This window comes from Alteromonas marina, from assembly GCF_000808575.1.
In the GTDB taxonomy this organism is placed as follows: Bacteria; Pseudomonadota; Gammaproteobacteria; order Enterobacterales; family Alteromonadaceae; genus Alteromonas; species Alteromonas marina_A.
Window position 1 is genome coordinate 57,672 of record NZ_JWLW01000019.1, and the last position, 54,350, is coordinate 112,021.

The 54,350-nt window shown below is 46.2% G+C and carries 45 protein-coding genes and 1 riboswitch (1 of these 46 only partly in view); of the genes, 16 read left to right on the plus strand and 29 right to left on the minus strand.

The window, feature by feature from the left end; genetic code table 11:
* The 3 genes from RJ41_RS19390 to RJ41_RS12055 all read right to left on the minus strand — a co-directional run.
* A protein-coding gene (locus tag RJ41_RS19390; RefSeq protein ID WP_052235460.1) for a hypothetical protein crosses the window boundary here: on the minus strand, positions 1 to 58 show its 5' portion. Its footprint begins 212 nt before the window's first position; 58 of the gene's 270 nt are visible here — the first part of the coding sequence; its start codon is at positions 56 to 58; the stop codon falls past the left edge of the window.
* Between the two features lie 448 nt (positions 59 to 506).
* Positions 507 to 1,679 carry a diguanylate phosphodiesterase gene (locus RJ41_RS12050; RefSeq protein WP_039221033.1) on the minus strand — a complete coding sequence of 391 codons (1,173 nt, stop codon included), beginning with the start codon at positions 1,677 to 1,679 and terminating at the stop codon, positions 507 to 509.
* A gap of 161 nt (positions 1,680 to 1,840) precedes the next feature.
* Positions 1,841 to 2,149: a hypothetical protein gene (locus tag RJ41_RS12055; protein WP_039221036.1), complete on the minus strand. Its 309-nt coding sequence runs from the start codon at positions 2,147 to 2,149 to the stop codon at positions 1,841 to 1,843.
* Between the two features lie 212 nt (positions 2,150 to 2,361).
* Here RJ41_RS12055 and RJ41_RS12060 point away from each other — a divergent pair, with 212 nt between their 5' ends.
* On the plus strand, positions 2,362 to 2,829 hold the full coding sequence (locus tag RJ41_RS12060; RefSeq protein WP_039221039.1) for a hypothetical protein: 468 nt from the start codon (positions 2,362 to 2,364) through the stop codon (positions 2,827 to 2,829).
* Here the strand turns inward: RJ41_RS12060 and RJ41_RS12065 are convergent.
* The 13 genes from RJ41_RS12065 to gmk all read right to left on the minus strand — a co-directional run bounded on the left by RJ41_RS12065 (position 2,826) and on the right by gmk (position 16,802).
* Positions 2,826 to 4,007 (minus strand): BaiN/RdsA family NAD(P)/FAD-dependent oxidoreductase, encoded by a 1,182-nt coding sequence (locus RJ41_RS12065; protein WP_039221041.1) that lies wholly within the window; start codon positions 4,005 to 4,007, stop codon positions 2,826 to 2,828. The genes RJ41_RS12060 and RJ41_RS12065 overlap by 4 nt on opposite strands.
* Positions 4,008 to 4,009: 2 nt before the next feature.
* Positions 4,010 to 5,041 carry an ABC transporter ATP-binding protein gene (locus RJ41_RS12070; protein WP_039221043.1) on the minus strand — a complete coding sequence of 344 codons (1,032 nt, stop codon included), beginning with the start codon at positions 5,039 to 5,041 and terminating at the stop codon, positions 4,010 to 4,012.
* On the minus strand, positions 5,041 to 6,561 hold the full coding sequence (locus RJ41_RS12075; RefSeq protein WP_039221047.1) for an ABC transporter permease: 1,521 nt from the start codon (positions 6,559 to 6,561) through the stop codon (positions 5,041 to 5,043). Before RJ41_RS12075 ends, RJ41_RS12070 begins: the two co-directional genes overlap by 1 nt.
* Positions 6,558 to 7,592 carry an extracellular solute-binding protein gene (locus RJ41_RS12080; RefSeq protein ID WP_039221049.1) on the minus strand — a complete coding sequence of 345 codons (1,035 nt, stop codon included), beginning with the start codon at positions 7,590 to 7,592 and terminating at the stop codon, positions 6,558 to 6,560. Before RJ41_RS12080 ends, RJ41_RS12075 begins: the two co-directional genes overlap by 4 nt.
* A gap of 9 nt (positions 7,593 to 7,601) precedes the next feature.
* On the minus strand, positions 7,602 to 8,411 hold the full coding sequence (locus RJ41_RS12085; protein ID WP_039221051.1) for a hypothetical protein: 810 nt from the start codon (positions 8,409 to 8,411) through the stop codon (positions 7,602 to 7,604).
* A gap of 412 nt (positions 8,412 to 8,823) precedes the next feature.
* Complete coding sequence (locus RJ41_RS12090; RefSeq protein WP_039221054.1) at positions 8,824 to 9,297, minus strand: peroxiredoxin; 474 nt, start codon at positions 9,295 to 9,297, stop codon at positions 8,824 to 8,826.
* Positions 9,298 to 9,306: 9 nt separating this feature from the next.
* The gene (locus tag RJ41_RS12095) at positions 9,307 to 10,083 is read right to left on the minus strand and encodes a class I SAM-dependent methyltransferase (RefSeq protein ID WP_039221056.1); all 777 of its coding nucleotides are present in this window, start codon (positions 10,081 to 10,083) and stop codon (positions 9,307 to 9,309) included.
* Positions 10,076 to 12,148, minus strand: coding sequence for an ATP-dependent DNA helicase RecG (recG, locus tag RJ41_RS12100; RefSeq protein WP_039221060.1), 2,073 nt, complete (start codon positions 12,146 to 12,148; stop codon positions 10,076 to 10,078). Before recG ends, RJ41_RS12095 begins: the two co-directional genes overlap by 8 nt.
* A 194-nt stretch (positions 12,149 to 12,342) precedes the next feature.
* On the minus strand, positions 12,343 to 13,050 hold the full coding sequence (gene trmH, locus RJ41_RS12105; protein ID WP_039221063.1) for a tRNA (guanosine(18)-2'-O)-methyltransferase TrmH: 708 nt from the start codon (positions 13,048 to 13,050) through the stop codon (positions 12,343 to 12,345).
* A gap of 3 nt (positions 13,051 to 13,053) precedes the next feature.
* A complete protein-coding gene (locus tag RJ41_RS12110) occupies positions 13,054 to 13,440 on the minus strand; it encodes a RidA family protein (RefSeq protein ID WP_014975316.1) in 387 nt (128 codons plus the stop codon).
* A 24-nt stretch (positions 13,441 to 13,464) separates the two neighbouring features.
* A complete protein-coding gene (spoT, locus tag RJ41_RS12115; protein ID WP_039221068.1) occupies positions 13,465 to 15,576 on the minus strand; it encodes a bifunctional GTP diphosphokinase/guanosine-3',5'-bis pyrophosphate 3'-pyrophosphohydrolase in 2,112 nt (703 codons plus the stop codon).
* A gap of 142 nt (positions 15,577 to 15,718) precedes the next feature.
* Positions 15,719 to 15,991 (minus strand): DNA-directed RNA polymerase subunit omega, encoded by a 273-nt coding sequence (gene rpoZ / locus RJ41_RS12120; protein WP_015065914.1) that lies wholly within the window; start codon positions 15,989 to 15,991, stop codon positions 15,719 to 15,721.
* Between the two features lie 169 nt (positions 15,992 to 16,160).
* Positions 16,161 to 16,802: a guanylate kinase gene (gmk, locus tag RJ41_RS12125; RefSeq protein WP_015065913.1), complete on the minus strand. Its 642-nt coding sequence runs from the start codon at positions 16,800 to 16,802 to the stop codon at positions 16,161 to 16,163.
* Between the two features lie 277 nt (positions 16,803 to 17,079).
* On the opposite strand from gmk, the gene RJ41_RS12130 reads away from it, so the two are divergent.
* Positions 17,080 to 17,751 carry an alpha/beta hydrolase gene (locus RJ41_RS12130; protein ID WP_039221076.1) on the plus strand — a complete coding sequence of 224 codons (672 nt, stop codon included), beginning with the start codon at positions 17,080 to 17,082 and terminating at the stop codon, positions 17,749 to 17,751.
* Between the two features lie 193 nt (positions 17,752 to 17,944).
* On the opposite strand, the gene RJ41_RS12135 is transcribed toward RJ41_RS12130, so the two are convergent.
* Positions 17,945 to 19,006, minus strand: coding sequence for a GGDEF domain-containing protein (locus RJ41_RS12135; RefSeq protein WP_039221079.1), 1,062 nt, complete (start codon positions 19,004 to 19,006; stop codon positions 17,945 to 17,947).
* Between the two features lie 196 nt (positions 19,007 to 19,202).
* On the opposite strand from RJ41_RS12135, the gene hemC reads away from it, so the two are divergent.
* The 11 genes from hemC (at position 19,203) to RJ41_RS12190 (ending at position 31,953) form a co-directional block, all read left to right on the plus strand.
* Entirely contained in the window at positions 19,203 to 20,141 is a 939-nt protein-coding gene (hemC, locus tag RJ41_RS12140; RefSeq protein ID WP_039221082.1) for a hydroxymethylbilane synthase, read from the plus strand.
* A 77-nt stretch (positions 20,142 to 20,218) separates the two neighbouring features.
* Entirely contained in the window at positions 20,219 to 20,950 is a 732-nt protein-coding gene (locus tag RJ41_RS12145) for a uroporphyrinogen-III synthase (RefSeq protein ID WP_039221146.1), read from the plus strand.
* On the plus strand, positions 20,951 to 22,123 hold the full coding sequence (locus RJ41_RS12150) for a uroporphyrinogen-III C-methyltransferase (protein ID WP_039221083.1): 1,173 nt from the start codon (positions 20,951 to 20,953) through the stop codon (positions 22,121 to 22,123).
* Positions 22,120 to 23,295: a heme biosynthesis HemY N-terminal domain-containing protein gene (locus RJ41_RS12155; protein WP_039221086.1), complete on the plus strand. Its 1,176-nt coding sequence runs from the start codon at positions 22,120 to 22,122 to the stop codon at positions 23,293 to 23,295. Before RJ41_RS12150 ends, RJ41_RS12155 begins: the two co-directional genes overlap by 4 nt.
* A 111-nt stretch (positions 23,296 to 23,406) precedes the next feature.
* Positions 23,407 to 23,518: riboswitch (TPP riboswitch) on the plus strand.
* Between the two features lie 274 nt (positions 23,519 to 23,792).
* Complete coding sequence (gene thiC, locus RJ41_RS12160; RefSeq protein WP_039221089.1) at positions 23,793 to 25,703, plus strand: phosphomethylpyrimidine synthase ThiC; 1,911 nt, start codon at positions 23,793 to 23,795, stop codon at positions 25,701 to 25,703.
* Entirely contained in the window at positions 25,700 to 27,334 is a 1,635-nt protein-coding gene (gene thiE / locus RJ41_RS12165) for a thiamine phosphate synthase (RefSeq protein ID WP_039221092.1), read from the plus strand. Before thiC ends, thiE begins: the two co-directional genes overlap by 4 nt.
* Before the next feature lie 100 nt (positions 27,335 to 27,434).
* A complete protein-coding gene (locus RJ41_RS12170) occupies positions 27,435 to 28,172 on the plus strand; it encodes a HesA/MoeB/ThiF family protein (RefSeq protein ID WP_039221148.1) in 738 nt (245 codons plus the stop codon).
* Positions 28,159 to 28,368: a sulfur carrier protein ThiS gene (thiS, locus tag RJ41_RS12175; protein WP_039221097.1), complete on the plus strand. Its 210-nt coding sequence runs from the start codon at positions 28,159 to 28,161 to the stop codon at positions 28,366 to 28,368. Before RJ41_RS12170 ends, thiS begins: the two co-directional genes overlap by 14 nt.
* Position 28,369: 1 nt before the next feature.
* Positions 28,370 to 29,140: a thiazole synthase gene (locus RJ41_RS12180; RefSeq protein WP_039221099.1), complete on the plus strand. Its 771-nt coding sequence runs from the start codon at positions 28,370 to 28,372 to the stop codon at positions 29,138 to 29,140.
* Entirely contained in the window at positions 29,137 to 30,264 is a 1,128-nt protein-coding gene (gene thiH, locus RJ41_RS12185; RefSeq protein ID WP_052235461.1) for a 2-iminoacetate synthase ThiH, read from the plus strand. The genes RJ41_RS12180 and thiH overlap by 4 nt, the downstream gene beginning before the upstream one ends.
* Positions 30,265 to 30,726: 462 nt before the next feature.
* Positions 30,727 to 31,953, plus strand: coding sequence for a threonine/serine exporter family protein (locus RJ41_RS12190; RefSeq protein WP_039221102.1), 1,227 nt, complete (start codon positions 30,727 to 30,729; stop codon positions 31,951 to 31,953).
* A 173-nt stretch (positions 31,954 to 32,126) separates the two neighbouring features.
* Here the strand turns inward: RJ41_RS12190 and RJ41_RS12195 are convergent, their stop codons facing one another.
* The 4 genes from RJ41_RS12195 to RJ41_RS12210 form a co-directional block, all read right to left on the minus strand.
* On the minus strand, positions 32,127 to 33,221 hold the full coding sequence (locus RJ41_RS12195; RefSeq protein ID WP_039221104.1) for a YcjF family protein: 1,095 nt from the start codon (positions 33,219 to 33,221) through the stop codon (positions 32,127 to 32,129).
* Complete coding sequence (locus tag RJ41_RS12200) at positions 33,218 to 34,609, minus strand: YcjX family protein (protein ID WP_039221106.1); 1,392 nt, start codon at positions 34,607 to 34,609, stop codon at positions 33,218 to 33,220. Before RJ41_RS12200 ends, RJ41_RS12195 begins: the two co-directional genes overlap by 4 nt.
* Before the next feature lie 212 nt (positions 34,610 to 34,821).
* Complete coding sequence (locus tag RJ41_RS12205) at positions 34,822 to 35,583, minus strand: MBL fold metallo-hydrolase (protein WP_039221108.1); 762 nt, start codon at positions 35,581 to 35,583, stop codon at positions 34,822 to 34,824.
* Positions 35,584 to 35,636: 53 nt separating this feature from the next.
* Positions 35,637 to 36,560, minus strand: a complete 924-nt coding sequence (locus tag RJ41_RS12210) for a LysR family transcriptional regulator (RefSeq protein ID WP_039221153.1) — start codon at positions 36,558 to 36,560, stop codon at positions 35,637 to 35,639.
* 235 nt (positions 36,561 to 36,795) lie between these two features.
* Between RJ41_RS12210 and RJ41_RS12215 the strand changes: the two genes are divergently transcribed.
* Positions 36,796 to 38,016, plus strand: a complete 1,221-nt coding sequence (locus RJ41_RS12215; RefSeq protein ID WP_039221112.1) for an acyl-CoA dehydrogenase family protein — start codon at positions 36,796 to 36,798, stop codon at positions 38,014 to 38,016.
* A gap of 116 nt (positions 38,017 to 38,132) precedes the next feature.
* On the opposite strand, the gene RJ41_RS12220 is transcribed toward RJ41_RS12215, so the two are convergent.
* From RJ41_RS12220 to RJ41_RS12245, 6 genes are all read right to left on the minus strand, one after another.
* A complete protein-coding gene (locus RJ41_RS12220; protein ID WP_039221115.1) occupies positions 38,133 to 40,859 on the minus strand; it encodes a TonB-dependent receptor plug domain-containing protein in 2,727 nt (908 codons plus the stop codon).
* A gap of 289 nt (positions 40,860 to 41,148) precedes the next feature.
* Positions 41,149 to 42,867, minus strand: coding sequence for an amidohydrolase (locus tag RJ41_RS12225; protein ID WP_039221117.1), 1,719 nt, complete (start codon positions 42,865 to 42,867; stop codon positions 41,149 to 41,151).
* Between the two features lie 354 nt (positions 42,868 to 43,221).
* Complete coding sequence (locus RJ41_RS12230; RefSeq protein ID WP_039221120.1) at positions 43,222 to 45,315, minus strand: TonB-dependent siderophore receptor; 2,094 nt, start codon at positions 45,313 to 45,315, stop codon at positions 43,222 to 43,224.
* 150 nt (positions 45,316 to 45,465) lie between these two features.
* Positions 45,466 to 46,587 carry an ABC transporter permease gene (locus RJ41_RS12235; RefSeq protein WP_039221123.1) on the minus strand — a complete coding sequence of 374 codons (1,122 nt, stop codon included), beginning with the start codon at positions 46,585 to 46,587 and terminating at the stop codon, positions 45,466 to 45,468.
* Between the two features lie 3 nt (positions 46,588 to 46,590).
* Positions 46,591 to 49,323 carry a ribosome-associated ATPase/putative transporter RbbA gene (rbbA, locus tag RJ41_RS12240; protein ID WP_039221125.1) on the minus strand — a complete coding sequence of 911 codons (2,733 nt, stop codon included), beginning with the start codon at positions 49,321 to 49,323 and terminating at the stop codon, positions 46,591 to 46,593.
* The gene (locus RJ41_RS12245) at positions 49,323 to 50,375 is read right to left on the minus strand and encodes an HlyD family secretion protein (RefSeq protein WP_039221127.1); all 1,053 of its coding nucleotides are present in this window, start codon (positions 50,373 to 50,375) and stop codon (positions 49,323 to 49,325) included. Before RJ41_RS12245 ends, rbbA begins: the two co-directional genes overlap by 1 nt.
* Positions 50,376 to 50,616: 241 nt before the next feature.
* Here RJ41_RS12245 and RJ41_RS12250 point away from each other — a divergent pair, with 241 nt between their 5' ends.
* Positions 50,617 to 52,314, plus strand: a complete 1,698-nt coding sequence (locus RJ41_RS12250; RefSeq protein ID WP_052235462.1) for a class I SAM-dependent methyltransferase — start codon at positions 50,617 to 50,619, stop codon at positions 52,312 to 52,314.
* A gap of 18 nt (positions 52,315 to 52,332) precedes the next feature.
* On the opposite strand, the gene RJ41_RS12255 is transcribed toward RJ41_RS12250, so the two are convergent.
* A complete protein-coding gene (locus RJ41_RS12255) occupies positions 52,333 to 53,460 on the minus strand; it encodes a DUF4124 domain-containing protein (protein ID WP_039221131.1) in 1,128 nt (375 codons plus the stop codon).
* Between the two features lie 248 nt (positions 53,461 to 53,708).
* Here RJ41_RS12255 and RJ41_RS12260 point away from each other — a divergent pair, with 248 nt between their 5' ends.
* Positions 53,709 to 53,945, plus strand: a complete 237-nt coding sequence (locus tag RJ41_RS12260) for a hypothetical protein (RefSeq protein WP_039221134.1) — start codon at positions 53,709 to 53,711, stop codon at positions 53,943 to 53,945.
* Positions 53,946 to 54,042: 97 nt separating this feature from the next.
* On the opposite strand, the gene RJ41_RS12265 is transcribed toward RJ41_RS12260, so the two are convergent.
* On the minus strand, positions 54,043 to 54,276 hold the full coding sequence (locus tag RJ41_RS12265; protein ID WP_039221136.1) for a hypothetical protein: 234 nt from the start codon (positions 54,274 to 54,276) through the stop codon (positions 54,043 to 54,045).
* Positions 54,277 to 54,350: the final 74 nt, after the last annotated feature.

Consider the following 54,350-nt stretch of genomic DNA (forward strand, 5'->3'; position numbering starts at 1 on the left):
TCGAACTGTCGATAGTGTATGCTTCAAACGCGCTAGGTAGCCTTTGCACTTTGCGCATTTCACTATCGTAGAGCTGGTTGTAATTTATATAGTTGCGTGGAAAATAAAGAATATGTTGCGCATCCAGGTTACACGTCAGCTTGAGGCGCTGATCTCCTGGTTGTAAAAGTATGGTTGAAGCACCCCCATCTACGCTACCTTCAAAGTAGCACTAAGCAAATGTTTGAGCACTTGCTGCATATAAAATTAGCCCGATAAATAAGTGAATAAAATTACGCGACGCACGCCATGTCATAGACTAGCTTCCCACTGGAACTACAGCCAAATCCGTGTAGCAAAAATATCCCTGTACGACTATTACATTAAGATATGTATGATTGGTTATAATTAGGTATAAGAACCAACACACGTTAATCTTAGTTTATAAATTTCAGTTCGCTAAACAATTTGCTTTTGAACACTCAAAACTTACATTAAGAGATAAGAGACTGTGAGTTAAAAGTACGTCAGACGTTGAACGAAATTCCCTTTACGCCGTTAAGTTTAGGTTTAGCAAATAAGTACCCCTGAAAACGCTGAACACCCGCATGCTGTAACCACAACCATTCATCTAAGGTTTCTACTCCCTCGACCACTAATGGGATACCCATTGAATTCGCAAACTCAAGTACGGCTTCTGTAATAGCCTGTCTATGTCCATTTTCATGAATACCAGTGGTGATTTTTCTGTCTAGTTTTATTTTGTCGGGCGAAAAATCTGCGAGTAATGAAAGCCCAGCGTAGCCTGCGCCAAAATCATCAATGGCTATACGAATACCGAAAGAACGAATTTGTTCAATTGCATCATGAAAAACACTACTTTCTTTGATTATCTCAACCTCAGTTACCTCTACGACTAACTGCTGGGGGTGAAGTCCTGATTGAATAACCAAGCTATGCAAATATTCGCCTACATCTGCTCTATGAGTGATAGCACCGGGGCATAAATTTATCGACAATGATTGTTCAGAATTGATCAGTGCAGCTCCCTGCTTGATGGCAATAGCTTTCGTTTCCAAGTCAAACTCGTACTTTTCCGCCCCCTCTAGACACCCAATAATATCCTCGGGGTACTTACCATCTTCGCTTCTAATTAGCGCTTCTATTGATGAAATTCTTTCTTTACTGGTGTCGACAATGGGCTGAAAGGCAAACTGAATAGGTGAATCACGATAAGGTGCAACGTCCCTATCTAGTGTACTTACATTGACCTTAAGATTTTTGCGGTCTTCATTACTTAAACACGTCCGCCATTTACCAGAAGCAAAACTATTAAGAAGTGCAAAAATCCGGCTTTCCCGGTTTAAAATAATATCTGGTGGCAGCCAGTAACAACTGCTCCCCTCTACCACTGTTAAGGCTCGCAAGTGCCAATCACCAAAATCTCTCTTATGGACAACGACTTCTGTAACCTTCACCACATTCTCGTGCCGACTATCATTTTTTATGTGTTCAAAGAGAAAATCAACGGGCTCACCCTCGCCTTCAAGTACCTGGAAGAAATACTCTCCGTCGAAAAGTAGAATCCCCGTTATGTTATGACGTTCATTAAAACGTGAAGAGTCAAACGTGATTTTTTGTAAATCTGCTTCATCTATGTGACCGGTAGAATGGCTTCTATAAACTAACTGTTTTAGCACATGACTTCTCTTTTACTTCAAACTCTAATCCTTTTAAAAGTTAGGCTGGTGCTGTCACTTCCAGTGACATCCATTTATAGGCTTTGTGTGACAGCCCCTGTCGATAATCATAGTAGTAAAAACGCCGTTTTCACAAAGTAAGTTCACAACTGAAGGTTTATTTAACGACGCTCAATAGCAGGTATTGCAAAGTAGGCATCTAAGTCTGACTCTTTTAGTGCATCGAGTTTGCGCTTTCTCTGAGCTCTTTCGTCAATGGTTTCCCCAAATACTTCTATATGTAGATCGGCTATTAGGGCTTTACCTTCTTCTTTGCTGATCAAGCCCATTAGTTCACCGGCGTGCATAAAGCCTTGCACTCGATACTTTTCTGCTTCTACCTTTTTGCCTTGCTTGCTCGCGTTGTAAAGGTTTACAAGCTGCGTTTTGCAAGCGTCGATAAATATGTGTTTTTCGTTTTTGTTTTGCATTCCTGCATTCCTTCTAATAGCCCCACACACAATAGCGATTTTTGATCTTATTAGGTAGCGCAATCGCCGTCCGCTTGGAATTAAAGTGCATGTACTATGAAAAGGTACAACTAAAGTTCATTGGTGAGAAAGTCATAGTCCGTCTACGCTTTGAACAGTGCTAGAAGTTAAATCTTCTAGGAAGTCACAAATAAACGTAAGCGAGCATCATTATGCGAGTAAGAATAGCTTTAGGCTTGGTCACTGCCTTGGCATTTGCGCCTGATGTTGGAGCAAAGGGAAGTGCTCATCATTGGGAAACGTCTCCCCACCACTTGTCTGCTCTTGTGGGCACTACCTACACGAAAGAGTGCGGCAACGCATTTACCTTGGGCATCGATTACGAGTATCGACTTAATGACTTTCTCGGTGTGGGGTTTGTTGCCGAATACGCGTTTGAAGATTTAGATGCCTACACCTACTTGCTTGTTGCCGATCTTCACATTACTAATAACTTTATTGCTCAAATAGGTCCGGGTGTTGAGTTTCACGGCAGCCATAAGATGGAAGTGGCACGGTTAGGCTTTTTGTATGAATTTGAAACCTCTGGCTTTACCATATCACCGCAGCTTCATTACGATTACCATCGAAACCACAAAAGCGCAGTGGTTGCAGGTCTGGCCATTGGCATGTCGTTTTAAACCACTTGCCCAGCTGCCCAGCCGCTACTCCACGCCCACTGGAAGTTAAAGCCACCGAGCCAACCGGTAACGTCAACCACTTCGCCAATGAAGTACAGGCCTTCAACATTTTTTGCCATCATGGTTTTTGATGATAGGTCATTGGTATCTACACCGCCTATAGTAACCTCGGCAGTGCGATAGCCTTCTGTGCCATTGGGCTTTATGTGCCAATTCTCTAAGGTGTCAGCAATGGCATCGCACTCGCCGTGAGTAAGCTGTTTCACCGGCACGTTGCGCCAACTATGATACTCAATAAGGCTCTGTACCATACGCTTTGGAAATACTTTATTTAAACAGGTAGCAAGCAATGCATCTGGCGTCTCTGTGCGTGCAGTTTGTAGAAACGCCGTAGCATCATCATTAGGTAGCATATTGATACTTAAGCTGTCACCCGCTTCCCAATAGCTGGAAATTTGAAGCATGGCAGGGCCGCTTAACCCTCGGTGGGTAAAAAGCATCGCCTCTTTAAACGTGGTGTCGTTACAGCTGGCATATACATCAACTGCGATACCGCTAAGCTCTGCCAGTGTTTCTTTGTCTTTATCATGCAAGGTAAAAGGCACAAGAGCCGCGCGAGTGGGTAATACATTAAGACCGAATTGTTCGGCTATTTTATAACCGAATGGCGTCGCCCCCAGTTTTGGCATACTTAAGCCGCCGGTCGCGATAACTAAAGACTCACAGATGTATTCGCCATTCGAAGTGGTTAACAAGTACCCACTTTCAACTTTTTCTACACTTGTGATTTCACAGCGTGTAGTAATAGTCACGCCCGCTTTATTGCATTCGTTAAGCAACAAATCGACGATGTCTTTGGCGCTGTCATCACAAAACAATTGGCCCAAAGTTTTTTCATGATAGGCAATACCGTGCTCGGCAACCAAACCAATAAAGTCCCATTGGGTATAGCGACTTAGTGCTGACTTACAAAAGTGAGGGTTTTGCGATAGGAAATTGGCAGGTTCTGCATACATATTGGTGAAATTACAGCGACCGCCCCCTGACATAAGGATCTTGCGGCCGACTTTTTTGGCATGATCGAGCACTTCTACGCTGCGCCCGCGCGCGCCTGCTTGTGCCGCACAGAACAGCCCTGCTGCACCTGCACCAATTACTATAACATCGCGCTTAATCACAATTAACCTCTAGGAAAAACGGCCAATGGATGTGTGGTAATTAACTGCACTAAAGCACGAGCTCCAGGCTTAATGGCGTTTTCATGACTTACGCGTACTTTTAGCTCATCACCGCTGTCTAGCATAACTGCATAAAGTCGGCTTTCGCCTTCATAACGCACCCACTCCACTGTGCAGTTAGTTTCGCTAAGTGTCGCATCTAGACTTAAGTCGTCAGGGCGCACCAACAAATCTACATTGCCGTTAGCACCTTGAAGCGGCGTGCCTGGCACGTTTCCAATTTCAGTAACCACTGTTTTGTCTGTATTTACTGCGCTGCTATCGAATGTGGCACTTAAGAAGCTCGCTTCGCCCATAAAACGCGCAACAAAACGGCTTGCTGGCGACGAGTAACAGGCTTCAGGGGTGTCTAATTGCTCAAGCACACCTTTATTCAGTATACCCACTCTATCGCCAACGCTTAGCGCCTCTTCCTGATCGTGAGTTACCCAAATTGCTGGAACGCCTGCCTTTTTAAGCGCATCGCGAATTTCCCAGCGCAAGCTGTCTTTTAACGCAGCATCTAAGTTTGAAAGGGGCTCGTCTAGCAGTACGAAAGAAGGTTCGTGCGCAAGAGTTCGCGCTAGCGCAACGCGCTGCTTCTGACCGCCAGAAAGACGTGCAGGTTTAGCATCACGGAAGTTATCTAAACCCAACAGTTTCAGCCAATGATCAGCAAGCTTAGTGTCTTTTAATCGAAAGCATACATTTTGCTGGACGGTAAGGTGTGGAAATAACGCAAAATCTTGAAACACCATGCCCACATTACGCTTTTCAGGCGGCACGTGTTTGTTTGCTGTACTTTCCCATTCACCTAGGCTCATAGCCCCTTCTGAAATAGGAATAAGCCCAGCCAACGCTTGCAAAATAGTGGTTTTACCACAGCCGGTTGGCCCCACCAGCATCAGGATTTCGTCTTGTCCAAGCTCAAGATTTAACTTGTCGACAACGCGGGTAGACCCATAATTCACAGACAAATTATTTACACTAAGCATTACGAACGATCATCCTCGGTAACGGTAAACTGGGCTTTTCTTTCGCCCGACAGCATGAGAATTAACCCCACACCTGATAATAAAACAAGTAAAAGCCCTGGCACGGCTGCGCGGCCAAAGTAACCCGCTTCGTAAACACGCCACATATAGGTAGCTAAGGTTTCAAATCCTGTAGGTCCTAACATAAGCGTTGCAGGTAGTTCGCGCATGGCCTCTAAGAACACAAGCGCTGCACCCGCAATCATACCACGAAGGGTTAACGGCAGCGTAATTCGCATAAATGCCTCACGCGGGCTAGCGCCCAGCACGCGAGCAGCTTTTACCAGACCTGAATCAATATTCTCAGCCGTACTTCTTACACTTCCCACAGCAAGTGGGATAAAGCGCAGTACATAAGCCATCACAAGCAGACTTAACGTTTGATAGAGCGCGGGCAACTGCAGGCCAACATAAACAAGGGCTGTCCCCATTACGATACCCGGAACCCCAAAGCCAAAATAAGTAATGCGCTCCATAAAGCGTCCAGCTTTTCCGGCAATAGCGGCGTGAGCTACCGGAATGGCGAGTAATACAGCAACAATTGCTGCAATAAATGACGCATGAGCTGAATTCCACGCATAGCTTAATTCAAAGCCACCAGTTCCTTCACGTACTAACCACAGCGTGAAGATAGCAAGGGGAAGTACAATAGCCATAAATACCACCGGCATAGTAGCCAACAACATTAGGTTTCGCTGCCAGCGAGCAGGAAACAACGATAAATGCTTACCTGGGCGCTCTTGAGCGCCACTAATACGACTTTCTATAAATAGAATAAGCCCAACAATAACCATTAGCTGAAGGCTCAGCATGGCGGCTTGACTAAGACCGAAGGCGTTATACTCAACAAAGATAACACGGGTAAAAGTATCAAAGCCCATTATTGCAGGCGTACCAAAATCGGATAACGCATAAAGTGCAGCAAGGAGTGCCCCTGCGGCAACGCTATTCACAACACGCGGTAAAACCACTCGCCATAAGCTTGCGCCTAAGGTTAACCCTAGCGTGCGCGCCGCGTTAACCAAGCTTGCATCTAAACTCAGTAAGCTTGAACGGGTTGTCATCATGACGAATGGATAAGTATAAAGGCTCATGACCAGCGCAGAGCCCCAAAGGCCGCTGATAGGTGGCGTGCTAATTCCCAGTACGTTTTCAATCTCGCCACCTGTGCCAAATGAAAAGTACATCGCAAATGCGCCAATGTAGCTTGGTAGTGCTAATGGCGCGGCAAGTAAAATGAGCCAAAACCGCTTAAATGGCATCTGCACATAAGCGGTTAAAAAGGCAAGCGGTACGCCGATAAGTACAGAGCCAATAATGGTAAGCACCACCAATGACACCGTGTTCGCTAGTACCCTTAAGTTATGAGTATCAAAAAGTTGCGCACTATCTTGAGCTAGAGAAAACAAAACGCCGACGGGCAATAAAGCCATCAGCGCGATAAGAAGTGCCAGTGGATACGACTTTGGCCAATTTGTCACAGTACGCCAACTTCCCTCATAAGATTAAGTGTAGGGCGTAAGTCAGCCAGTTTACGAAGGTCCATTTCAGGCGGTGACAGCGTGCTTAGGTCAGCTAAGCCTTGCGGCTGTTCAACCCCTTGAACCAGAGGTATTTCGTAGGCTTCGCGAGCAAGATAAGACTGAACTTCGTGCGAAAGCAGATATCGAATAAAGTTAACCGGTAAGTCACCGTCGCTTAATGCAACAATACCAGACGCATTTACTAGGCAACCTGCGTCGCTTTTACTGTACGCAAGCGCTACGTTTGCATTCAGCTTACCTGATTTAAGGCGAAGCGTGTAATAGTGATTCGCAAAGCCAATATCTACTTCGCCACGTTCAACGCCCATCACTACACCAAGTTCACCAGCGTACTTTTTTGCGTGCTTATTAATGCCTTTAAGCCACGTTTTGGTCGCTTTATCGCCCTCTAAAATGCGCATAGCGGTAACAAAAGACTGGAACGACGAATAAGCCGGCGCCCAGCCAATTTTCAAATCGCTATCGGCTAATGCCATCACGCTTTCAGGGATTTGTTCGGGTTTAACGCGCTCAGTGTTATAAGGCAGCGTTCGCACGCGGCCTGTAACCGGTGACCAGCTAGGGTATTGGAAATCTTCTCGAAGCTGCGCGCGCAAATCGTCGGGTAACGGCTTTGCTGCGCCTGCATCAGTGACAACGCCAATTGAGCCTGTATCTACTGCCCAGAATAGGTCAGCGCGCTTAACGCCCGCCTTGGTTTCGGCAACGATGGTGTTTGCCAATGCTGCGGACCCGCCGCGTCTAATTTTAAGATTTAGCTTTGGATTGCGCTTTTCGATGGCCTTTAGAACATTCTCGTACAAACCGCCTTCCCCACGCCCCAAATATAGGGTGAGATCACCTTCTAATTTTGGCAGTGATTCAACTGACACACTGCCAGTTTGGGTCATAGCGTGAACAAAACTAAGCGGCAAGCCAGATAATGCACCGGCTGCTGCTAAGCCTTGTAAGAATGTTCTACGTTGCATACACCTTCCTTAAAATACGTCTTTACGACTTTGTTCTACTTCAACCAAAAGTGCGCGAGCGCGGTCAAGTTTGGCCTGCATAGACTCTACGACCTTACGAACTGAATCAACGCCAGTGTCTTTTGAGATAGCTTGTGGAAGCGTTACGTTAAAGTCTTTTTCCAAGTCTTCAACCAAAGCTGCGTTTTTCGCAATCAAGTCACCTTCCACACCTTCAAATCGTTGAAGGTAAGTATCGTGAACGAGTGTAGTTGCTACTTCGTGAAGCTGTTCCGCGTACTTAGCAACAACACGATCAAGACGTGTTTTAATATCGTCGATAACTTCAGGGCCTGTGGTAGGTTCTTTTTCGGTGGTTTGAACCTTGTTCACTAAACCTTTCTTTTGATACTGGGACGCAAGTTTAACTGCGCCTAACGCCTGCCACAAGGCATGATTTAGCTTCTCTTGCTCTACTCGCACTTCAGCAACCGGCTTACCTTCGTCGATAGCGACTTTCACACCGTAAATGCCCTGCCAGATAGAGGCGTAAATGGGCACGTATTGGGTTTCAATGGCCGAGTGAAAATCGACTTCTTCCCAATATTCAATAAGCGCATCGGTTTTCAGCGACTTATCTTTTGCTTCATACGCGTCAACAACACTGCCAAATTTGCTTTCTAACCAATGTACCTCTTCTGTGTATTCACCGATGTGCGCGTGAAGATTGTTCACGTGATCGCCAATGGCACCGTTAGCAAGCGCCTGAGAAGATAGCATCGAGAAAGTGACCGCAGAAGCCAGTACCAAAGCACTCATTTTTTTCAGTGTTGTTGTCATAATTATTCCTAAAACATTTGTCTTTTCGCGCAAATGATACTTATTATCATTAAGCAAGTAAAGGTAACTAAACGATGCTACATGCTACGTAACGCAGTGTCTTAGCCTTTAATTTCTTATGCCTTCTGACACAAAAGAATGCGTTATAGTTCATTAACCCTTGCTGAACACTCTGATATTCAACGCAAATAGCTATTTGCAAGATCATAGCTTGGTTACATTTTAATGAAATTAACGACCAAGTATACGCATATGTAAAGTATACCAATCTGCGATTACCAACATTTTAACTTTCGCTGAGCGGATAACTATCTATGCGAACCGGTATTAATGAATACTCACAAAAAACTAAACGAAAAAAGCCCGCAACCTCTGTTGCGGGCTTTCAGTATTTACAACGCCTTTCGTGAAATTAAAGGCTATCTAACATGGTTTGGGCATCGCTTACATCGAAACGACCTGGATCTTCAACGTTAAGCTTTTTCACTTCACCATCTTCTACAAGCATAGAGTAGCGCAGTGAGCGCAAGCCACCGAAGTTGCTAGTATTCATATCTAAGCCAATTTGCTTTGTGAAATGACCATTGCCATCAGCAAGCATAATAATTTCTTCAGCGTTATTCGCTTTGCCCCACGCATCCATAACGAACGCATCGTTAACAGACAGGCAAATGATGCTATCTATCCCTTTGGCTTTAATTTTGTCTGCAAGCGCCACATAGCCCGGCAAATGAGCTTGTGAACAGGTTGGCGTAAACGCCCCTGGTACTGCAAACAACACAACGCGCTTGTCCGAGAAAAGTTCATTAGTGCCTGGGTTTGTCACTTCTCCATTGACTAAAAGACCGAAATCCACCTCGGGCAAGGTGCTACCAACTTGTATCATGTTGTTCTCCTAGGGTTTTTGACACAAATACACATCAAATCTATGTTTTTTACTTTCTATTGCCATGGAGGGTTTCTCTCCTGCCAGCACGTCTGCACTGTTTGGGCGTTTAACCACTACCCGGTGCGTGGCTAGCTTTAGTGCTGGCGGTAACAGCGCATCTGCGTCTGGGTCATGACCAAGCAGTTGCTGAAACAGCCGCATTTCCTTTTTCACCAAGGCTGACTTCTTTTTGTGTGGGAACATGGGGTCTAAGTAAATAGCGTTCACATTCTCACCAGTGAAGTATTGCATTACCTCAGCACTATTTCCATGTTGAAGCGACATTTTAGCTGCAAGTTCCGGAAAACTAAGCGCTAATCTGCGAATTCCATCTTCAAGTAAGGCCGCAACCACGGGCGAGCGCTCTATCATAGTGACCTTGCAGCCAACGCTTACCAACACAAAAGCATCACGACCTAGCCCAGGCGTTGCATCCACTACGTGCCATGCTTCATTGCCTTTAAGACCAATGGCCTTAACAATGGGCTCTTTGCGCCCACCGCCATGTTGCTTGCGATACAAACTTGCCGGCGATGCAAAATCAACCTCTACCGGGTTCACTTTTTTCTCGCCTGCGTCAGCAAGTCCAAGCACGCCGTTTTGTACCTGCAAATACAAGCCTTCGCTAGGCTTTTCACTACTGCTAACAACAGGAAAACCCCACTTTTCGCTGATTGCACTAATTAATGCATCGTCATCGCTATTGGCGTCATCACAAATAATTAAGGGCACACGATTAAGCATGGCCGTACTGCTCCTTATGACCTATCCACCTATTAATGATGGCTTGAGCGTGAGAGGGATATTTGTCCCAAAGGGTATAGGCAATTTCCTGAACCTTTGGAATAAGAGCGGCGTCGCGTACTAGGTCTGCTATTTTAAGCTCGGCCATTCCCGTTTGCTTAGTACCCATAAATTCACCCGGCCCGCGAATTTCCAAATCCCGCTGTGCAATATAAAAGCCGTCGTTGGACTCACGCAATACGCCAAGGCGCTGAGTAGCGGTTTTCGATAGTGGGCTCTGGTACATAAGTACACACTGACTTTCTACCGCACCACGCCCTACTCGGCCTCTAAGCTGATGTAGCTGTGCTAAACCCAGTCGTTCAGGGTTTTCAATGATCATGATACTGGCGTTTGGCACATCGACGCCTACCTCAATAACGGTAGTGGCTACTAATAGATCTAATTTTCCGTCTTTAAAGTCAGCCATAACCTGCGCTTTTTCAGCAGGTTTTAAACGCCCGTGTACCAAGCCAACGTGTAAGTCTGGCAGCGCAGTACTAAGGGTAACCGCAGCATCTTCTGCTGCCTGACATTCCAGCACTTCCGACTCGTCAATAAGCGTACACACCCAGTAAGCTTGCCGACCGTTTTCTTTACAAGCCTGACGCACACGCTCTATCACGTCCGCGCGGCGTGTATCAGGAAGCACAACGGTTTGTACCGGCGTTCTGCCAGGGGGTAGTTCATCAATTATTGAGGTGTCTAAATCGGCATAGGCTGTCATTGCCAACGTTCTTGGAATAGGCGTTGCCGTCATAATTAGCTGATGAGGGTAGCGACCTTGCTGTTCGCCTTTATCGCGCAGGGCCAAACGCTGATGTACACCAAAGCGGTGTTGTTCATCCACAATAACCAGCGCTAGCTGCTGGTAGTTTACGCTTTCCTGAAAGATGGCGTGAGTACCCACCAACATTTGAATGTCACCTGCTTCTAAGCGCGCTAATACTTCATTGCGGGCTTTACCTTTCAGCTTTCCAGCAAGCCAACCTACTTCAATACCTAAAGGTTCTAGCCAGCCACGAAAGTTATTGGCATGTTGTTCAGCCAACAGCTCAGTAGGTGCCATTAACGCTACCTGATGCCCTGCACCAATGGCAGAAAGCGCGGCCAGTGCCGCAACTAAGGTTTTGCCCGACCCTACGTCCCCTTGTACAAGGCGCATCATGGGCCGTGGGTGCTGCATATCTTTTTGAATATCTTGTACCACTCTAGCCTGCGCACCCGTTGGTGAGAACGGCAACTGAGCGAGCATTTTATCGATAAGCGGCTGATTCACCTCAATAGGAATACCTGGCTGCGCGTCAGATAGCTTGCGCACTTTAAGCACACTTAGATGGTGAGACAGTAGCTCTTCCAATATTAACCGATACTGAGCAGGGTGCAGCCCTTCTTCCATTTCGTGTACGTCTACATCGGGTGGCGGGCGGTGCACCAAATGAAGGGCCTCGTTAAGGCTAATTTGGTCATCGTAAATACCGTCGGGCAGCAAATCGGCCAGCGCCCCTTTATCCAAAAGCTTTAAAGCTTGGTCAGTCAAATTGCGAAGAGTTAGCTGTTTTACACCATCGGTAGTGGGATAAACCGGCGTAAGTGATTCTTCAGTGGGCGGCGCGTCTTCATCCACAAGCTTAAACTCTGGGTGCATCATCTCAATGCCCCACTTGCCAGTACGCACTTCTCCAAAACAGCGCACCGTGTTGCCTGGTGTCATGATTGAACGCTGCACCGCACCAAAGTGGAAAAAGCGTAAGGTTATGGTACCCGTACCGTCGCTAAGCTTGACCACCAGCATGCGCTTCTTGCCATATTGAATGTCGGCGCTCATTACCTCGCCCTGCACACTTACATGGGTAAATGGGCGGCACTCTGCCACGCTGTAAATCCGGGTTCTGTCTTCGTAGCGATGAGGGAGATGAAATAGAATATCTTGAAGGGTAAATAAGCCTATTTTATTGAGCTTTTCTGCCACCTTTGCGCCTACGCCTTTAAGCGCAGTAATGGGTGTAGTGGCCAGTGCTTGCATCAAGCGACATCCTTCTTTTGAAACATTAACTATTTAACCTTTGAATTGGCACAAGCTGGTGTTATTCAACGTGTTATAGGAAAAGAAGTGTAAAGGATTGTTGAGGGGTTGGCGAGTACGCTTTAGGCCAGTTTTTTACGCTGGCCCCTATACACGTAAGAGCAAAACTAAAAGTGCAACAAATAGGTTAGGCCCTAGTCGGCCTCTAGCGCGTTTGCTTCCGCTTTAGTGATTTGCATTTCTTTCCACCAGCTATCGTCGGCATCTACTTCGCCTAATGTATTAATAGCCGGCAATGGCAAACCTTTGCGCTGGCAAAGCTTATACAGACGAGGGTACCCATTTTGAAAGGCCAGTGCCTGGCACTCTTCTTCTGGTAGTTGCTGAGTGTTATACATACCGGCAATTGTACGCTGGCGCTGAGCTTCGTATAAAACTAACGCTGCAGCTACTGATACATTGAGCGACTGCACCATACCCATCATCGGAATAACGATGTCGTGATCGGCCATTGCTTTGGCTTCGTCGGTTGCCCCGTACTTCTCTTGTCCAAACAAAATAGCCGTTGGCTTGGTGTAATCAATATCACGAAAATCGACAGCGGTATCGGATAAGTGGGTTACCAGCACCTGCATGCCTTGACCTTTTAGTTCAGCCATCGCGTCGTTGATATTATCGTGGTTGGTTTGGCGCACCCACTGCTGGCTGCCCATTGCCGTACCACGACGAAACTGGTATTTCTTTTCCCATACGGTGTGAACGCGATGAATGCCAACGGCATCACAGGTTCTCACTACTGCAGATACGTTATGCGGCTTATGTACATTTTCAAGGCAAACCGTAAGGTCGGTTTGCCTCCTTTCCAGCACTTGTCTTATGCGCTGATAACGCTCAGGTGACATGGCTTACTCCGGCAGTTCCATTACACCATCAATTTCAATTTGTGCACCTTTAGGCAATGCAGACACCTGAACGGCAGCACGCGCAGGATAAGGCTTAGTGAAATAACGGCTCATAATTTCATTAACCGTTGCAAAGTGACCTAAGTCGATAAGGAAGATGTTCACCTTCACCAAGTCGTTCGTGGTGCCGCCAGCAGCGTCACACACCGCTTTAATGTTTTCAAAAACTTGTACCGCTTGAGCTTCAAAGTCGTCAGAAACCATTTCCATGGTTTCAGCAACCAAAGGAATTTGACCTGAAAGATAAACGGTAGTACCTGCTTTAACCGCTTGGCTGTAAGTACCAATAGCAGCAGGTGCCTTATCGGTCTGAATAATAGACTTAGACATAGTAGTTCCTAAATAGTGTAGTAATTAGTGTCGTGATTGACTATGACGAGACACTTTCTGAACTTCTGGCATGGTGCGTATTTTCTTCATCACGCGAGCCAAGTGCACACGGTTGTGCGTAGTAAGTTCTAGGTCGATAAAGTAGATATTACTCTCTTTCTCTTCAGTTTGCAGGCCAATGATATTGGAATCGCACCCTGAAATAGTGTTCGTTAAAGTTGCCAGTGTGCCCTGATGGTTGAACAGTTCTATACGCAGAGACGCTTTGAATTCACCCTGCGGATTGTCGTCCCATTGCATAGGCAGCACGCGCTGTGGCTCTTCACGGGTAAGCTTGCGAATATTGTTACAGCCAGTTTGGTGAATGGTCATACCGCGACCTGGGCTTAACACCGCAACAATCTCATCGTCAGGTATAGGGTGGCAGCATCGAGAATAGTGAACAAGCAGGCCTTCCGTACCACGAATGGCCACATTGCCTTTTTTGTCAGACAGATCCGTTGTGCTCTCGCCTAATAAACGGCGAGCCACGATAGCACTTAGTTCGTTACCTAGGCCGATATCTACCAATAGGTCGTCAAAATTAGCGTGCTTGGTTTCTGCCACTACACGCTCAATATCTGCATTAGGAATATCATCTAACTTCACAGTACCTAATGCATGACGAAGTAGACGATTCCCCATGTTCACCGCTTCTTGAGAATGCTGTTTACGCAAATACTGACGAATGCGGGTTCGCGCGCGCGCGCTCACCACAAAGTTCAGCCAATTCGCATTGGGCTTCGCTTTAGGCGAGGTAATAATTTCCACGGTTTGACCGTTTTCAAGGGGCTTGCTTAAGCTAAAGTTTCTGCGCTCTACGCGCACACCTACACAGGTATTGCCCACATCAGAATGCACGGCATAAGCGAAGTCAACGGCGGTTGCGCCCATTGGCAACTCGATAATACGTCCGTCTGGTGTAAATACGTAAATTTCATCAGGGAACAGATCGGTTTTTACCGATTCGATGAATTCAAACGATGAACTAGCTGACTGCTGAAGTTCAAGTAAGCTTTGCATCCACTTGCGTGCGCGAAGCTGAGCCGTGGTGCCATTATCGCCTGGCTCTTTGTAAAGCCAGTGGGCCGCTACCCCTTTATCTGCCATTTGGTCCATTTCCTGGGTTCGAATTTGAATTTCCACAGGAATGCCGTGCGGGCCAATTAATGACGTGTGTAACGACTGATAGCCGTTGGTGCGCGGAATAGCGATATAGTCTTTAAAACGGTTTTCAATTGGCTTGTACAAGCCATGCATTGCACCAAGTGCGCGATAACAGTTATCTACTGATTTAACCACTATACGAAACGCATAAATATCCATTACCTCGTTGAACATCAGTTCTTTATTTTTCATTTTACGGTAAATGGAATACAGGTGCTTCTCGCGGCCTAACACATCAGATTCAATCTCGTAGGCATCAAGACGCGTATTGAGCTCTTCACGAATGTTTTCAATGATTTCTTTACGGTTGCCTCGGGCCTGACGCACAGCAGATTTCAATGCGCGATGGCGCATCGGATACATGGCCTGAAAGCCTAAATCTTCAAGCTCATTTTTAATATCGTGAATACCCAAACGGTGGGCAATTGGCGCATAGATTTCGAGTGTTTCTAAAGCTATCCGACGGCGCTTATCTGGACGTAAAGAGCCTAGCGTGCGCATATTGTGAGTGCGGTCGGCAAGCTTGATAAGAATAACCCTGATGTCTTGCACCATGGCCATCATCATTTTGCGGAAGTTTTCCGCCTGCGCTTCTTGCTTGGTACTAAAAGCAAGTTTATCTAGCTTACTCACACCTTCAACCAGTTCGGCAACGGTATCACCAAACGCTTCAGCTAAATCTTCTTTGCTGTAATGGGTATCTTCAATAACGTCGTGAAGAAGTGCCGCCATGATCGTTTCGTGATCAAGGTGCATATCGGCCAGTATACCGGCAACGGCTACAGGGTGAGTGATGTACGGGTCGCCACTTGAGCGCATTTGTCCATCGTGCGCTTCTTGGGCTAGCACAAAAGATTCCTGAACCTGCTGTACGCGTTCAGCTGGCAAATACTCTAAAACTTTCTGCTTTAAACCTTCAAACAAATACACAGTGAAGCGTGACCCTTATCTAACGTTACAACCCTAAGAATACGTTTAAATGCGCAATAAGCCAATACACCAAAAGAAAAGCGCCAGCGCTTTTTTCAAAGCACTGGCGCTAAAATACAGATCAAACCGTTAAAAATAGGTCTTATTGGTCAGATAGGATATTTGCCACTGATGCAAATTCAGCGTGTTCTTGCTGTTCTTGAGCTTGAAGTTCTGCTTGTTCAAGCGTTGCAGCAGTTACAAAACCTTCTTCAATTTCACGAAGTGCTGTAACAGTTGGCTTGTCGTTTTGAACGTCAACCATAGGATCTTTGCCTTCAGTGGCAATTTGACGTGCACGGCGTGCAGCAACAAGCACTAGGTCAAAGCGGTTACCAATTTTATCTACGGCATCTTCTACAGTTACGCGAGCCATGTATTTCTCCGAAAATTAGGTTGAGCAAGTTATTCAAAAAACGGCCGCGTAGTATACACAGATACGTGGCGCGATCCTAGTATTTTGTTTGAAATTGAAGCAGTAAGATCGTGCAGATTGGCCAGCGATCGCCTGATGTTAAAACAAAACACCCATAATGTCGTTAAGCTTACGCGCTACCGAGCAATTCGTCCATTAACACTTGATGACGCATTTGCTGTTTTACCGTGCGAAGGCGCTGCGCTGTTACAATGGCTTCTAAGTCGTTTAACGCTGTTGCAAAGTCATCGTTAACGATCACGCTATCGAACTCATTGAAATGAGACATTTCCGCCACAGCTTGTGCCATGCGCCCAGCAATCACTTCTTCACTGTCTTGACCACGGTTATTTAGGCGCTGCTCTAGTACATCTAGCGACGGTGGAAGAATGAAAATACCACATGTGTCTGGCATCAGCTTTTTGACTTGACGCGCGCCCTGCCAGTCAATATCTAAAAATACATCAATACCGCGATGTAATGTTTGCTCGATAGTCACACGGGATGTGCCGTAATAATTACCGAACACTTCTGCATACTCAAAAAATACACCCTGTTCGATAAGTGCTTCAAACTGTTCTCGGCTCACAAAATGGTAGTGCACACCGTCGACTTCACCCGGACGCGGTTGACGTGTGGTATGAGACACAGACACCTGCATAGGTGTAGCCGTGTTTCCTTCATACTTTTCCATTAGCGCCTTGATTAGGCTAGATTTTCCTGCCCCTGAAGGAGCAGCAAGAATAAATAAATTGCCGAGTAATGAAGCCATAGGGTATTAAAATTCTATCAAAATGTGGTGATTTCAAGTGGCAATGATAGCATATGAAGCCATAACGCTGTAACTGCGATTATTTGGTTTATCCATTGATGGTTTAACCATTTAAATAGTAGCCGGCGCGAACAAACCGAACAACAATAATAAGTTTCCAAGAATGGTGGGGTCAGAGTCATGACTCTGACCCCACCATTCTTGGGAAAGACAGAGATTACCTGTGAGAAAGGATAACCATTGGTGATAAAGCAACAACAAAACTAGGAAATAAAGAATGACTCAGCAACTTCTGCCGTGCGTAGAGATAAACCCATCCACTACGCCTGATGCCTGCGTTATCTGGCTTCACGGTCTTGGAGATTCGGGCCATGGTTTTGCGCCTATTGTGCCCGAGCTAAAACTGCCCGAATCAATGGCGGTTAAATTTCTCTTTCCTCACGCTCCAGAACGCCCTGTGACTATCAATGGCGGCATGAGAATGCGCGCTTGGTACGATATCAAATCGTTAGATTTTGAAAGCCGTGCGGACTTAGAAGGTGTAAAAGAGTCGGCTGCTCAGGTAGAAGCGCTTATTGAGGCCCAAATTGAAAGTGGTATTCCTAGTGAACGTATAGTACTTGCTGGGTTCTCTCAAGGCGGTGTTATTGCCCTTCATCTAGCCCCAAGATATGCCCGCAAGCTTGCTGGCGTTATCGCGCTATCAACTTATATGTGCGAGCCATCGCTTCTTGGAAGCGAAGCAAAAGACACAAACCGCGAAACGCCAATTATGATGGCACATGGTGAGCAAGACGAAGTGGTGCCGGTATTTATGGGCAATGCTGCTTTTAAAACGCTGAGCGAAAGTGGCTTTAATGCCACGTGGCAGACTTACACCATGCAGCACAATGTTTGTATACAAGAGCTTAACGACATTAGTGCGTGGCTTCAAAAAGTTCTAGGGTAATGCCTTAAAAGCCTGTTGGCTCTTGCTGCAAATTACATTCGCATAACAAACATCAACAGGCCCTAGTATTTAAACAAAAGAAAGAGCTGGTGAAGCAACATTAGCCAGCTATTTCTTAGCGTAAGTGGCTACACGTCTATCGATTGCAAAGTCGCGCCTTCCGTCTCTTCTTTATTTCACGTTTATTCCAAAACTATTCGACGACTCTGTTGCGCCCCGCATTTTTAGCTTTGTAAAGGTTGTCATCGGCCTGCTTCAAACAAGCGTGCAAGTTTGTATCAGTAAGCGCTGTGGCTACACCAAAGCTTGCGGTTATCGAGTGATTCACATCACCCTCTACAAACGGATTAGCTTCAACCACCTTCCTTATTTTTTCCGCTAATTTTACCGCTTGGCTCAACGTCGCATGAGGGAATAGGACCAAAAACTCTTCACCACCGGTTCTTGCCACCACGTCAGTAGTTCTTACTGCTTCTTTCATTAGGCGAGTGATGTGTATAAGCACTTCGTCACCTATATCGTGGCCATAGGTATCGTTGATTGTTTTGAAATGGTCAATATCTACCACCACCGCACTTAAAGGGAAATGAGCACCGGGATCTTGCATTGCGCGTTCAAAAAAAACAGCTTCAAGAAACCGCCGGTTGGGAAGTTTTGTAAGTGGATCGGTATTAGCCTGACGCATGCGCTCTAAATTTTCACGCAGCATTTCTTTTCTGCTTTGATGCCAGAAATTTTCACCTATAAAGGCGACGCAAATGAAACTGAACGTGGCGATTAGGAAACGGGAAACATGTTCTGCTGGGTACTCTGCTACTATTTTTTCTTGATTGTAGAGCATAAAAATAGTGATACCCAGAGTTACTGCCACGTAAACCATCGCGGGCTTAAAACGCACAACAATTATCTGAATAAAAAGCAGGGGAAAGATAAAATAAAGCCCGGTGTTATTGAGGCCGCCGGTGTAAACCAAGCCGTTTATGGTAAATGCTACCACTAAGCCTGCAAGATAAAAGAAGACATCAACGCGAGGGAACATATGGGATAACGCCACATTGGCGTACACAAAAGCAGCTGACCCCGCCAGCGTTCCTACGAGCAATGGGTTGTTTGTGCCCATGTTGATCCACGCCATAAACGCCATAATGGTGCCACCAACATAGGATATGAAATATAGCGTTAAGCGCCTTCGTTTTGCTTCCGCTTCATCTTGTTGAGCACTTCTAAGTAATTGACGCAACGACGAACTGTCCATAAAAAGACTTATCTCCGCATTTAAAACTAATTAACCATTATTCCTTTCAGCATAGACTGAATGTTCAATAATAACCAAGGAGAAAACTGCGCCTAATTTCAAACATTAATACAGAAAATGCGTATACTACGGGGTATATCGTATGACGTTATGTGATACTTCGTTTTAGTTTCTTTTTATATAGTTTGGAATAGCCATGAGTCACCTCAACACTACCCGCACCGTTCGAATTGCTACTAGAAAAAGTGCTTTAGCGCTTTGGCAAGCAGAGTATGTGAAGGCAAAATTGTTGGAGCATTATCCGTCAATGACCGTTGAGCTTGTGCCTATGAGCACGCAGGGCGACAAAATTTTAGATACACCTCTGGCGAAAATTGGTGGTAAAGGACTTTTCATAAAAGAGCTTGAAATTGCCATGCTTGAAGGCCGTGCCGATATTGCCGTGCACTCTATGAAAGACGTACCCGTTGAATTTCCTGAAGGTTTTGGCCTTCACGCTATTTGTGAGCGAGAAAACCCGTTCGACGCTTTTGTTTCAAATAACCACGACAGTTTAGATGACCTACCCCAGGGCGCAGTGGTAGGTACGTCTAGCCTTCGCAGGCAGTGCCAAATTCGCAAGTATCGCCCTGACCTTATCATCAAGGACCTGCGCGGAAACGTGAATACTCGCCTAGCCAAGCTAGACGCAGGTGAGTACGACGCTATTATCTTAGCTTCTGCTGGCCTTATTCGCCTTGAAATGGAATCTCGTATTCGCATGCCGTTACCTGCTGATATTTCACTACCCGCCGTTGGACAAGGTGCCGTAGGTATTGAGTGCCGTAACGAAGATGAAGAGCTTATTAAATTGCTACAGGCGCTGAACCATACAGACACCAATACACGCGTTACTGCAGAACGCGCCATGAACGAGAGATTGGAAGGCGGCTGCCAAGTACCTATTGGTAGCTTTGCCACACTTGATGGCGACGTACTAACCTTAACTGGTATGGTTGGCAAACCAGATGGCTCTGAACTGTTGTTTGCGTCAGCTACAGCGTCACGCGAAAAAGCGACGGATATAGGCATTGAAGTGGCTGAAGCGCTTTTAGCGCAAGGTGCTGGGGAAATCCTTAAAGCACTTTATAACTAAGTTATATTTAATAGAAGCGCGCATTTCTATGCCCATAGAAATGCGCAGCAAACTTAAAAGGATGAGAGTTGGATCAAATGCTTCTTTTTACGCGTCCACTGCCAAAGTTGAAAGCGAGTGCTTCGGCTTTCGAACAAGCAGGCATTAATGCGGTAGGGGTAGCCACTTCTGACATTATTAAAATCTCTTCAGAACAAAAAGCCGCTGCAGACTATTTAGCGTCCAATAGTGTAAACGCAATTATCGTTACCAGCGTATACGCCGTTGAGCCTGTTATTTCAGGGCTGCGCGAATCAGCCTCTCCCTTGCCTCTTATTGTTGCCGTTGGCGATGCCACCGCAAGAAAATTACAAGCCGGACTTGAAGCTCTGCCATCCGTGCAAATAGTCACACCAAAGAACCATACGTCCGAAGGTATACTGGCAATGCATCAGCTTAATGAGGCAAACTGTCAGCATGTCGTTATTATTAAAGGTGAAGGTGGGCGAGACGCCATCGCAAAAGGATTAGACGAAAAAGGTACTTTAGTAAATAGCTTTTGCGTTTATAAAAGGGAGCAACTTGTACGCCCAATTTACACAAAACGGTGGAAAATGGGCGAAGTTAGCGGCATTATCGCTACAAGCGAAGCAATGGCACTGCAACTGATAGAACAATTTGGTCATGCGCTATTAACCTTTAAATGGTTAACAGTGAGTGATCGCATCGCCCTAACCCTTAACAGCAAAGGCGTTAAGGAAGTAGCGGTTTGTCAGCGAGCCACCGACCAGGCACTCATCGCCTGGGTAAAGGATAACTGGGAGTATTGAATGGCCAACAATAATGAAAATAGCCCACAAAAAGAGGAACTCGTAAAAGTGGATGCTGAAAAAGAAGTAATTGAGTCTTCTGCCACGCAGAGCGAATCGACTGAATCTGGCGCTAAGCAAAAGAAATCATCAGGCAATGGTCTGTTGTGGTTCGTCGTAATCATCTTATTCTTGGCCGTGTTAGGTATGGCTGGCGCAGGTTACTGGTATTATATGCAGCAGCAATCGGCCAGCGCAGATTCCGCCAACGCACAGCAAAGCAACACCGCAAAGTTAAACAGTATTGAGCGCGAGCGTGCTGACATTTTAGCGTCGCTAGAAGCAATGTCGCGAACGAACAAAGCACTGCAAAGCACGGTATCCGAGCTTAAAACACAAAATGAAAAGCTTAGCCTTCAAGCAGAATCTACGCTTCAACAGTTAAACAATATGGAAGGTCGCCGCCCTGCCGACTGGTTAATTGCTGAAGCTGATTACTTGGTACGCATGGCGGGTAGAAAACTTTGGCTGGAAAACGATGTTCGCACAGCAATTTTACTGCTAGTTAATGCGGATAAACGCTTAAAGTCGTTGGCCGACCCATCGGTGCTGCCCGTTCGCGCTACACTAGCTGAAGATATTCAAACCCTTCAACAGCTAAACCCTGTGTCGCAAAGCTCAGTAGCGCTGGCCCTTACCGGCATGATTGCGCAAATTGATAGGCTTCCCCTTGATACTTTCGAGAAGCCTGAAGACGCCAATGCAGAAGACACGACCTTGTCAGAGTCGGCTGACGACTGGCAGGAAAACTTAGCAAAAGTATGGCGCTCATTGGTTAACGACTTTCTTACGGTTAAAACCATTGAGGGTCCTGTAGAGCCCGTGCTTTCATTAGAAGCACAGTTTCTAGCGAAAGAGCAGCTTCGCCTGCAGCTTATGCACGCGCAAACCGCGGCGCTTCAAGGTGATGCTGGCCTTTACAGCCAATCACTTCAATATGCTCAAACGTTAATTATTGAAAAGTTCGACACAGAAAAAAGCCAGGTAACGGGTTTTGTAGATGCACTACAAAACCTCATTGCTACCGATGTATCGCGCCCAATACCTACAGAGCTAGCGTCACAAAAACCGCTAGAGCGTCTATTGGATAGCCGCGTTAAACAGGTGTTCGGACAAGGAGCAAGTGCACTATGAAATGGTTAGCTATTGCCCTTGCGGTATTAGCCGCATTCGTTGTTGCACTCATTGTTGGCCCGATGTTGCTAGGCGATAAGGGCTACGTACTGATATCACTAGGTAACTCCGCTGTTGAAATGACGGTGATCAGCTTTTGTATTTTAGTGATAGGTGCCGTCATTGCCTGGTACGTACTATCTCGACTTGTATTGTGGGCGTTAAGCTTGATCACAGGTTCACATAAATGGTTCGGCACTTTGGGTAAGCGCAAACGTAAGCGTGCGTTTTACGACGGCTTACACGCAATGGCTGCAGGTGATTTTGATACGGCGCAAAAAGCCTTAGGCAAAACCACCAACGGCGATTTCGAAGGCGTTAACTATTTGGCGTCAGCGCAAATTGCTTTTGCCAATAACGATTTAGCCAAAGCCCGTTATTTCCTTGTTCAGGCAACTGATTTTCCAAAAGCAAAAGTAGCCGCAATGGTCATGCACGCGCGTATTGATATGGTTGAAGAAAAATACGATGCGGCACTAGAGAAACTTAACGAGCTTGACGAGCAAGAGCGCGAGAACAAGCAGGTTGTGCAGTTGAAAGCGCAAATTCTTGCCAAGTTAGGTAAGTGGCAAGTACTTCAGGAGAATTTGTCAGGCTGGCGTAAAGCACTGCCCAAAGCAGACTACACTACATGGAGCCAGCGCATCGCCAAAGGTAAGTTTGCCGAAATTGCCAGCAAACAAGGCGCTGTCGAGCTTAAATCGTATTGGGAAACCCTACCTCGTAAGCTTCGTCACGACGATGCTTACCGCGCGGCCTACATTCAACAGTTGCTTGACCAAGGTATGCATGCCGACGCACAGAATTTGCTAGTTGAATGGCAAAAACGTGGCCCGAATAGCGCCCTGTTTCCGCTGTTCACGCAGCTTAATATTCCTGATGCATCGCCATCACTACGACTGCTTGAAAGCTGGATAAAGCAAGACGAAGAAAACGTGTCGCTATATTCCACACTAGGCCAAGTTGCGTTCAATTCCGGCGATGATGTGTTGGCAGAAAAAGCCCTGCTTAAAGCCACTAAAATGAAGTCGCGCAAAGAAGACTTATTGCTGCTGTCTGCAATTAGCGAACGCAAGCACGACACAGCCACTGCACTTCAGCTTTACAAGGAAGGTCAGCAGCTAGCCAGCTAGATGAATATTCATTTAGCTTTCTGGTAGTACTTGTATTACCCGTAAAATTGAAGATATAGTAAAAAGGAATTCTCAATTCGGGTTGTTTCAACCACAACCCGAATTGACTTAAACAACTTGTCGGAGTGCTTCACTGGTAACCCAGTAAGCTGAGACCGCGAAAGTGGGATCCGTAGAACCTGATCAGGCTAATACCTGCGAAGGGAACAAGAAAATACAATGTGCACAATGTTAAACCGTGGTTTAGCGTTGTGAAGCGAAGTTGTTTTGCTGTTGATGATACAGACACACCCATTACGGTGCTGCTCGTCACTCAAGGTAAACTGTTCAAGTTTATCCCCAAGTCAACATCAACAGAGTAAAGGGCTGTAATCACCAAAACCTTTACCAACAATCTCGCTAAAGTAACGGGGTTATCCCCTTCAACACATACACTTTGTATTCTCCTTCACTCCTGACAAGCATTTTTAGAACCTAAATTTAAAAGGTAAAATGCTATGTCGAACAGACGCGAACAACGCCAACAAGCGCAGCAATTCATCAATGAACTCGCTGGCGAAGCTTACCCAAATTCAACACGCCACTACGAGTGTGGCAGCCGCGACGATATTCGCGTGGCCATGCGCCTTATTCACCAGCACGACAGCTTAGTCGGTGGTACCGAAGAAAACCCCATTTTAGAGCCAAACCCGCCTATTCCAGTGTACGATACCTCTGGGCCCTACGGCGACCCACAAGAGAACATAGATGTACACAAAGGCTTGAGCCCACTTCGCCAAAAATGGATTGAGGAGCGCAGCGATACTATCGAACTAGCAGGCGTGTCATCACGCTTTGCGAAAGAACGTGAAAACGACATTTTTACCGAAGATTTCCGCTTTATCCGCAGCCGCAAACCACTAAAAGCGAAGGCAGGCAAAAACGTGACCCAGCTGCACTACGCAAGGCAGGGCATTGTTACCCCGGAAATGGAATACATTGCCATTCGCGAAAACATGGGCCGCCAAGCCATTAAAGATGCAGAGCTAACGCAGCAACACAAAGGCGAGCACTTCGGCGCGAATTTACCCGATACCATCACCCCCGAGTTTGTGCGCCAAGAAGTAGCCGCAGGCCGCGCCATTATTCCGTGTAACATCAATCATCCCGAATTAGAGCCAATGATTATTGGCCGTAACTTCTTAGTGAAGATTAACGCCAACATTGGGAATTCAGCTGTAACCTCGTCTATTGAAGAAGAGGTAGAAAAGCTGGTGTGGTCAACGCGCTGGGGCGCAGATACCATCATGGACCTTTCTACCGGCAGAAATATTCACGAAACCCGCGAATGGCTGCTGCGAAATAGCCCAGTTCCTCTTGGCACTGTACCTATTTACCAAGCATTAGAAAAAGTAAATGGTGTAGCTGAAGACTTAACCTGGGAAATGTTTAAAGACACCCTAATTGAGCAGGCCGAGCAAGGGGTAGACTACTTCACCATTCACGCTGGCGTGCTGCTTGAATATGTTCACCTTACCGCAAAGCGAGTTACAGGTATTGTATCGCGCGGTGGCTCAATCATGGCGAAGTGGTGTCTAAGTCACCACCAGCAAAGCTTTTTGTATGAACACTTCCACGATATTTGCGAGATTTGCGCTAAGTACGATGTAGCGCTGTCGCTAGGTGACGGCTTGCGCCCTGGCAGCGTTGCCGATGCCAACGACGATGCGCAGTTCTCGGAGCTACGTACCCTTGGTGAGCTAACGAAAATTGCATGGGAATACGATGTTCAGGTAATGATTGAAGGCCCAGGTCATGTACCAATGCACATGATTAAAGCGAACATGGAAGAGCAGCTTAAACACTGCCACGAAGCACCGTTTTATACCCTTGGCCCACTCACCACAGATATTGCGCCAGGCTACGATCACTTCACCTCAGGTATTGGCGCCGCCATGATTGGTTGGTACGGCTGCGCGATGCTTTGTTACGTAACACCTAAAGAACATTTAGGCCTGCCTAACAAAGAAGACGTTAAACAGGGGCTGATCACTTACAAAATTGCAGCCCACGCAGCCGACTTGGCAAAAGGCCACCCAGGAGCACAAATTCGTGACAACGCCATGTCGAAAGCACGCTTTGAATTCAGATGGGAAGACCAGTTCAATTTAGCGCTCGACCCCCACACTGCGCGCGCCTATCACGATGAAACCTTGCCGCAGGCGTCTGGCAAAGTCGCGCACTTTTGCTCTATGTGCGGCCCTAAATTTTGCAGCATGAAAATTTCTCAGGAAGTGCGCGATGTGGCTAAACAAACGCAGCAGCAAGAGTTTGAGAAAGAAAAAGGCATGAAAGACATGGCCGATGTGTTTAATCAATCGGGCGCTGAACTTTATCACACCGCTGATAGCAGGGTAGAGTTGCCATGACAAACAGCCACCTAACCACCCCCGTACTAGAGCCGCCTAGCATTAGGCTGCCGGTGATATGGTGCATAGGCGGCGTTGACTCAAGCGGCGGAGCGGGAATAACCCGCGACGCCATTACGCTTGCCAATTTAAATGTTCATGCCTGTGTGCTAACCACACAACTTACTGTGCAATCAAACCAGCATCTGCTTAGCACAGAAAGTATGAGTGCATCTGCATTGAACCAGCAGTGGCAAGTGCTTTACGAAGATACGCCACCACGCGCTATTAAAATTGGCGCTATCGCAAACGATGAACAAGCACTGTTGCTTTGCGCCCGTATGCAGTCGTTAGTGAGCCCTCGCCCCTTTGTAATATGGGACCCTGTGTTGTGCTCTTCATCTGGAGGTATACTGAGCGACTTAAGTGAAAGCGTGATCGATGAACTGTTAACCACGGTAGATTTGGTAACGCCAAACATTGATGAACTCGCGAAACTCACCCACCTCTCTGTTAACGATGATAAAAGCCTGCAAACTGCAATAAATCGACTTGTTGGAAAAGGCGCAAAAAGCGTTTACGTGAAAGGCGGTCATGCACAATGGCAAGAAGCGGTATGCGACACCTATTTTTGCTCATCACACTCGCTTTATTTTAGGCAACCCAAAAACAGCAAAGGTGATCTTCGTGGTACAGGATGTATGTTAGCGAGTGCCATTGCGGCATTTGTTGTTCACGACTATTGCATTGAAGACGCGCTAACCTTGGCGAACGCTTATGTGAGTGAAGTAAGACATAACACGCTCGGCGTATCTGATAACAACCTCCCCATCACGACTACTTCGAGTCGACATAAAGCGGCTAGCCCGCCTGCTTACTTCGCAAGGGCTAATGGTTTTCCCGCGCAGGCGGCTAGTTTTCCACAGGTGAGTTTTCATTGCCGTAACACTGTTTCTAATAGAAATGCTGCGGGTGTTGATAAAACTCCACACAACAAAAAAAGAGTAGAAACGGCACTGGCAGGCAATGCTTTCTTCCCCGCACTCACCAACACTAAGTTAGGCATTTATCCCGTGGTAGATAGCGTTGAGTGGATTGCGCGGCTTTGGCCGACGGGCGTAAAAATCATCCAACTGCGAGTGAAAGAAGGCTCTCAAGATGCTATTCGCCAACAGATAAAAGAAGCAATGGAGTTAGTGGAACACACTGACTGCCAATTATTTATTAACGACCACTGGGAGTTAGCCATAGAGCTTGGTGCTTACGGCGTACATTTAGGCCAAGAAGATCTGCACACTGCAGATTTAAACGCCATTCGAAGCGCCGGGCTAAGGCTGGGCATTTCAACTCATGGGTTCGCTGAAATTCAGTGTGTTCGCGCTTTAAACCCGTCTTACATTGCCCTTGGTCATATATTTCCAACCAATACCAAAGACATGCCGTCTAAGCCCCAGGGTGTAGAGCGCTTGGCAAAATATGTGAAGCTGTGTGAAGGCGTACCCACCGTCGCCATTGGCGGTATTAACTTATCGCGTATGAGTGACGTGGCGAAAACCGGCGTAAATGGTATTGCAGTTGTGAGCGCTATTACACATGCAGAGCATCCGCTGCAAGCATACAAAGCGCTGGCTCAGGAGGCGGGTTTTGCATAGTCAATCAACACATAGTACCGCGACTGACTCAGTCAATAACGCCAGAGGTCCAGTTAATCCCGCTAATGGCTTCGCTAACCGCCAGCTTGAACATCAAGATATACAGCGTTACAGCAGGCAGCTCTTGCTCGACTGTGTCGACCACGCCGGCCAGCTTAATTTGGCAAACGCACACGCTCTGGTTGTGGGGCTAGGCGGCCTAGGCAGCTTAACCGCCCGCTATCTAGCTGGCGCAGGTGTTGGCAATATTACATTGATAGATGGCGATACTGTCGATATCAGTAATTTGCAGCGCCAGGTTAGCTACAATGAAATGCACTTAGGCGAGCTTAAAGCCAAGTCGCTTTATAACGAACTTCGCAAAGTTAACTCTCACTTAAACATCCAATTTAAAAGCCTTTTTGCCGATAGTAACAACTTACCAACTTTAATTTCGTCAGCGACTTGCGTACTGGATTGCACCGACAACATGACGGTAAGGCGCCAGATTAATGCAGCGACCTACCGTGCATCTATTCCGCTTTTTATTGCGGCTGCTAGCGGGCTTACATGGCAAGCACTGAACTTGCCGCAAAACTCAAACTCCTGTGGTTGTTACGAGTGCCTAGTGAACAGGATTTCCGTGCGTGAAGACTGCATGAGCAAAGGCGTACTTGGCCCCGTTGTTGGTATGGCTGCTTGTCATCAGGCAACGCAAGCTTTGTTGTTTTTAGCAAAAGGATTCGACGCAGACATTAAATGGGGACACTACCTAACTGGGAATGCAGGCCTTGGGTCGCTACAAAGCTTTGCGCTACCCCCCTCTTCTACTTGCGAGGTTTGCAATGACGCAAATTAAAGTGAACGTAAACAATCAACCTATGAACGTGATCTCGCCTATTTCACTTAGCGAGTTAATCGCCCTTAAAAAATTGAATGACGACGGTACCGCCATTGCTAGAAATGCCGCCATAGTGAGTAAAACAGAATGGTCGACCACTTATCTTAAAGATAATGACACCGTTGATATCTTCACCCTAGTTGCAGGAGGCTAGTATGCTAACGCTTGCAAACCACACTTTTTCATCACGCCTTTTAACCGGTACAGGAAAGTTCAGCAACGCCGTCACTATGAAAGACGCGGTGGCAGCTGCACAAAGTAACATTGTTACCCTGGCAATGAAGCGCGTAGCGATGAATAGCGCGCAAGACGATACGCTAAAGGCACTTCGAGAATTAGGGGTTACCCTGCTGCCTAATACGTCGGGGGCGAAAAATGCCCAGGAAGCCATATTTGCAGCAGAGCTTTCTTATGAAGCGCTAGGTAGCCCATGGATAAAACTTGAAATTCACCCTGACCAGCGCTATTTGCTGCCCGACCCTATAGAAACGCTTCAGGCCGCCGAGACCTTGGTAAAAAAAGGCTTTCACGTACTACCCTACTGCGGGGCAGACCCTGTTTTGTGTAAACGCTTAGAAGAAGTAGGCTGCGCCGCTGTTATGCCGTTAGGTGCTCCCATAGGCAGTAATCAGGGCTTACAAACTAAGCCTTTTTTGCAGATTATTGTGGAGCAATCGACTATTCCAGTCATTGTCGATGCGGGTATCGGCAAACCCAGTGAAGCCATGGCGGCAATGGAAATGGGCGTAGATGCGGTGTTGGTGAATACAGCTATTGCCACTGCCCAAAACCCTGTTGCCATGGCAACGGCCTTTGCAAATGCTGTGGAAACAGGCCGAAAAGCGTTTGAAGCAGGGCTTGGTGCTACCAGCAACTTTGCGCAGGCCTCTAGTCCGCTTACTGCCTTTTTGGAGCCAACGGTATGAAGGTAGCACAGGCACTAATGCAGCAAGACTTAACTCATCTAGCTATGTCAATTAACAGTAAAACCGCGAGTGATGTTGAGCGAGCATTAGGTAAAGAATCACTTTCACTTGATGACTTTATGGCGCTTATCTCGCCAGCCGGCTCACATTACTTGGAAGCCATGGCAAGTCGCGCGCAGGCACTAACCCGCCACCGGTTTGGCAATACCATGCAGCTATTTGTGCCTTTGTACCTGTCGAACCTGTGTGCCAACGAATGTACTTATTGCGGCTTTACCATGAGTAATAAAATAAAGCGCAAGACCCTATCTATAAGTGAAGCGCTCACTGAAATTGAAGCTATTAAAGGTATGGGCTTTTCTCAGGTGTTGCTGGTAACTGGCGAACACGAGACTAAAGTGGGCATGGATTATTTCGAACAAGCCCTTAGCGCCATTCGCGACAAGATAAGCTACCTTATGATGGAGGTGCAGCCGCTAAAAAGGGAACAGTACCAAACGTTAAAACATCTAGGGTTAGATGCCGTGCTGGTATACCAAGAAACCTATTCGCCCCAACAGTACGCCAGCTACCATACCCGGGGTAAGAAACAGGATTTTTTATGGCGATTAGAAGCCAGCGACCGCATAGGGCAAGCGGGTATCGATAAAATAGGTATTGGTGCGCTACTAGGTTTAGGTGACTGGCGGGTTGATAGTGCGATGACCGCCCTTCACGGCAAACTAATCCAGCAGTACTATTGGCAAAGCCGTGTATCTATTGCCTTTCCGCGTCTTAGAAGCTGTGAAGGTAATAGCACTGGCGGCAACGTTCTTACCAATAACAAACTACCTAACGAGCGAGATCTGCTGCAGCTGATATGTGCTCACCGCTTGTTTAATCCGCAAGCAGAATTATCCCTGTCCACCCGCGAGTCGGCAGTATTTAGGGACGGCGTGATGCCGCTGGGTATCACATCGATGAGTGCTGCGTCGCAAACTCAACCTGGCGGATACAGCAAACCCTCACAGGCATTAAATCAGTTTGATATTGATGATAATCGCTCTGTACCAGAAGTGATAAACGCGATGGCAAGGCAAGGATTAGAACCTGTTTGGAAGGATTGGATGCAATTTAGGCTCTAGCCGACAAAACATCCGAACCAGGATAGCAATATTTATCCTGTGCTACGCCGTATTTATCTCGCATACTTTCGCTTTAAATCGACAATAGTCTTGCGCTCATTGGTTTTCTTTAACTCTAAACCTTCGTAACTAAGACTTACTTCGTAGTTTTGAATATTAGGAGAAAACCTCTCTTTCCGGTGGTTACTATTTTTTGAAACAGTATGTGCCATATACACCTCCTATAACTAACAACTCTACCTCGTTAGAGTATAAATAGCTATATTGGGTTTGATTCCAAGCCTTTAGTTTGAGAAAGAACATTAGTTTTTTTAAGGCAAAATAAATAAAAAATTTGTTTTGCTTTCGCGTAAAACCCTCCGTAGAATCCGCCCAAATTTTAGCCAGACACTTTATCTATGCGTCTGGCTTTTTTGTCTTATTTATCTCATATTAAAGTTATCAAAACTTAAGGGCAGTGCGTTGGATACCGTTGAATTTATTCAAATTCGTAGATTTATAGTGAAGCTTGGCAAAATGCTGCACAAGTATGGTACCCCTGCGTTTCGTCTGGAAGCTTACCTAGGTGAAGTCGCCAAGTATTTAGGTGTACACGCGTCATTTATTTCTACGCCTACGTCGCTAACTTTCGTTATTTGGAGCGATCGTCACGAAGACGAGTACAACCACGCAGCCCGTTTACTTCCTGGCGAACTAGACATGAATGCGCTGTCGCTCACTGACGAACTTGCCAGCGAGCTTTTGTCTGGCAATTTAACACTGAGCGAAGCAGACAAGCGTTTAAACGAAATAGATGCCATGGGCAGCCCTTATGGCAAAGGAATAACCGGCGTCGCCTTTGCCATGGCAACCGGCGCATTTGCCATGCTAATGGGTGCAAGCTGGAGCGAAATTGGCTGGTCAGCCGCTTTAGGAATTGTGGCTTATTTGTGGACACTATGGGCGCAGCAGTCCAAGCGCGTAAACTTAATGCTAGAGCCTGTTACCGCGTTTGTTGGTGGTATTCTTGCCTGCGCCATTGGCCAGTACGTTGACCCTGGCATTAATATCCCTTTGGTTGTGCTTTCGTCGGTCATTGTCTTTGTGCCTGGGCTTGCGCTGACTATGGGCCTTGCTGAGCTTTCATCTCGCAATATGGTGTCGGGCACGGCCCGAACAATGGACGCTATAATGCAGCTTTTCAAACTGTATTTCGGTGCGTTTTTGGGCGTATCTATAGGTTTTAGCGCGTTTGGTGAGAACGTATATACGCCAGCAGAATCATTACCGTATTGGGCAACCTGGCTAGCGGTGTTCCTACTGTGCATTGCCCTAGTAGCCATTTTTAGAACCCGTGTTAAACATATTCCTTGGGCATTGGCTGCGGCGTTTATTGCCTACAGCGCAACTGCATGGAGCTCAGACTACATGAGCCCAGGGCTTGGCGCATTCGTGGGAGCCTTTGCATTAGGTATTTTTGCTAACGCGTTTACGCGCATTGCCAATCAGCCAGCGACTATTGTGGCAATGCACGGTCTTATTGTGCTGGTGCCGGGGTCTAAAACCTATATTGGCTTGAACTCGTTTATGACCGGCCAAGACTTTGTAAAAGCCGATCATTTGGGCCAAGAAGTGTTTCTTATTTTCATGTCGCTAGTGGCGGGGTTAATCTTTGCTAACGTAGTCGTGCCCACTAAGAAAGCGTTGTAACAGCATAATCATCGGGCAGCCTGAAAGGGCCAAGCCTGTTACGCAAATCTATGACGCAAAATGATAACGCTGCCTTGTAAGTGCCAGATCCCTTTAAATAAGGGTAGGCAAAAGCAGCGCAACCAGAGACGGTGTAAACAAAATCAGTGTAGTGAAAAGCGTAGCTAAAAGCGCTATTTAAGTAGTTTAATTAACGCTCTTCCTAAACGGGCGTTGAGCGCACCGGCAGCAATGGCTTCAGCCGAGTTTTCCATAAACTTGGCCGACAAGCTGCCGCCAATTTGATTGGCCACTTCATCGGTGGCCAAGTCGAACACGCCCTGCGCCGCTATGTTTTGTGCCAGTACCTTTAGTAGCTTCCAATTGCCCGCTGTGCTTGGTCGTAACCCATACACACGGGCCATACGGCGAATAGTGCGAAAGCTAATCCAAACCACGGCAAAGGTTTGAATAAGGTTGTTGGGGCTGATAAACGCCAGGCTTCCTGCGGTTACCGACTCTTTATTGAGCACCTTGTGTGCTTTTTCCTGAACAGGCTTTAATACTGTATCTTCGTAAAGACCAAGTCGTTCTGGCCCTGTCATGTCGTCTTGAAGCTGCTGCTTATAACGGTCAAAACAATGGGCCGCGTAAGAACCGCGAGAAAAACGTTTTCCGTGCTGACTTAACACACTGTCTATTTTTTGTGGCGATGTTTCACTTCCTCTATTAGCCAACAAACCACGGATTACACCGGCATCTTCCATCGCCGTATTAACTTGTTTATAGCCGCGCCATTCTTTAAAGCTTAAAAAGCTGAAACAGCTTACAAACCCCACCAGTAGCGCACCCAAAACTCCTGTACCAATGGGGTGCTCAGAAACGTTCGCAGCAAGGGTGGTATAAGCTTCAAAAACGAAAAAGCCAATTAACGACACTACACCAAAGCCCAAGGTGGCGGCACCTAACGAAATACCATCTTTTTGCGCATCTACTTCCCACACGTCTTCACTGACTTGCTGTGGAAGTTTGGTTTCAGGCTGCGCAATATCTAATGTTTGCGTTTTCACTTTGGTTTTATACTGCGGTTTGTTTACCGCACTATTATTTTGCTCGCCCTGTGACGCTGTTTGAGGTTGCGTATCTGCATTACCTTGCCGATCGCTATTCGCGCCATAAAGCGCATCGCTTCTTATATTAGATGAACTGCTCATATTGGACGAACTGATGGAGTCGGGCGAGCTAGACGGCTCTGGGCTTTCATCAAATGTATAAGGTTTATCGCTCATTCTTGCTCTCCTTTGCCCAGTAAAAACTGAAGCAATCTATCTACACCCTTGCCTGCTAAAATACGTGCTTTGAAATCGCTAGGCACACTCACATCTGGTACCGGGAAGTGACTGCCCTCTTCCATTTCTTTTAGCGTGCTGGGTATGGGTTCAAACGTAGATTCAACGTAACGACCATCCGTGTCTTTGTAGCGAATAGCATCTTCATTACTGCCCTCGTCGGTGACTTGCATGCTAGACACTAAAAAATGTTCAAACTGAATCGGTTTACCGTCGAACCGCGCTCGTGCCCCTTCGGTAATTTGGGTAAGCAAGTTAAGTAAATTACCGCGCTGACTTACCGGCACCAAGTCAGACTTGGTGGCCACAAACGCCACCTTGCCAATCTGCTCTTTTTTCAGCACATTGCGCGAAAACCACGTACTTTGCCCGTACACAAAGGTATCGGCCAAGTGGCTTAGGGTTTCCTTTAACTGATACAAATGCTGCCTGCTGTGGTTAAGCCCTTCAAACAGGTCTACAAGAATAATTTGCTTATCGGTTTCTTTAAAAATGGACTGCTTTAATGGCGTTAACCACCCGCTTTGAAACTTCGAAAAATGCTTATCAAATATTTTAAACCATGGGTGCGACACGTCGCTGGTAATGCTTGAGGGCAGCGGCGTAAAGCCAAAGGCCTGCCAATCAAAGTCGCTCGACTCCAATAAAAAGCTACCCGGCTGAAGCAAAGATATACCGTTAGCTTTAGCTTCAACCAAATAATCGCGGTAGGCATTAACAAGCAACTGAATGCGCTGTTCTGTGGGCTCTTGTTCAAAGTCGAATTGATTAACAAAGGCTTTCCATTGGCTTGCAAAATATTGCTGTGGCCCGCTACTAAGTTGCGCCCATGCAGAGTCTGACCAATGCGCATAGGTTTTACTTAACATGGGAATGTCCGTCACCCATTCCCCTGGGTAATCAATAAATTCAAACACCACTTCGCTATGGGGCAAAACATGGCGCTTCAGCGATGCGGTTTCTTTCAAACGTACTACTAACTTAAAGCCAAACGCTTCTTCGGTAGCTTTTGGCCACTGGCCGTTTTCAAGATCAGCTATATTCTGCAAATGTGGAAAGGGTTTATAGCCCTCAATAGGCGCTATGTGCATATCTAGCACTAGAGAAGGTGGTAAGTATCGCAATAACGGCAAACACGCATAGCCTTCTTCACTTCGACTTTTCAGCATGGTGATAAGGCTGGTGAACAGCATGGACTTGCCACTTCGACTAAGCCCAGTAATGGTGAAGCGGTGCGTTTCTTTATTAAACGCACTACTTAGCTTGTCGCCAGTTAGCGACGCTAATTCCCGAGTTTTGTCAAAAAGCGTAGCGATATTCTTTTGCATTATTTTTGTTTGCTGCCTTTGCTGTTCCTATAGCCTTGAACCTATTACCTTGGCCTACTGCCTTAAAGATAAGGTGCCGCGAGGGGTGCTTTCGCTTCGTTGCCCTCACTTCATTATAGATATGACTTAAAGAGTAATGTGGTTACTGAGGGATAAAAGCAAGGGCGGTGCCAGCTAAGTTATCACTGTGAAATAAAAAACGCGTTGGCTATTTAATGCTCGCGGGTCTGGTTAAAGAGCTTTTTCTTTATGCGGTTTTTGCTGGAATGCCAGTGATTCTTGGGCTTGCGCGGTGCATTTTCGATTACGTGTTCAAAATCGATATCTGACTTTTTCGTCGGTGGTACATGGGCGCAAAAGAATGTATCAATTTGTGACTGAGCCAGCCTTTTTAAGCTTTCACGGTATTGGTTTGGGTGACATAAAGGGTATGGCGGCACTAACTCTCCTTTAACCTGTACCAATACATCGGCTATGTAAGCCTGCTGCGTGGGAATATGCGCAAGGGTTAGGTCATGATCGGTATGGCCTGGCGTGTACATTACCTGCCAATCAGAAAAGCCCGGTAGGGTTTGATTGTCTTTAAGCGTGATGTCTGGCGCTAATATCGGGTTGTACCAAATGGGCATTCTTGGTTTGCCAATACGATTTGCCACCCACCAGGTTAATAGCAAGTCGATACCGTGAGCGGTACGCCCCGCGAAACCCGAATACCAGTTAGCCGCCTTAGGATGAGACGCCACCTGCGCACCTGTACGCTTGCGCAACGCAACAGCGCCACCGGCGTGGTCAGGATGCATGTGGGTAACCACAATAAGCTTCAAGTGGGTTAACGGGCGCCCTAGGGTTTGGGTAATGTAATTGCACACATTGTCTACATCGGCACGACTACAACCATCAAGCAACAGCAGGCCACTTTTATCTTCAACAAGATAAATATGCTGTATGTAGCCCGCTAATGTGTGAATTTTCATTATTACTTCCTTTCACCCGAACCTGCGTCGATAGCATTAAATCCTATCAGAACCTATCTGGTAAGACCAGATTCAGCGAACAAGTGTAGCATTAAATCCCGTAGCCACATCAGCCCTGGCTCGCCTTCTTGTTGGCTATGCCAGTAAAGGTGCGTTTCCAATGCGGGTATTTGATAAGGCAGCTTAGTGCTTATCAGGTTATCGTCACTTACCGCATCGGCTACTGAACCCGGCAAGGTTAATAAAGCATGGGTATTTGCCACCACATCTGCTGCCGCTCGGTAGTTTTGGCAACGCCATAAAGAAGGCCGGCTTACGCCCAACTGTTGCAGCGCAATTTCTTCCACCGACGCACCTTTAGCACGGTTAGACACCGTAATATGGCGTGCTGCCACATACTTTTTCTTATCTAAATTCTGCGCCAAGGGGTTTTGCTTATTCATAAGCACTTTGTAGGTATCGCGACGTAAAAGCGAATGGGAAATAGGTGCAGCAACGGCGCGGCCAATATCAATGACCAAATGAAGGTTTCGGTTGGTTAAATCAGCTAGTATGGTGTCACGATGTAAGCGAGTGCTTACTATCTCAATATTAGGAGCTTGTTTTTCTAAGGTAGAAAGCAGTACGGGCAAAACCCCTAACTCTAATGACTCTTGCATGGCTATAACAAAGCGCTGATGACTATGTAACGGGTTAAAATCAGTGAACTCCCCCAGTGCTTTTCTAATATCACCCAAGGCTTTCAAAATAGCAGGAGCTAACCGTTCGCAGGCGGCGGTGGGCAACATGCTTTGCTTTTCTTTAACAAAAAGCGGGTCGCCTAAAATATCCCGAAACCTGCGCATGGCATGGCTAACTGCCGACGGCGTAATATGCAGCGCTTCAGCCACACGGGTCATGTTTCTATGCTGCCAAAGCGCTTCGAACACCTTTAGCAAATTCAAATCTAGTTTTTCAAATTGTCTGCTTTCAAGCATTGCGCAAACCATGAATGAAATTCACACCATTCAAGGATTATATTTCATTTCATTCACTGGGCAAGTTTCTCTAGTATGAGGCTAACGAAACACTTTCGCACTCATTCATCGATAGCGAAAGAACATGGATTTAGTGCACGCTTAACAAGCATGCTAACCATGTGATGAAAAGCCTAAATACGCTGCTGAAAAGCGTTACAAACTTCAACGAGCAATTTAAAAGTAAAGGTACCCTATGGATTTTTCACATAACGACAAAACCAAAGCCTTATTAGAAAAGCTGGATAACTTCATTGCTGAGCATATTGCGCCAATTGAAAATGAAGTTTACGACTTTCACCATAAAGAAAATAACCACGGCGACTGGAAAAACTGGAAGCTGCACCCTGGCACCGAGGCACTAAAAGCCAAAGCACGTGAAGCGGGCTTAGCGAATTTATTTCTGCCAGATGCTGAATTGGGCCAAGGTCTTACCACACTTGAATACGCGCCAATGGCTGAACGCATGGGTAAATACCTGTTTGCCCCTGAGATATTCAACTGTAATGCACCAGATACCGGTAACATGGAAGTGCTGTATCACTTTGGTAGCGATGCACAAAAAGAAAAGTGGCTAACACCATTACTGGCTGGCGAGATCCGCTCAGTGTTTGGCATGACCGAACCGGATGTTGCATCGTCTGATGCTACCAATATGGCCGCAACCATTATTGAAGATGGTGACGACGTCGTTATTAACGGCAAGAAGTGGTGGTCGACAGGCCTAGGACACCCTAATGCAGCCTTCACGATATTCATGGGTTTATCGAACCCAGATAACGACAAACACAGCCGCCACAGTATGGTAATAGTGCCACTAGACACACCAGGAATTACCATAAAGCGCATGCTAGATGCCTACGGCGATTACGATGCGCCATACGGCCATGGCGAAATGCACTTTGATAATGTTCGCGTAAGTAAAGACAACATCATAATGGGTTTGGGCAAGGGGTTTGCGATAGCACAAGGTCGCTTGGGCCCTGGCCGTATTCACCACTGCATGCGCGCTATCGGCATGGCAGAAAAAGCATTAGAGCTTGCCCTTAAACGCGGTCACGAACGGGTTGCCTTTGGTAAGCCCATCATCCGTTTAGGCGGTAACCTAGAGCGTGTAGCTGATGCTCGCATGGCAATAGAGCAAGCGCGTTTGCTTACCCTTCACGCGGCATGGAAGATAGATAACCTTGGCGTTAAGCATGCTATGACAGAGATCTCTGCCATCAAAGTGGTAGTGCCTAATATGCTTCAAAACGTCGTAGATATGGCACTACAAATTCACGGTGGTGCAGGCATGTGTAGCGACTTCCCGCTGGCCCGTTTTGCGGCTGGCGCAAGAGCCCTTCGCTTAGCTGACGGCCCTGACGAAGTACACAAAGGTATGGTGTCGCGCCTAGAGCTTAAAAAATATCAGTAGCAAAAACTAGCACTTGAATAAATTTTAGTCAAAAAAATACCGCTTCTTGTAACAAGAAGCGGTATTCAATTTTTTTTTAAACTAATTAGTTAGCTTTTTATCTGGCTAAAAATAGCTTAGTAAGTATAGCGTGCCTGCACGTACCACATACCACCATTGAAACCAAACGGGCTAGCTTCTGAGTAAAGCTGACCTAAGCTTCCCGCACTTGGGTTTTCTTCTGGATATTCGTCGAACAGGTTGTTCACACCAATCACAAGATCGAGGTTTTCGCTATAAGAGTATTTAGCCTCAACGTCTATCAAGATAGCCGCATCAATACCGTCTACACCGTTACCTGTATCGTCCCAACCACCGTAGTAGTTAGCGCGAACAAGCGTACGCAACGCGCCTTGCGTGTGTGTCCATGAAATATTACCGCGTAGGTTTGGCAGTAAGTCTTCAATAGCTGCAACACGACCCTCGCCGATTGGGTTAAGCGTACCTACATCGTCTACTTCGGTTTCGTTGTAGTTTGCCGCTAGGGTAATACGTGAATTACCTTCCCATAAATCGAAGCTGTAGTTACCTACAATGTCGATACCGCGCGTTGTGGTGTCGAAGCTGTTCGAGAAGAAACGGAACTGCGACAAATCGTCTAAGCCGATAAAGTCTGAACGGTCGATAATACCCGACGCATCAAGCTCGGTAAGCGCTTCAGATACGGTTGCGTAATCTGTACCGCCACCGGCAAAGTTAAGCGCATCTAGGAAATTTACGTTAGCACCAAGTGCAACACGGTTTTCCATTTCAATATTGTAGAAGTCGATGGTCCAGCTCATGTCTGCCACATCAATTGATGCACCGAATGAGAAGTTCACGGCTTCCTCTGGCCCTAGGTCTGGGCGACCGTTACCTTGGCTTTCAATAAAGTCAGCCGCTAATTGACCTGCCGCCGATGACAATGGCAGTGTACCTTGGTCAATCAACACGCCGTTCACGTTTTGCGTGGTAACGTTAGTAATGCTTGCTTGACCCGCTGTTGGCGCGTGGAAACCAGTTGAGTACGCACCGCGTAAACGGAAGTCGTCAGTGACGTGGAAAATACCCGCTAGTTTAAAGTCGGTAGTATCACCAAACTCACTGAAGTCTTCACGACGTAGCGCTGCTTGTAGGGTAAGTTGCTCTGTTACGTCGGCTTCTAAGTCAATGTAAACCGCGTTACTGTCTTGCGACGAGCTGGTATCACGGGGGAAACCACCAAAACCGTTAGAGCTAGACGAGAAGCCTTGGCTTGCTAGCGGACCAAGCGCATAAGACGCTTCATCACCAGCAAATAGATCGAACTCTTCTTTGCGGTATTCAGCACCAAACGCAACGTTCAAGTCAGACGCTAAACCTACATCAACACCGTATACAAAGTTAAGGTTAACTAGAGTTTCGGTTTGCTCTTGACCACCAGGTACGAAGTCGCGAGGGGTTGCTGGGCCTAATGACGCATTAATGGTGTTCTTAATAAAGAAGTCTGTGCGGTTCGAACCACGCTGCGCACTGAAGTCGTAGCCTAAGCCGTTACCAACATCTAAGTCACCACGTACACCTACAGTGAACGCCATGTCTTCGTTATCACCTCCAAAGCGCGGTACAAAGCCCGTTGGGATGGTTTCAATGAACGAGAAACAATTATCATCTGCCTGAACTTGCGCTAGGAATGTTGGGTCGGGGAATACGTTGCCTTCACCGCCAATTGGAATACCGTCAATACAGCTTCCGCCTACGCCCACACCGTCAAGGTCGCCAACAAGTACTGAGTGCACGCCGTCTGGATCGGCTAAACCTGTGAGTGGGTCAACCAGTGGACCTGCGTATACACCGCCGCGCTGGCTACCTTCAGTAACTGGGTTACGATAGAAGAAACCACCGGTTACTGTACGCTTGCCGTAGTTACCAAATAGGTAAAGCTCAGCTTTGTCGTTTAGCTCATACGCTGAGTTAATGAATAGCTTGTAGTCATCTTCTACGTCTGGCTGGCCCCAATACTGTGGCACTTCGTTGGTATAGTTGTTAATGGTAGAAAAATCTGACTGTGTTAGGTAACCCGCATCAACCATGCCCTGCACGTCGTTACGTACTACTGAGCGTACCGTACCTTCAACGTCGCGAATTTCACCCGTGATATTTACAAAGCCGTCGGCACCTAACGAGAAGCCAGCGTTGGCTGAAATAGTGTAGTTGTCGCCGTCGCCTTCATAGGTAGAGCCATAGTTAGCGCGGAACTCAAACCCTTCGTCGTTATCGCGAAGTAAGAAGTTAAGTACGCCAGCGATAGCATCTGATCCGTACTGTGATGATGCACCGTCACGCAGTACTTCTACTTGCTTCAGAGCGAGTGATGGAATTGCCGAAATATCAACACCCTGCGCACCATCAGAAATACCACCACCTAAGAAAGAGATAATAGAGCCACGGTGACGGCGCTTACCGTTTACCAGTACCAACACGTTATCTGGCGACAGGCCGCGCATGTTAGCCGGGCGCACAATAGTAGCGGCGTCACTAATTGGCTGTGTATTTACGTCGAACGACGGTACATTCGTACGCAGCATATCTTGCACGTCGCTTGACGAGTTTTGGCGGAATTCCTCACCCGTAATTACATCTACCGGCACTGGCGAGTCGGCTGCAGAGCGGTTGCTCATGCGTGTACCCGTTACAATGATATTTTCAAAATCTTCTGCTTTCTCTTCCGCTTCTTGTGCAAAAGTAGGTGCTGACATTGCCGCAAAAAACGGTAATGAACTAGCAATAATAGCTGAGGTTATTCGATTAAGTTTTTTCCCTTTAGGGAAGTTACCTTGATCCAATGTGTTTCTCCTTCAAGACGTGTTGTTTTTAAGCGTTTTAAGTTTTTTGATTATTTTTATTATTGGCGTAGGCAACGCTTATTAGCGGTTGTTGAATAGAATGTAATACAACCAAACTAATATGCATCTCTAAATTAGAATAGATTCACTAAAAAATACACCTTTGAGAGATAATTATCACTCATTAGATGAATATTATATTAGCCTTTAGGATAAAAGAACGCTTTGTTATTAGGAGGAGCGCAGAAAACGCCGCACACCAACAGCATGCAGCGCTTATAAAAGCAGATTAATTATTGGTAAGATTTTGAAAGACTACCTTGCCGTTTACCACTGTCATCACAACGTTGGCCTTCAAAATATCGCTAGGTTCTGCCGTCATAAAATTAGTGTCGAAAACAGAAAAGTCGGCGTATTTTCCCACTTCAATAGAGCCTAAACTATCTTCTTGAAACGACGCATAGGCAGGCCATAGGGTGAACATGCGAAGTGCATCTTCCCGAGATAACGATAATTCTGGGTGCCAACCTTTATCTTGCGTACCGTTAAGCCTACTACGGGTAATGGCTGCGTAAAACTCAATGCGCGGGTCGCCCACTTCAACAGGGGCATCTGAGCCACCCACCAAAACAACGCCTTTATCCACCAGCGGTTTCCACGGGTAGGCATACTCCAAACGACTGTACCCCAATCGACTTGGCGCAAAGTTTAAGTCACCGATAGCATGACTAGGCTGCATTGATGCCACAATGTTCATGTCTGCCAGTCTGTCTTGCTGGTTAGGTGGAATAATTTGCGCGTGCTCTAAGCGCCAGCGCAAATCGTCGCTTTTCCACTTAGCCTTGGGCAACGCCTCCCATGCCTCTTCGTACCAATTTAGCGTGGAGTATAACGCACGGTCACCTATAACGTGGGTCATCACCTGGAACCCCTGCTTTAAGGCCTGCTCCAGTACCGGCATAAGTTCATCTTTTGTGGTGCGGTTCATAAAGCCGCTGTGATCAGCGTCGCTATAAGGCGCAAGTAGCGCGGCGCCACGGGAACCTAACGTACCGTCGATGAACACCTTTATCCCGTTCAAATAAAACAGCCCTTCTGCAAGCGTTTCAGTGCCAGTTTGAAAAAGCTTTTCTGACTCGCTAATAGGTATAGCAATATAAACCCGGTGCAGCATCTCGTCATTATTGGCCAGTTGCTTTAACTGCTGAACCTCTCGCCACTTCATGCCTGCGTCGTGGGTTGCCGTCCATCCTTGCGACACATTTACCTGCATACCGCGCTTTAAATTGTCTTGTATATATTGGTCGGACTCGGGGGGTAAAATATTTCTAAAGAAGTCCATTGCCGTTGCCAAAACATAACCGGTGGGCGTGCCATCGTCATAGCGTTCAAACTTTCCACCTTCTGGGTCGGGCGTGTTTTTGGTAACACCGGCTAGGGCCAACGCTTTTGAGTTTACCACGGCTGAAACACCGTCGGCGCGGGGCATAAATAGCGGCTTATTTCGAGTGAATGGATCTAGGTCGGCCGCGGTCAGAAAACGCTGCTCGTCTTGCCATTCACGCTCTATCCATCCACGGCCTAATACCCACTCACCGTCTGGTACGTTTTGGGCAAAGCTTTTAATTTCAGCTACCGTTTGCTTTAGCGTGGCAATGCCAAACAAACTTAACGTGCGTGTGCGCTTCCCTATACCTTCAAGATGCTGATGGCTATCGGTAAAACCTGGAAAAAGCGTGCTGCCTTTCAAATCAATACGCTTTTCAGCACCGCAGTACCAAGGCGCTGCGTCGGCCTCTTTACCAACAAACACTATGCGACCGTTTTCAACTGCTACCACTTCGGCCTGCCAGTTTTTATCGTCAGCGGTATATATAACACCGTTATAAAACACTGCATCTGAGCTGTTACAGGATTCCGAGGTTTGTGCCAAAACATCAATAGATACAAAGGCTAAGGTGGCGACAAAGCCCTTTAATATTAAGCGCGATAACGCGGTTGGAAACATTGAGTTCACCTACTTTATTATTACTCGCTTTCATTGGTAAAAAGCGAGAAGCGGCCAGTTAAATGAACCCATGTTTGTTGAAACATACGTTTTTAAAAGTCCATTTTTTATGCAGATTAAATACACTAGCAACTGACCTAATTTTAATCAAGGCAGTGGCTTGGTGTAAGAGGCGTGGTTTTCTCGCCCTGCACATCGATAGTTTAAACAGACTGTTTATCGGGCTGAGCAAATACCGGCGTATGCATGCTTATGCTAAGAAAGGCGGCAGATGAAAGTAGCAAGACAGGTTGCTGAAAGCAAAAGGTAGCGCCCCTACAGGTTAGCTACCTTTACCCTAATATAGCGCTTTAATTAAAAGCTATACGACGCACTTAGCTGGGCGTTAATGCCTGCGCCGTAATAACCCACGGTGTGTAGGCTGTTAATGTACTTCTTATCGAAGATGTTATTGATGTTCATGCGAACAGTAAGATCTTCAGTAAACGCGCGTGATGCATACACATTACCTAAGAAATACGCGCCTTGTTCAACGTTATAATCCACATTGCTTATTTCAGACTGCCAGCGACCGCCAAAACCCAGTTCTACTTCTGGTGCTTGCGGTACTGTGTACGCTAGCTGAAAGGTTACTACGTCACGCGGTGCCCATAAGTTAGCATCGTTACCTTGCTCGTCTTCTACGTCAATAGCGGTGTAAGACGCATTAACACGCAGAGCATCGGTTACCTGCCCTGCTACTTCAATTTCAAAACCGTCAGACTCTACCGACACGCCTTTGTAGTAGTACTGAAGCGTGTCTGGGTTAGTGCCAGCGTAGGCCGCCAAATTGTCTTGCTCTGCAGTGAAGTACGCGAACGTGGTTAATAAACGGTCATCGAACCACTGGGCTTTCACGCCTGCTTCAAAGTTTTGGCCTTTAGTTGGGTCAAGGTACTGCCCGTTAATGTCGTACTGCTCTTGCGGCTGGTACACATCTGAATAACTCACATAGGCATTCACATCTTCAGTTACCGCGTAAGTCGCACCAACGTAAGGGCTGGCTTCGCTTTCTGAGTTATCGATAACCGCACCCGCGTTTTGCCCTGTACGCTCAAAATCAATAGCGTTGAAACCAGCAATAACATGCATTTCATCGGTAACGCTGAAACGCGCAGAACCGAAGTAACGGGTTAGGTTTTGCTCAATGTTTGAATACTCTGAAGCGGCAAGCCAATCAGGCTCGGCAATAGCATCTAACGCATAAGGGAACGCAGGCGTTGGCCCATAGGCAGGTGTAGTGGCATAATCAAAAGCGTGAACGAAAGACACATCGTCGCTGGTAGCGTGGCTTACCCCAAAGTTCACTTCATGGTTGCGACCGAATAGCGAAAAATCACCAAAAACACGGCCTTCTACTAGATGAGAATCGCGCTCAGAATCGTATCGACCCGGCCAGCCAACCAGGCCTAAGCCTGTGTCTTTATCAATTGCGCCGTAGGCGTAAAACAGTTTGCTTTGATCTTCAAAGTCGCGGTAGTTATAGCTAAGCAGTAGCTGCCAATCGTTATCGAACACATAGTCTAGCTCTACAAACGCATTGGTGGTTTCGGTATCCCATTTCGTCCACTCTTGGGTAGTGGTATCGCTAATGTCCCACTCGGCTTGGGTGCCTTCGGTATAGTTAAACACTAGCCCGCCCCAGGTGTTGCCGTCGGTATTAGCATCTTGGTAAGACAACCCAAAGGTTACTGTAGCATTGTCGGTTAACTGACCGTCGATAACACCGTAAACAAAGCTGCGATCGTTCTCTAGGCCATCAAGGTGCGACTCTTTATCTTCAACACTGGCTACTACGCGAGCTGCCCAGCTGCCGTCTTCGGTAAGCAGCATTGAATAGTCGCCCTGTACGCGCTTAAAGTTATACGAACCTATGCTTGCGCCAATTTCACCGCCCTCTTCATTCGTTGGACGCTTGCGTACATAGTTAATGGTACCCGACGCATTACCCACACCGGTTAGCAGGCCATTGGCACCACGAATAACTTCAATTTCTTCATAACCGTACGCTTCAACAGAGCCGGTAACAATACCCCAGTCGTTCGGCAGGCCTACACCGTCTATTTGAGTGTTTTTAATTTCAAAACCACGGGCTGTATAGTTGGTACGGTTAGTTTCCCACTCTTCTACGTTTATACCCGGCGCAAGCTTTAGCGCATCGTTAATATTAAACGCACCGAACGACTGCATTAGGTCTTCAGAAAGAATGCTAATAGACTGAGGCGTTTCGCTAATTTCCATGGTTAAGCCCGTTGCGCCGCGGCTAACGCGGTTTTGACGAACGCCAACAATACGAATTTTTTCAACGTCTGCTTCTTTAACTTCTACCGTATCGCTTTGCGTAGTTTGCGCATTTACCGACAATGCAAACGCGATAGGCGTTAGTGCAAATAAACTGCTTAATTTCATGGTTTTCTCTGTTATTGGTTTTGAAGGGTTTGGATGTTTTCGGGGCAGGAGTATAAAACAGCTTAAGCTTAATTTAAATGACAATTATTTCTATTTACATTAAAAATAGAGCAATAAAACAGAGAATGGACGCAAAACTAGATAGCGCTTCTAAGCCATACTACCAATGGTGCTTTTAAACCTTTTAAGCGCTATAAAATAAAACGCACAACCAATAGCTAAAAGCGCCAATAACTGAGGATATATAACGCTAACGCCCGCCCCTCGATACAATACCCCTTGGGAAGCCATTACGAAGTGCGTATTAGGCATTAGCAACATTGCGTATTGAATGAATTCAGGCATGCTTTCTCTTGGTGTTACACCACCAGAAAGCAACTGAAGCGGCAATAACACTAAGATGAGTAACAATCCGAACTGGGGCATAGAGCGCGCAATAGTGGCCATAAAAATACCCATACTCGATACGGCGAATAACTGTAAAGCAACAGCCACCATGAAAAGCCATATTTCGCCATTGACTGGTACGCCAAGTACCCATTGAATAATTAAATACACCGAAAGCAAGGTAGTAACCCACACAACTACCCCCGAGGCTAACAGCTTAGAAAGCATAATTTCACTGTCTGACACTGGCATAGCTAACAGGTGCTCTATAGTGCCGCGCTCTTTCTCTCGAATAAGCGCAGCCCCAGACAAAATTATGGCTACCATTGTTACGGCATTAATAAGTTCCATGACAGAACCAAACCAAAAACTTTCAAGCGCGGGGTTAAAGCGGGCTCGCATGATCAGTTCGACAGGGTAAACAGTGTCAGACTTATAGCCCTGTAAATATGCGTTCACTTCATCGGTGATTATTTCAGTAATGTAACCATTGCCGGTAAACGCCTGGCTGATACGCGTGGCATCAACGTTAACCTGAACGTCGGGCTGTAACCCGGCCATAATGTCTTTTTCAAACTCAGGGGGAATGGTAACCACAAAGGTATACTTACCTGTGTCTAAATACGTGTCGGCTTCATTACTTTCAATGATATCTGGCGCTAGAAAATAGGGAGGGTAAAAAGCATCTATCACTCGATTAGATATCTGCGAGTTGTCGTGATCAACAAAGGCAATGGGCGCATTGTGCAAAGATTCGGGTACCGCAGTGGCCGCAGTGTAAATGTTTACTGTAAACACATAAGCAATAAGAATAAGCATGGCCGGGTCGCGCCATAGACTCCAAAGCTCTTTTATACTTAACTGGGTTACATTTTTAATTTCCACGGTTTAGCGCTCCTGCTTGCGCAACAAAACAGTGGCAAGCCACAGTGTAATTGGAATAGAAATAGCAATGGCAAACACTGCAAAATCAAGCGTACCAAAGCCTAACCCTTTGCTAAATATTCCTCGGCTAGCAGTTAAAAAATAACTAATGGGGTGAAGCTCTCCTATTAAGCGCCCTGCCCCTTCTAAGGCAGAAACTGGCGTTATCATGCCTGCAAACTGCACAGCCGGAACCATGGTGCCAATGGTGGTAAGCAAAATTGCGGCAATTTGACTGTTCGTAAAAACTGAAGCCAACAAACCAAAGCTGGTAGAAAAAGTAACGAATAACAACGTTATAATGCATAGCACCAGCATATCCCCTTTTAATGGAACATCGAAAAGCCCCACTGCCATTGCAACTAACAGCAAGAAGCTAACAAACGAAGTAGCGATATAGGGTAGTTGCTTGCCCAACAAGAACTCGATGCGTGTAACTGGCGTGACGTACAAATTGATTATCGAGCCTAGCTCTTTTTCACGTACCACCGCCAACGATGTTAAAAGCGCAGGGATCATCAACAATAACATGGGCATTACCGCAGGTACGATTGCCACTAAGCTTTGAACATCTGGATTATATAAATAGCGTGATTCCACATTAATACTGCTAGTCGACTGCACTTGGCTAGCTTGTGAAGCTTGCTGCAAAAGCCATTTCAAGTGAATACCTGTTACATAACCCTCTATCGTTTCTGCCCGTGATGGCATAGAGCCATCAATCCATGCCCCTATTTCTACTTGTTCGCCCTTATGCAGCTTTTGGCTAAATTCGGGAGGAATTTCCACAGCCAATGAAAGTTCGCCGCTTTTCATTCGCCGGTCCATATCGGCGTAACTGGTTATAGCAGGCTGCTCATTAAAATAGCGTGAGCCAGATAAAGCATTGCGATAGTTAAGGCTAGTAGAAGTTTGATCGCGGTCGAATACAGCATAGCTTAAGTCGTCGACATCCATAGTAATGCCATAGCCAATCACCATCATTAACACCATGCTGCCTAAGAACGACATAGTTAAGCGAATAGGATCGCGAATAAGTTCAAGGGTTTCACGCGAGGCATAGCTTAACAACCGTCGTAAGCCTTTTGCGCGTTTGCTTGGTGGTGTGGTTTTATCTGCACTAAAACTTTCTTGCGCGTTTTGATCTGGCTTTTGAGCCTGGTTCGCAGGCGTTTGTGCTTCAACTAAGTAATCGATAAACGCGCTTTCTAACGTATCGGCAGATTTAGATGCTTTTATGGCCTCTGGTGTGTCGGTTACCAACACTTCGCCTGCATGCATTAGCGAAATTCTGTCGCACCGTACGGCCTCATTCATGAAGTGAGTAGAGATAAAAATGGTTACGCCGTCTTTTCGCGCTAAGGAAATAAGCAACTGCCAAAAGTTATCTCGGGCAACTGGATCTACGCCAGAAGTGGGTTCATCTAATATTAATACTTCAGGTTTATGAACCATGGCCACGGCTAATGACAAACGCTGGCGAATACCAAGCGGAAGGTCGTTCGGTAGGCTGTGTTGATGATGGCTTAAGGCAAAGCGGTTAAGCATTTCATCTACCCGCGAATTTAGTATCTTGCTAGCTACTTTGAATAGCTTGGCATGAAGCGTAAGGTTTTGCCGAACGGTTAATTCGGTATACAAAGAAAAGCTTTGCGACATATAACCTACGCGGTAGCGGGTGTTGATATCGTTAGCAGCAAGCGGGCTGCCCAGTAACCATGCCTCGCCAGAGGTTTGCGGCAACAGGCCAGTAAGCATTTTCATGGTGGTAGACTTACCACAGCCATTCGAGCCTAGAAAGCCAAAAATTTCGCCTTTCCCAATAGTAAAGCTAACGTTATTTACTGCCGTAAAATCGCCAAACTTCATAGTAAGATTTTTAGCTTCAATAGCGGTTTTGGTATGCTCACTAGCTTTATAAGGCTGCACAACTACGTTGCGATGCTGCTGCTTTGCGCCTGCGGGTAAAAGCGCTATGAATGCCGCTTCTAAATTGGTGGTTTGCGTTTCCTCAAGCAATGACGCTGGCGAGCCACTTGCCAGTATTTCACCTGCATTTAACGCTATTAGATGATCAAACTGTTGGGCTTCATCCATATAGGCTGTAGCTACCAGTACCGTAATATTCGGCTGGGCTTTGCGGATATCTTTAATAAGCGACCAAAATTGACTGCGGGCAAGGGGGTCTACCCCTGTGGTGGGTTCGTCTAAAATAAGTAAGCGGGGGTCGTGTATTAAGGCACAGCACAAACCGAGCTTTTGCTTCATTCCACCAGACAACTTACCAGCCGGACGCGATAAAAACGGGTAAAGCCCGGTTCGTTTGGTAAGGTTATCTATTCGAATGCGACGCTGCGCGCGATTATGCCCAAAAAGTTTGGCAAAAAACTGTAAGTTTTCTTCTACCGATAGCGTGGGGTATAAATTTTTACCTAAGCCTTGCGGCATATATGCAATGTCGGAACATATAGCGGCGCGGTGCTTTTCATCACGCATATCGCCACCAAGAACCTGCAACTGCCCCTTTTGCATAACTCGCTCACCAGCAATAAGCGACAGCAACGTAGATTTGCCCACGCCATCAGGGCCAATTACGCCTACCGTTAGGCCCGCGGGAATAGAAAGCGCAAGATTGTGAATAGCTGTGGTGCTTTTGTAGCGAACCGTTAGCGAATTGCATTCAATAATGTTGCCCATTAGTCGACAAGCTCAGGTAGGTCGCTAGGCCATTCAGCGGTATCGTTTAGCTTTACCCATACTTCACCCGGTAACCCTGTTTTCACTTTTTCAATGTGCTGCTTTAACAAATCTATAGGAATTTGTGCTTTAACCCTGAACATTAGCTTTTCTCGTTCGCTTTGGGTTTCAACCGACTTAGGTGTAAATTGCGCCACATCGGCAACGTAAGAAATGGTAGCCGGAATAGCTACATCGGGCGCAGCATCAAGCACAATGCGAGCTTCACCGCCCATTGTTAGCTTGCCCACCTGCGTGGCAGGTAAAAAGAATGTCATGTATACGTTTGTTAGGTCGACCAAACTAAGTACACGGCCACCTGCGCCAACAACTTCGCCAGGCTCTACAACACGGTATTGAATGCGCCCACTACGTGGTGCTTTTAACACCATATCGTTAATTTCAGACTGAATTTGCGCAATAGTGGCATCGGCCGCACTTACTGCCGCCTGTGCAGAGTAATATTGCGCACGCGAAGCTTCAATGGTGGCATCGGCTGCTGTTAAACGAGCATTAGCAGCATTTACCGCTGCCTTTGCGCTTTCAACAGTGGTTAGATTATCTTCTGCCAATTGCTTAGACACTGCACCCGTTTTTGACAATTCATTAGTACGGGCAGCATGCGCTTCGGCGGCTTTTAGCTCGGCTTTAGTTTGTAGCAATGCAGCTTGAAGTGCTGACTTTTCGCTTTGGCGCTGTGCAACCGCCATATTTGCAGCTTCTACCGCACTTTTAGCTTGCTGACGCTGCGCCTTGGCCTGCTGAAGCTGGCTATTAATGGTAGTGGTATCGAGTTTAGCGACCACATCACCCGCCGTTACTCTGTCACCTTCGTTCACATAAATTTCTTCTACACGGCCTGCCACTTTAGCTGAAATACCAATTTCAGTAGCTTCAATGCGCCCATTCCCCGACACTACATCAACATTTTCAGGGCCACTAAAAATAGTGCTAACAACCACAACCAAAAACACAACGAACATAATAGATAAAATAAACGGCGTTTTTTTCACAGCGGCGCTCCCTGCGGTCTAACAATAAAGGTGAGAAGTGGCGAAAACGCCAAGGTTAATAGCTTAAGTATACTGAGTAGTGCACTTTAGACTTTGCGCTGGATCAAACTTTTGGTAGGTTGGCTGTTTTGCTTAGTCGTGCATATAAACATATACGTTGTATAAGAATAAGCTCCTCTTGAGTTTATTCTTCAAATGCTTTAGAAATGGAAATTCAACGGATTGGCAATAAGTTAGCGGTTTGACCCAAAATATAACGTACTACTCAACTAACGCTTCGACACTTGCGAAACAATACGATAGCGTACCCTTCGAGTCTGTTCACAAAGAATGGTTATACGCCATACCTAAAGAAGGAATTGTGCTGGATGTGGGTGCAGGCTCTGGACGTGATGCGCGTTATTTAGCCTCAAAGGGTTTGGGTGTGGTTGCGGTCGAGCCCGCAACTGGCATTAGAGAGCTCGCGCAAGGCTATACCGTTTCAAACCCAATTCACTGGATATCAGATACACTACCCGAACTGACTGAAGTTTTTCGCTTACAAACAAAATTTGATTTAATACTTCTAAGTGCAGTTTGGATGCACCTCGCGCCATCGTCACGAGAACGGGCTTTTAGAAAGCTATCTTCTTTGCTAAAGCCTAATGGCAAGTTAATTATCTCGCTGCGACATGGCAACTGCGCTGACGAACGTACCATGTACCCTGTTTCAGCAGATGAACTGGCTAAATTTGCTAGCCAGTTCGGGCTTACTTATCGACTGCTTACTCCTGAAAAGTCAAACGATGAGCTAGGTCGCGCTGATGTTCAGTGGCAAACGGTTTTACTGATGTTGCCTGATAATGGTACAGGTGCATTTCCTTTAATCAGGAATATCGTAATAAACGACAGTAAATCATCAACGTATAAGATAGCACTATTACGAACACTGCTTAGAATCGCCGAAGGCCATCCAGGCGCTGTAATAGAACAAACAAACGAGCATGTTGTTTTACCTGTTGGACTGGTGGCGCTCTATTGGCTGAAGCTTTATAAACCCTTAATTGATAAGTTTGAAATGCAGCAAAACAGCAATGCGAGCAGAGGATTAGGATTTATCAAGGAAGACGGCTGGCAGAAAATTAAAGCCTTTTCTAGCAATGATTTTTATATTGGGGCGCATTATTCAGACACCCTTACAGTACAAGCCCTTTATCGAACCCTTAAAGACATAGCATCGACGGTAAAAAACATGCCGGCTAGATACATTACGTTACCCGGCACTGATAAAGGTGTTTTTCATGTTGAACTTAATCAAACTCGAAAACCTAAAACCGACCTTCTCTTAGACTTCGATTTTTTGTCTTCACTGGGTAAGTTCTATGTTCCTACTCATATTTGGGATTCATTAACGCAGTTTAGCGTATGGATAGAGCCAACTTTGATTAATGAATGGTCTTCTTTAATGGCTGGGTACAGCCAAAACAAACAAAGGCCACTTACTAAAGTAGATTACCTCAATGCGCTTAGATGGGACGACCCAGAACGCACCACTTCAAGGATTCGAAAGCGCGTTAACGAATTACTAAAGAGTGAAAATGTTGCATGCTGCTGGTCAGGTAAGCGTTTGAGGCTATCTAGCTACGCTATCGATCACGCGTTTCCGTTTGCACGATGGCCTAACAACGACCTGTGGAATTTGCTACCTACTAAGTCGAGCATAAACGCCAATAAATCAGACAAGTTACCTACTGGTTTAAAGCTTTCTAGTTCTCGTAAACAAATTATCTCTTGGTGGAAGCAAGGTTGGCAGAATAACCAAGCAGAATTTTTCAGCCAAGCCAATTTGGCTCTTCCGAATTTAAGCCCCCGCAACACCAACTTTGATGACGTATTTGAAGCGTTCGCGCTGCAACGTGATCGTATTAAAGCGTTGCAACAGTTGGAGGAGTGGCGTTAATGCTGGAAGACTATTTTATCAATAATTACTTCTAAACCAGCGCCTAAAATCATTGTCCAGCGCAGCAATACTTCCCCCGTACAATAATTGGATATCCTTTGTGGAAAGCTCTTTACAGCCATTTTCCGCCTCTAATAACAGAAGCCGGCTCATGAGTTCTTGATTCTCGTTCATTAGAAAGGTAACGAAAGCCCAGCTAGAAGCATAGAATTGATGTGGTTGTTTACGCCAACTGCTCTCCGTTCCCTCAAAGAGTGTGGTTAAGGCTAGTGGCTGATTACTTTTAAAGTGATTAACCCACAAGCTGTTGGTTAAAACTCCCGGGGTTTCTGAATATTCCGCCATTCCTTCATTCAACCATTTCGCTACTTGACCATACCAATATCGATTAATGGTATGCATTATCTCATGAGTTATAGTTTGAAGTGTTTGCTCATTATCACGAATTAAAATAGCAGACTCATTTAGCCCTGCTGAATAAAAACCCGAGCTAGTCGCGGTCGCAAGATTAAAACGCTTACTATATTTCTCGTACGCGTCTTTATCACTAAAGCTCCTTATATTTGCTACAACAGGAACCACTGATTCTTCGGGTGTAACATGCGCAAAGGCATCTATTGCTTGCTGTACTCTTTCCCGCACTGCCCCTTGAACATTAAAAGGTAAATTATGAGAGAGAAAATTTAGCGATATAGCCTCTGGATCAATTGTTTTAGCAACCCTTACCGAAGTACCACTGTTTAGCTTTCTAGGAGAGTCACTTATATGCTTAACACCTTTCCCGTCTGTCCATGTATAAATAGTTTTTCTTTCGGGTGGTTTAATCTTGTCTAAACATTTGTATGTGTGAGGGGCTTCATGCTCACCTATGCCAGAATTACTTTGGGTATAATCGTCATAATTCTTTTTAGCTTCTAAACCCTTTTGACCATGAGAAATTTCTACTAGTGAACGCAAAGCGTCAGGAGCAAGGCTTTCTTGATTACTTTTGCCCTGAAGTTGAGCTTCTACAAAGCCAAAGGCGAGATGGAGGAATTGAGGTAGATTGATACTATCCCGCGCGAAGTATAAAACACCCAAACTATTAATAAGTACAACGCTTACGACTATAAAAAGCTTCGCGCCAATTCCATTTCTGTTTACCATGCTAGTCCTTCAACACCGCCATAAATCTAGGCGTGTAATCAGACTACAACACCTCGTTAGACACAAACCATTAGTTAGCTAGAGTAGGTTTGAATTTCTATACATAGTTATAAGATAAAAGCACTGACAACTAATCGCCAATCTGAAAACATCAATTGAAAGGGTGTTTATATAAACGCAGCCACGGTAGCTCAGTAGTACAACCTGGCTAAATAGAATTGCTGACCATATAATTTTCAAGGATGATCATGAAAAAGACATACACGTTACTTCTATTACTAGTAGCAGCCACATATTCGTTTGCTGGCTCTAACTTTACTCCTTCTAAATACCAATGCGCAGGCATAGAGCAGCGTATTGACAACATTAACTCAAAAATGCGCGCTGGTTACAGTGCGAGAGAAGGCGAGCAATTGAAAAATCAACTTCGAAGCCTAAAACAACAACGTTATGAGTGCAAAAAGAAAGGATTCTCTGTTAATTAGATTGTTAATCGACTTTTACGCCGAGCCGTTACGGGCTCCTGTTACAGTCTCGGCACTCCTGCGAAAAGTCGCCCCCTTGGTAATAAAAAAAGCTTTATTAATGTACATTTTTTTTCTTGAAATCAGCCCAGCCTTTCACAGCTTCCTCTCCTATTAAACCTTGCTCCAGCATGTCATTAATTGCTTTGCACGTTGAATCTATAACCCACTCATCTTCAATATAGCAGGCAAGCTTCCTCTTTCCTTTAACCGTTATTAGCGTATAACGTTCTACGACTGGAGAGGTTATTCTTTTAAAGTATGACTTTCCTATCAAGTTTGTGACTGTCATTTCGTAAACCTTAATATAGTTTGATTGTAATTGTATTCATTTAACACAGCTATTATTGCATGTTCCGGCCCATT

Excerpts from the sequence above, each read along its gene's own strand:
- RJ41_RS12055 (WP_039221036.1), bottom strand. The coding sequence starts at position 2,149 with ATGCAAAACAAAAACGAAAAACACATATTTATCGACGCTTGCAAAACG.
- RJ41_RS12060 (WP_039221039.1), top strand. The coding sequence starts at position 2,362 with ATGCGAGTAAGAATAGCTTTAGGCTTGGTCACTGCCTTGGCATTTGCG.
- RJ41_RS12070 (WP_039221043.1), bottom strand. The coding sequence starts at position 5,041 with ATGCTTAGTGTAAATAATTTGTCTGTGAATTATGGGTCTACCCGCGTT.
- RJ41_RS12080 (WP_039221049.1), bottom strand. The coding sequence starts at position 7,592 with ATGCAACGTAGAACATTCTTACAAGGCTTAGCAGCAGCCGGTGCATTA.
- RJ41_RS12085 (WP_039221051.1), bottom strand. The coding sequence starts at position 8,411 with ATGACAACAACACTGAAAAAAATGAGTGCTTTGGTACTGGCTTCTGCG.
- RJ41_RS12090 (WP_039221054.1), bottom strand. The coding sequence starts at position 9,297 with ATGATACAAGTTGGTAGCACCTTGCCCGAGGTGGATTTCGGTCTTTTA.
- RJ41_RS12095 (WP_039221056.1), bottom strand. The coding sequence starts at position 10,083 with ATGCTTAATCGTGTGCCCTTAATTATTTGTGATGACGCCAATAGCGAT.
- recG (WP_039221060.1), bottom strand. The coding sequence starts at position 12,148 with ATGCAAGCACTGGCCACTACACCCATTACTGCGCTTAAAGGCGTAGGC.
- trmH (WP_039221063.1), bottom strand. The coding sequence starts at position 13,050 with ATGTCACCTGAGCGTTATCAGCGCATAAGACAAGTGCTGGAAAGGAGG.
- RJ41_RS12110 (WP_014975316.1), bottom strand. The coding sequence starts at position 13,440 with ATGTCTAAGTCTATTATTCAGACCGATAAGGCACCTGCTGCTATTGGT.
- rpoZ (WP_015065914.1), bottom strand. The coding sequence starts at position 15,991 with ATGGCTCGCGTAACTGTAGAAGATGCCGTAGATAAAATTGGTAACCGC.
- gmk (WP_015065913.1), bottom strand. The coding sequence starts at position 16,802 with ATGGCTTCATTACTCGGCAATTTATTTATTCTTGCTGCTCCTTCAGGG.
- RJ41_RS12130 (WP_039221076.1), top strand. The coding sequence starts at position 17,080 with ATGACTCAGCAACTTCTGCCGTGCGTAGAGATAAACCCATCCACTACG.
- RJ41_RS12135 (WP_039221079.1), bottom strand. The coding sequence starts at position 19,006 with ATGGACAGTTCGTCGTTGCGTCAATTACTTAGAAGTGCTCAACAAGAT.
- hemC (WP_039221082.1), top strand. The coding sequence starts at position 19,203 with ATGAGTCACCTCAACACTACCCGCACCGTTCGAATTGCTACTAGAAAA.
- RJ41_RS12145 (WP_039221146.1), top strand. The coding sequence starts at position 20,219 with ATGCTTCTTTTTACGCGTCCACTGCCAAAGTTGAAAGCGAGTGCTTCG.
- RJ41_RS12150 (WP_039221083.1), top strand. The coding sequence starts at position 20,951 with ATGGCCAACAATAATGAAAATAGCCCACAAAAAGAGGAACTCGTAAAA.
- RJ41_RS12155 (WP_039221086.1), top strand. The coding sequence starts at position 22,120 with ATGAAATGGTTAGCTATTGCCCTTGCGGTATTAGCCGCATTCGTTGTT.
- thiC (WP_039221089.1), top strand. The coding sequence starts at position 23,793 with ATGTCGAACAGACGCGAACAACGCCAACAAGCGCAGCAATTCATCAAT.
- thiE (WP_039221092.1), top strand. The coding sequence starts at position 25,700 with ATGACAAACAGCCACCTAACCACCCCCGTACTAGAGCCGCCTAGCATT.
- thiS (WP_039221097.1), top strand. The coding sequence starts at position 28,159 with ATGACGCAAATTAAAGTGAACGTAAACAATCAACCTATGAACGTGATC.
- RJ41_RS12180 (WP_039221099.1), top strand. The coding sequence starts at position 28,370 with ATGCTAACGCTTGCAAACCACACTTTTTCATCACGCCTTTTAACCGGT.
- thiH (WP_052235461.1), top strand. The coding sequence starts at position 29,137 with ATGAAGGTAGCACAGGCACTAATGCAGCAAGACTTAACTCATCTAGCT.
- RJ41_RS12195 (WP_039221104.1), bottom strand. The coding sequence starts at position 33,221 with ATGAGCGATAAACCTTATACATTTGATGAAAGCCCAGAGCCGTCTAGC.
- RJ41_RS12200 (WP_039221106.1), bottom strand. The coding sequence starts at position 34,609 with ATGCAAAAGAATATCGCTACGCTTTTTGACAAAACTCGGGAATTAGCG.
- RJ41_RS12205 (WP_039221108.1), bottom strand. The coding sequence starts at position 35,583 with ATGAAAATTCACACATTAGCGGGCTACATACAGCATATTTATCTTGTT.
- RJ41_RS12210 (WP_039221153.1), bottom strand. The coding sequence starts at position 36,560 with ATGCTTGAAAGCAGACAATTTGAAAAACTAGATTTGAATTTGCTAAAG.
- RJ41_RS12215 (WP_039221112.1), top strand. The coding sequence starts at position 36,796 with ATGGATTTTTCACATAACGACAAAACCAAAGCCTTATTAGAAAAGCTG.
- RJ41_RS12225 (WP_039221117.1), bottom strand. The coding sequence starts at position 42,867 with ATGTTTCCAACCGCGTTATCGCGCTTAATATTAAAGGGCTTTGTCGCC.
- RJ41_RS12230 (WP_039221120.1), bottom strand. The coding sequence starts at position 45,315 with ATGAAATTAAGCAGTTTATTTGCACTAACGCCTATCGCGTTTGCATTG.
- rbbA (WP_039221125.1), bottom strand. The coding sequence starts at position 49,323 with ATGGGCAACATTATTGAATGCAATTCGCTAACGGTTCGCTACAAAAGC.
- RJ41_RS12255 (WP_039221131.1), bottom strand. The coding sequence starts at position 53,460 with ATGGTAAACAGAAATGGAATTGGCGCGAAGCTTTTTATAGTCGTAAGC.
- RJ41_RS12260 (WP_039221134.1), top strand. The coding sequence starts at position 53,709 with ATGAAAAAGACATACACGTTACTTCTATTACTAGTAGCAGCCACATAT.
- RJ41_RS12265 (WP_039221136.1), bottom strand. The coding sequence starts at position 54,276 with ATGACAGTCACAAACTTGATAGGAAAGTCATACTTTAAAAGAATAACC.